The organism is Variovorax sp. CCNWLW225 (assembly GCF_037204045.1).
Taxonomy (GTDB): domain Bacteria; phylum Pseudomonadota; class Gammaproteobacteria; order Burkholderiales; family Burkholderiaceae_C; genus Variovorax.
Window position 1 is genome coordinate 82,542 of record NZ_JBBCBV010000006.1, and the last position, 56,937, is coordinate 139,478.

Annotated in this window: 48 protein-coding genes and 1 tRNA gene (1 of these 49 cut by a window edge); 17 read left to right on the top strand and 32 right to left on the bottom strand. The window is 66.2% G+C overall.

The features are described from left to right. Positions 1 to 2,216 (bottom strand): hypothetical protein (locus V9L20_RS13145; protein ID WP_443098578.1); only part of this gene is annotated, 2,216 nt, incomplete at its 3' end. A 481-nt stretch (positions 2,217 to 2,697) separates the two neighbouring features. On the opposite strand from V9L20_RS13145, the gene V9L20_RS13150 reads away from it, so the two are divergent. Then, positions 2,698 to 3,132, top strand: a complete 435-nt coding sequence (locus V9L20_RS13150) for a DUF1841 family protein (protein ID WP_126747136.1) — start codon at positions 2,698 to 2,700, stop codon at positions 3,130 to 3,132. Here V9L20_RS13150 and V9L20_RS13155 read toward each other — a convergent pair. Then, positions 3,129 to 4,115, bottom strand: a complete 987-nt coding sequence (locus V9L20_RS13155) for a LysR substrate-binding domain-containing protein (protein ID WP_337296936.1) — start codon at positions 4,113 to 4,115, stop codon at positions 3,129 to 3,131. The genes V9L20_RS13150 and V9L20_RS13155 overlap by 4 nt on opposite strands. Positions 4,116 to 4,223: 108 nt before the next feature. Between V9L20_RS13155 and pcaH the strand changes: the two genes are divergently transcribed. Both pcaH and pcaG read left to right on the top strand, forming a co-directional pair. Then, positions 4,224 to 4,955: a protocatechuate 3,4-dioxygenase subunit beta gene (pcaH, locus tag V9L20_RS13160; protein WP_126747138.1), complete on the top strand. Its 732-nt coding sequence runs from the start codon at positions 4,224 to 4,226 to the stop codon at positions 4,953 to 4,955. Positions 4,956 to 4,966: 11 nt separating this feature from the next. Further along, positions 4,967 to 5,578, top strand: coding sequence for a protocatechuate 3,4-dioxygenase subunit alpha (gene pcaG, locus V9L20_RS13165; RefSeq protein WP_337296937.1), 612 nt, complete (start codon positions 4,967 to 4,969; stop codon positions 5,576 to 5,578). Between the two features lie 97 nt (positions 5,579 to 5,675). Here pcaG and V9L20_RS13170 read toward each other — a convergent pair whose 3' ends face one another. After that, the gene (locus tag V9L20_RS13170; RefSeq protein WP_258502355.1) at positions 5,676 to 6,371 is read right to left on the bottom strand and encodes a c-type cytochrome; all 696 of its coding nucleotides are present in this window, start codon (positions 6,369 to 6,371) and stop codon (positions 5,676 to 5,678) included. 162 nt (positions 6,372 to 6,533) lie between these two features. Between V9L20_RS13170 and V9L20_RS13175 the strand changes: the two genes are divergently transcribed. The 7 genes from V9L20_RS13175 (at position 6,534) to V9L20_RS13205 (ending at position 16,066) form a co-directional block, all read left to right on the top strand. Continuing rightward, the gene (locus V9L20_RS13175; protein WP_157615886.1) at positions 6,534 to 7,388 is read left to right on the top strand and encodes an AAA family ATPase; all 855 of its coding nucleotides are present in this window, start codon (positions 6,534 to 6,536) and stop codon (positions 7,386 to 7,388) included. Positions 7,389 to 7,449: 61 nt separating this feature from the next. Next, on the top strand, positions 7,450 to 7,695 hold the full coding sequence (locus V9L20_RS13180; protein ID WP_157615888.1) for a hypothetical protein: 246 nt from the start codon (positions 7,450 to 7,452) through the stop codon (positions 7,693 to 7,695). Between the two features lie 29 nt (positions 7,696 to 7,724). Further along, entirely contained in the window at positions 7,725 to 8,321 is a 597-nt protein-coding gene (locus V9L20_RS13185) for a GNAT family N-acetyltransferase (protein ID WP_337296938.1), read from the top strand. A 28-nt stretch (positions 8,322 to 8,349) separates the two neighbouring features. After that, positions 8,350 to 9,537: a vWA domain-containing protein gene (locus V9L20_RS13190; RefSeq protein WP_337296939.1), complete on the top strand. Its 1,188-nt coding sequence runs from the start codon at positions 8,350 to 8,352 to the stop codon at positions 9,535 to 9,537. A gap of 72 nt (positions 9,538 to 9,609) precedes the next feature. Beyond that, a complete protein-coding gene (locus V9L20_RS13195) occupies positions 9,610 to 11,547 on the top strand; it encodes an autotransporter assembly complex protein TamA (protein ID WP_337296940.1) in 1,938 nt (645 codons plus the stop codon). Between the two features lie 14 nt (positions 11,548 to 11,561). After that, positions 11,562 to 15,683, top strand: coding sequence for a translocation/assembly module TamB domain-containing protein (locus tag V9L20_RS13200; protein ID WP_337296941.1), 4,122 nt, complete (start codon positions 11,562 to 11,564; stop codon positions 15,681 to 15,683). Between the two features lie 77 nt (positions 15,684 to 15,760). Beyond that, entirely contained in the window at positions 15,761 to 16,066 is a 306-nt protein-coding gene (locus V9L20_RS13205) for a hypothetical protein (RefSeq protein ID WP_126749353.1), read from the top strand. Here V9L20_RS13205 and V9L20_RS13210 read toward each other — a convergent pair. Beyond that, positions 16,063 to 16,923: a LysR family transcriptional regulator gene (locus V9L20_RS13210; RefSeq protein WP_337296942.1), complete on the bottom strand. Its 861-nt coding sequence runs from the start codon at positions 16,921 to 16,923 to the stop codon at positions 16,063 to 16,065. The two genes, V9L20_RS13205 and V9L20_RS13210, sit on opposite strands and share 4 nt — an antisense overlap. A gap of 120 nt (positions 16,924 to 17,043) precedes the next feature. Between V9L20_RS13210 and V9L20_RS13215 the strand changes: the two genes are divergently transcribed. After that, a complete protein-coding gene (locus V9L20_RS13215) occupies positions 17,044 to 17,280 on the top strand; it encodes a hypothetical protein (RefSeq protein WP_337296943.1) in 237 nt (78 codons plus the stop codon). A gap of 21 nt (positions 17,281 to 17,301) precedes the next feature. On the opposite strand, the gene V9L20_RS13220 is transcribed toward V9L20_RS13215, so the two are convergent. The 11 genes from V9L20_RS13220 to oxc all read right to left on the bottom strand — a co-directional run bounded on the left by V9L20_RS13220 (position 17,302) and on the right by oxc (position 29,543). Beyond that, positions 17,302 to 18,249 carry a LysR family transcriptional regulator gene (locus tag V9L20_RS13220; RefSeq protein ID WP_258502364.1) on the bottom strand — a complete coding sequence of 316 codons (948 nt, stop codon included), beginning with the start codon at positions 18,247 to 18,249 and terminating at the stop codon, positions 17,302 to 17,304. Between the two features lie 74 nt (positions 18,250 to 18,323). Then, a complete protein-coding gene (gene pyk / locus V9L20_RS13225) occupies positions 18,324 to 19,739 on the bottom strand; it encodes a pyruvate kinase (RefSeq protein ID WP_337297043.1) in 1,416 nt (471 codons plus the stop codon). A gap of 65 nt (positions 19,740 to 19,804) precedes the next feature. Continuing rightward, positions 19,805 to 20,818 (bottom strand): 2-dehydropantoate 2-reductase, encoded by a 1,014-nt coding sequence (locus tag V9L20_RS13230; protein ID WP_258502366.1) that lies wholly within the window; start codon positions 20,816 to 20,818, stop codon positions 19,805 to 19,807. Positions 20,819 to 20,859: 41 nt separating this feature from the next. Then, positions 20,860 to 21,645 carry a fumarylacetoacetate hydrolase family protein gene (locus V9L20_RS13235; RefSeq protein ID WP_337296944.1) on the bottom strand — a complete coding sequence of 262 codons (786 nt, stop codon included), beginning with the start codon at positions 21,643 to 21,645 and terminating at the stop codon, positions 20,860 to 20,862. A gap of 42 nt (positions 21,646 to 21,687) precedes the next feature. Beyond that, positions 21,688 to 22,587, bottom strand: coding sequence for a succinate--CoA ligase subunit alpha (gene sucD, locus V9L20_RS13240; RefSeq protein WP_337296945.1), 900 nt, complete (start codon positions 22,585 to 22,587; stop codon positions 21,688 to 21,690). Positions 22,588 to 22,934: 347 nt separating this feature from the next. Then, positions 22,935 to 24,107, bottom strand: a complete 1,173-nt coding sequence (gene sucC / locus V9L20_RS13245) for an ADP-forming succinate--CoA ligase subunit beta (protein ID WP_337296946.1) — start codon at positions 24,105 to 24,107, stop codon at positions 22,935 to 22,937. 7 nt (positions 24,108 to 24,114) lie between these two features. Then, the gene (locus V9L20_RS13250; protein ID WP_337296947.1) at positions 24,115 to 24,498 is read right to left on the bottom strand and encodes a hypothetical protein; all 384 of its coding nucleotides are present in this window, start codon (positions 24,496 to 24,498) and stop codon (positions 24,115 to 24,117) included. A gap of 160 nt (positions 24,499 to 24,658) precedes the next feature. Next, positions 24,659 to 25,906: a formyl-CoA transferase gene (gene frc, locus V9L20_RS13255; protein ID WP_258502370.1), complete on the bottom strand. Its 1,248-nt coding sequence runs from the start codon at positions 25,904 to 25,906 to the stop codon at positions 24,659 to 24,661. Then, a complete protein-coding gene (locus tag V9L20_RS13260) occupies positions 25,906 to 26,343 on the bottom strand; it encodes a PAS domain-containing protein (RefSeq protein ID WP_157615917.1) in 438 nt (145 codons plus the stop codon). The genes frc (V9L20_RS13255) and V9L20_RS13260 overlap by 1 nt, the downstream gene beginning before the upstream one ends. A gap of 72 nt (positions 26,344 to 26,415) precedes the next feature. Then, positions 26,416 to 27,693, bottom strand: coding sequence for a formyl-CoA transferase (gene frc / locus V9L20_RS13265; RefSeq protein WP_337296948.1), 1,278 nt, complete (start codon positions 27,691 to 27,693; stop codon positions 26,416 to 26,418). A 29-nt stretch (positions 27,694 to 27,722) separates the two neighbouring features. Further along, complete coding sequence (gene oxc, locus V9L20_RS13270; protein ID WP_337296949.1) at positions 27,723 to 29,543, bottom strand: oxalyl-CoA decarboxylase; 1,821 nt, start codon at positions 29,541 to 29,543, stop codon at positions 27,723 to 27,725. A 156-nt stretch (positions 29,544 to 29,699) separates the two neighbouring features. On the opposite strand from oxc, the gene V9L20_RS13275 reads away from it, so the two are divergent. Next, positions 29,700 to 30,308 carry a Crp/Fnr family transcriptional regulator gene (locus V9L20_RS13275; RefSeq protein ID WP_015867259.1) on the top strand — a complete coding sequence of 203 codons (609 nt, stop codon included), beginning with the start codon at positions 29,700 to 29,702 and terminating at the stop codon, positions 30,306 to 30,308. A 25-nt stretch (positions 30,309 to 30,333) separates the two neighbouring features. Here the strand turns inward: V9L20_RS13275 and V9L20_RS13280 are convergent, their stop codons facing one another. The 4 genes from V9L20_RS13280 to V9L20_RS13295 all read right to left on the bottom strand — a co-directional run bounded on the left by V9L20_RS13280 (position 30,334) and on the right by V9L20_RS13295 (position 34,404). Then, positions 30,334 to 31,170 (bottom strand): cytidylate kinase family protein, encoded by an 837-nt coding sequence (locus V9L20_RS13280; RefSeq protein WP_337296950.1) that lies wholly within the window; start codon positions 31,168 to 31,170, stop codon positions 30,334 to 30,336. A gap of 16 nt (positions 31,171 to 31,186) precedes the next feature. Further along, positions 31,187 to 32,716, bottom strand: coding sequence for a tripartite tricarboxylate transporter permease (locus tag V9L20_RS13285; protein WP_258502375.1), 1,530 nt, complete (start codon positions 32,714 to 32,716; stop codon positions 31,187 to 31,189). A 21-nt stretch (positions 32,717 to 32,737) separates the two neighbouring features. Beyond that, positions 32,738 to 33,259, bottom strand: a complete 522-nt coding sequence (locus tag V9L20_RS13290; protein ID WP_337296951.1) for a tripartite tricarboxylate transporter TctB family protein — start codon at positions 33,257 to 33,259, stop codon at positions 32,738 to 32,740. Positions 33,260 to 33,381: 122 nt separating this feature from the next. Next, the gene (locus V9L20_RS13295) at positions 33,382 to 34,404 is read right to left on the bottom strand and encodes a Bug family tripartite tricarboxylate transporter substrate binding protein (RefSeq protein WP_443098579.1); all 1,023 of its coding nucleotides are present in this window, start codon (positions 34,402 to 34,404) and stop codon (positions 33,382 to 33,384) included. 293 nt (positions 34,405 to 34,697) lie between these two features. Here V9L20_RS13295 and V9L20_RS13300 point away from each other — a divergent pair, with 293 nt between their 5' ends. Both V9L20_RS13300 and V9L20_RS13305 read left to right on the top strand, forming a co-directional pair. Beyond that, positions 34,698 to 34,937, top strand: coding sequence for a hypothetical protein (locus tag V9L20_RS13300; protein WP_126749368.1), 240 nt, complete (start codon positions 34,698 to 34,700; stop codon positions 34,935 to 34,937). A gap of 70 nt (positions 34,938 to 35,007) precedes the next feature. Further along, positions 35,008 to 35,082 (top strand) — tRNA-Arg (locus V9L20_RS13305). A gap of 13 nt (positions 35,083 to 35,095) precedes the next feature. Here V9L20_RS13305 and V9L20_RS13310 read toward each other — a convergent pair. Both V9L20_RS13310 and V9L20_RS13315 read right to left on the bottom strand, forming a co-directional pair. After that, entirely contained in the window at positions 35,096 to 35,965 is an 870-nt protein-coding gene (locus V9L20_RS13310; protein WP_337296953.1) for an alpha/beta fold hydrolase, read from the bottom strand. A 69-nt stretch (positions 35,966 to 36,034) separates the two neighbouring features. Continuing rightward, positions 36,035 to 36,940 carry an NmrA family NAD(P)-binding protein gene (locus V9L20_RS13315; RefSeq protein ID WP_337296954.1) on the bottom strand — a complete coding sequence of 302 codons (906 nt, stop codon included), beginning with the start codon at positions 36,938 to 36,940 and terminating at the stop codon, positions 36,035 to 36,037. A gap of 95 nt (positions 36,941 to 37,035) precedes the next feature. Between V9L20_RS13315 and V9L20_RS13320 the strand changes: the two genes are divergently transcribed. Then, positions 37,036 to 37,953 (top strand): LysR family transcriptional regulator, encoded by a 918-nt coding sequence (locus V9L20_RS13320; protein ID WP_337296955.1) that lies wholly within the window; start codon positions 37,036 to 37,038, stop codon positions 37,951 to 37,953. A 429-nt stretch (positions 37,954 to 38,382) separates the two neighbouring features. Here V9L20_RS13320 and V9L20_RS13325 read toward each other — a convergent pair whose 3' ends face one another. Next, the gene (locus tag V9L20_RS13325) at positions 38,383 to 38,844 is read right to left on the bottom strand and encodes a hypothetical protein (RefSeq protein WP_337296956.1); all 462 of its coding nucleotides are present in this window, start codon (positions 38,842 to 38,844) and stop codon (positions 38,383 to 38,385) included. 239 nt (positions 38,845 to 39,083) lie between these two features. On the opposite strand from V9L20_RS13325, the gene V9L20_RS13330 reads away from it, so the two are divergent. Next, entirely contained in the window at positions 39,084 to 41,351 is a 2,268-nt protein-coding gene (locus tag V9L20_RS13330; protein WP_337296957.1) for an EAL domain-containing protein, read from the top strand. 237 nt (positions 41,352 to 41,588) lie between these two features. Here the strand turns inward: V9L20_RS13330 and V9L20_RS13335 are convergent, their stop codons facing one another. Genes V9L20_RS13335 through V9L20_RS13360 form a run of 6 tightly spaced genes read right to left on the bottom strand, consistent with a single transcriptional unit; the run spans position 41,589 to position 46,145 of the window. After that, positions 41,589 to 42,335, bottom strand: a complete 747-nt coding sequence (locus tag V9L20_RS13335) for a lysophospholipid acyltransferase family protein (RefSeq protein ID WP_258502383.1) — start codon at positions 42,333 to 42,335, stop codon at positions 41,589 to 41,591. 25 nt (positions 42,336 to 42,360) lie between these two features. Further along, positions 42,361 to 43,644, bottom strand: a complete 1,284-nt coding sequence (locus V9L20_RS13340) for a dihydroorotase (protein ID WP_337296958.1) — start codon at positions 43,642 to 43,644, stop codon at positions 42,361 to 42,363. Next, the gene (locus tag V9L20_RS13345; RefSeq protein ID WP_013543579.1) at positions 43,641 to 44,603 is read right to left on the bottom strand and encodes an aspartate carbamoyltransferase catalytic subunit; all 963 of its coding nucleotides are present in this window, start codon (positions 44,601 to 44,603) and stop codon (positions 43,641 to 43,643) included. The genes V9L20_RS13340 and V9L20_RS13345 overlap by 4 nt, the downstream gene beginning before the upstream one ends. Continuing rightward, positions 44,603 to 45,100 (bottom strand): bifunctional pyr operon transcriptional regulator/uracil phosphoribosyltransferase PyrR, encoded by a 498-nt coding sequence (pyrR, locus tag V9L20_RS13350; protein ID WP_337296959.1) that lies wholly within the window; start codon positions 45,098 to 45,100, stop codon positions 44,603 to 44,605. The genes V9L20_RS13345 and pyrR overlap by 1 nt, the downstream gene beginning before the upstream one ends. Further along, on the bottom strand, positions 45,097 to 45,546 hold the full coding sequence (gene ruvX / locus V9L20_RS13355; RefSeq protein ID WP_157615946.1) for a Holliday junction resolvase RuvX: 450 nt from the start codon (positions 45,544 to 45,546) through the stop codon (positions 45,097 to 45,099). The genes pyrR and ruvX overlap by 4 nt, the downstream gene beginning before the upstream one ends. Further along, positions 45,546 to 46,145, bottom strand: coding sequence for a YqgE/AlgH family protein (locus tag V9L20_RS13360; RefSeq protein WP_126749378.1), 600 nt, complete (start codon positions 46,143 to 46,145; stop codon positions 45,546 to 45,548). The genes ruvX and V9L20_RS13360 overlap by 1 nt, the downstream gene beginning before the upstream one ends. On the opposite strand from V9L20_RS13360, the gene V9L20_RS13365 reads away from it, so the two are divergent. Beyond that, the gene (locus tag V9L20_RS13365) at positions 46,146 to 47,645 is read left to right on the top strand and encodes a cryptochrome/photolyase family protein (protein ID WP_337296960.1); all 1,500 of its coding nucleotides are present in this window, start codon (positions 46,146 to 46,148) and stop codon (positions 47,643 to 47,645) included. A 45-nt stretch (positions 47,646 to 47,690) separates the two neighbouring features. On the opposite strand, the gene V9L20_RS13370 is transcribed toward V9L20_RS13365, so the two are convergent. The 4 genes in view from V9L20_RS13370 to V9L20_RS13385 are tightly spaced (at most 43 nt apart) and all read right to left on the bottom strand, a layout consistent with a single transcriptional unit that may run on beyond the window. Beyond that, complete coding sequence (locus V9L20_RS13370) at positions 47,691 to 53,756, bottom strand: Hpt domain-containing protein (RefSeq protein WP_337296961.1); 6,066 nt, start codon at positions 53,754 to 53,756, stop codon at positions 47,691 to 47,693. Between the two features lie 28 nt (positions 53,757 to 53,784). Further along, a complete protein-coding gene (locus V9L20_RS13375) occupies positions 53,785 to 56,106 on the bottom strand; it encodes a methyl-accepting chemotaxis protein (RefSeq protein WP_337296962.1) in 2,322 nt (773 codons plus the stop codon). A gap of 43 nt (positions 56,107 to 56,149) precedes the next feature. Beyond that, entirely contained in the window at positions 56,150 to 56,683 is a 534-nt protein-coding gene (locus V9L20_RS13380; RefSeq protein ID WP_258502392.1) for a chemotaxis protein CheW, read from the bottom strand. A gap of 19 nt (positions 56,684 to 56,702) precedes the next feature. After that, a protein-coding gene (locus V9L20_RS13385) for a response regulator (protein ID WP_126749383.1) crosses the window boundary here: on the bottom strand, positions 56,703 to 56,937 show its 3' portion. It continues 131 nt past the right edge of the window; only the last 235 of its 366 coding nucleotides appear in the window; its start codon lies beyond the right edge, outside the window; it ends in the stop codon at positions 56,703 to 56,705.

Here is a 56,937-nt window from a genome sequence, read left to right on the forward strand (position 1 = left end):
AGGTCACCGCCGAGGAGATCGCCGCCAACCAGGCCGCCGACGATGCCGTCTTCACCGAGCACGCCGCCCAGCAGGTCACCGCCGAGGAGATCGCCGCCAACCAGGCCGCCGACGATGCCGTCTTCACCGAGCACGCCGCCCAGCAGGTCGCCGCCGAGGAGGTCTCCACCGACCAGGCCGCCGACGATGCCGTCTTCACCGAGCACGCCGCCCAGCAGGTCGCCGCCGAGGAGGTCGCCACCAAGCAGGCCACCCACGAGGCCGTCGTCGCCCAGGAGGCCGCCGACAATGCCCTCTTCTCCCAGCAAGCCGCCAAGCAAGCCGTCTCCGCCGAGGACGCCGCCCAGCAAGCCGTCGTCGCCAAGCAGGCCGCCCACCACGCCCTCGTCGCCGAGCACGCCGCCGAGGAGGCCGTCTTCGGCAAGGAGGCTGCCCAGCGGGCCGGTACCACCCAGCAGGCCATCGTCGCCGAGCAGGCCGCCCACCACGCCTTCGCTGCCGAGAACGCCGCCCAGCAAGCCGTTGTCGCCCAGCACACCGTCGGTGAGGCCACCGAGCAGGCCGTCTTCACCGCCCAGCAGCCCGCCGAGCGGACTGCCTTCGATCAGGCCGCCAACCACGCCGTTCGCCCCGAGCAGGTTGTCGACCACGCCCTCCTGTCCCAGCAATCCGCCGGTCAGGCCTTCGCTGCCGAGCAGGCCGGCCAAGGTGCCTTCTCCGCCGAGCAGGCCACCCACCAAGCCGTCCCCCAGCAGACCGCCCACCAGGCCGTCGCCGCCGAGCACACCACCCAGCAGGCCCTCATCGCCCAGCGGTCCGCCGAGCACGCCGCCCAGCAAGCCGTCATCGCCGAGCAGGCCACCTGCGAGGCCGTCTTCGCCCAGCACGTTGTTCAGCAGGCCGCCCACAGCGCTGTCTTCTCCGATGAGATTGCCCAAGGCACCGTCTTCTGCGAGAAGGCCCCCCACGAGGCCGTCCTCGCTCACCAGAGTCTGGAGCAGGCTGCCGTCGCCGAGAACGCCTTCGACCACGTTGCCAAGCGCGCCGCCGTCGCCGACGAGGTCTTCAAGAACACCGTCCAGGCCCAGGGCCGTGGTTGCGCCGCTGAGGATGCCGTTTTCGCCCACGAGATTGTCGAGACCGTTCTGGAGAGCGTCTGTGACGTGGTCGACCTGGCCCACCACCGAATCGAGAGCGCCTTCGCCCAGAAGGGCGCTGGCAATGGGGCCTGCCACGCCGCCCAAGCCGTCGACAACGGTTTCGGCGAAATCGTCGACCGGGTCGAGTTGGTTCGGATCGTTGCGCGTGAAGTTCTCGCCGAGCAACGGGGAGACCAGGTCATCGACGAGGTCGGTTGTGCTGTCGATCACACCCGGCACCGGGTTGAGAGAACCACCGAGGCCCAAGTTGCCGTCTGTCGTGCCGACTGCGCCTTCAAGGAGGTTGTCGCCCGGGTTGAGGAGGCCATTGCCGTCGGCATCGGAGTCCGAGTCTGCGTCTGCATCGGCGTCTGCATCGGCGTCTGCATCGGCATCGGCGTCAGCGTCGGCATCGGCATCGGCATCGGCATCGGCATCGGCATCGGCGTCAGCGTCGGCATCGGCATCGGCGTCAGCGTCAGCGTCAGCGTCGGCATCGGCATCGGCATCGGCATCGGCATCGGCATCGGCATCGGCGTCGGCGTCGGCGTCGGCGTCGGCGTCAGCATCGGCATCGGCATCGGCATCGGCGTCAGCGTCGGCGTCACCGTCCGCATCTGCATCCGCGTCGGCGTCCGCATCCGCGTCGGCATCCGTCTCACCCGCACCGACGAAGAACGGAATCGTTCCACCATCGCCGCCGCCGCCACCGCCGAGTGCGGCACCCAGGCCGGCGGCGCCCAGTGCGCCCAGCGCGAATTCGCCCAGGCCGAGGCCGCCGCCTGCGGCAACCTTCTTGGTGACGGCCAGCGCGGCCGCATCGGCATCGCTGTCGGGAGGGGTCACCTGCAGGTCGCCCGAGGCGACATCCACGTTCACTTGTTCGAGGCCGCCGGGCAGCTTGGTCGAGCCGATGGTGGCGTCGGTACCGCCGGTGAAGACGCCGGCCAGCGGCGCCTTGTTGGTGGCCGAGCCGGGGAACAGCACGTTGGCCTGGCCGCCTTCGGGAACGATCACGCGGTCGCCCGCCATCAGTGTCTGGTTGCCGTCCACCGGAATACGGACGCCTTCGCGCATCACGGCAACGCCCGGCGTAGCATTGGACAATGTGCCGATGCCGGCAGGTGCCGCGCTTGCGGCAGGCGCCATCGAGCTGGCTGCGGCGGGGGCGCCGAGCGGCATGCTGGTGGCTTGGGCGATGACCACGGGAGCCACGCCACTGGCGGCGAGTCCTTCGGTCGAAACGGTCGATGCTTGGGGTGCGTTCATGGTTGGCCTCTGTGACAAAAGATGCATGTACAGGGGCAACTGGCGTGCCAAATCGTTAACAGATGTTCGCCGCAGCATCACAAACGATGCAAGTCTTTGATTTACATGACAATTTTTTTAATTTCCGGGTCAAGAGGTCCGGCCAAAAACAGCCCTCGCGGGGGTGTTTTGGCCGTTCGTTACGTAACGATGTAACGTCGTGCTACCGGAACATCCGGCGTGTTCCGGGACCATTCACACGCGGATCTCCCCACCTTTTTCTTCTCCTTCTCGGCTCCCTCATATAGATATGTTCAATCCCTCCCAGGAAGACGTGCGCCGCTTTTTCTGCGACGTGTATGCGAAGCACCGGCAAGGCTTGCCGATGGAAGCCCTCGAAACGATTGCCGCGGGATGGATCGACGCGCACCCCGAATACCACGAGGACCTGGCCGATGCCGACGCGGCGGTGGCGCGCGTGTACGACGGCGCGAACGGGCGCGAGAACCCGTTCCTGCACCTGTCGATGCATCTTTCGATCAGCGAGCAATGCTCGATCGACCAGCCGCGCGGAATCCGCCAGGCTGTCGAGCTGTTGGCGGCGCGCCGCGGCTCATTGCTCGATGCGCACCATGAGGCGATGGAATGCCTCGGGCAGATGATGTGGGAGAGCCAGCGCGCCGGACGGCCGCCTGATGGCGATGGCTACGTGGCCTGCGTGCAGCGCCGCGCAACCAAGGACTAGCCGGCCTTTCGGGCTGGCAGCGCCCCCTGCTGCTTCGCGCCTTCACGCAGCAGGGCCGCCATGGCGCCTCGCAGGGCGGAAGGCTCGGCCTCGCTGCGCAGCAGCAGGCCCACGGGCTCATCGGTGCCGGCGGTTTCGATGCGCAGCCTGACCAGGCGCGCGTCGGCCAGTTCCCCGCGCGCGGCGCCAAGGGGGGTGATCCACACCGCATCGGAAACCGCCAGCAGGCCGCGCGCCACCGCCACGTCGAGCGTCTGCAGCGCGTTGGCGGGCAGCGCCAGGCCGCGCGCGGACAAGAAACTTTCGGTGTTGTGGCGGGGGATCGTGCCCTCGCCGTACACCACGAGCGGATAGTCGAGCACCGCCTGCACCGACACCGCCCGGGCGGGCCGCACCGCGAGCGGATGGCCCGCGCGCACGGCAAACACCAGCGGCTCCGTGTAGAGCAGCTCGAAGCTGAGCCCGCCCATCAGGCGCGGGTCGCTCATGCGGCCGACTACCAAGTCGAGCTCGCCGGCGCGCAGTTCATCGAGCAACACCGGGTTGGCCGCAGTCTTCACCACCACCTGGACCGCGGGCCAGCGCTCGCGAAAGCGCGCGAGCGCCATGGGCAGCAGGGCCGGCGCCACACTTGGCAGCGCGCCGATACGCAGCCGCTCGACGCGCTCGCCCGAGGCGGGCGCCACGGCCTCGGCGCTGGCGTCGAGCGCCTCGAGCACGCGCAGCGCATGAGCCAGCAGTTGCTCGCCGGCGGGCGCGAGCCCCTGCACGCCGCGCCGGCCGGCCTTGCTGCGCTCGACCAGGCGCGTGCCAACGATGGATTCAAGCTCGGAGAGCGTCTTGGAAACCGCCGGCTGGCTCAGCGAAAGCCGCTCGGCGGCGCGCGCCAGATGGCGCTCCTGCGCCACCGCGACAAGGCAGCGCAGGTGGCGCAACTGCACGTTGCGCACGAAATCCTGGCGAAGGTCGGCGGTGTTTTTCAATTACCGTTGGTTATTCAGAACGAATCAATCTTCAATTTACATCATCGGACGGGACTTCTAAAGTCCGGGTTCCGGATTCGATCCGTCCCCACGACAGGAGACAACGACATGTTGACCAACACAAAGGCCAAGACCCCCTCGGCCATCCTCACGCCGCGCGACTGGGAAGCCCATCCCTCCTACGTCTACCCCGGCTACAAGTCCACCGTGAAGCGCGGCCCGCAAAAGCCGCTGGTGCCGCTGAAGGCCTCGCTGGGCGAGCTGCAGCAGCCGGTCTATGGCCACGACAGCATCGGCGAGTTCGACCATGACCTGACGCGCAACGCGCGCAAGAACGGCGAGCCGCTGGGCGAACGCATGATCCTGACCGGCCAGGTGCTCGACGAGCGCCGCCGCCCGGTCGCCAACACGCTGGTGGAGCTGTGGCAGGCCAACGCCTCGGGCCGCTACGTGCACAAGGTCGACCAGCACGACGCGCCGCTCGACCCCAACTTTCTGGGCGCGGGCCGCTGCCTGACCGACAGCGAGGGCCGCTACCGCTTTCTCACCATCAAGCCCGGGGCGTACCCGTGGGGCAACCATCCGAACGCCTGGCGTCCGCAGCACATCCACCTGTCGCTGTTCGGCCAGAGCTTTGCGAGCCGCCTGGTCACGCAGATGTACTTTCCCGGCGACCCGCTGCTGCAGTACGACCCGATGATCACCGGCACGCCCGAGCGCTACCGCAACCGCCTCATCGCCGATTTCAGCCTCGACATCACCGAAGAGGGCTACGCGCTGGGCTACCAGTTCGACATCGTGCTGCGCGGCGCCGACGAAACGCCGTTCGAGAACCGCTGAAAGGATTTCCCATGCCATTGATGACCGCCCAGGAAGCCGACTTCGGCCAGACCCCCTCCCAGACCGTGGGCCCCTACTTCGCCTACGGCCTCACGGCCACGCAGTACGGCTACGACTTCAACCAGCCCTTCGACGCCACCGTGGCGCTGGACAATGCCGCGGGCGAGCGCATTCGCCTCGAAGGCCGTGTGCTCGACGGCGACGGCAACCCGATCGGCGACGCGCTGGTCGAAATCAGCCAGGCGGACGGCGAAGGCCGCTATCCGCAAACCCCGGCCGAGGCGCGCGAAATGGGCTTTCGCGCCTTCGGACGCGCCGGCACCGGCACCGATCCGCAGAACCGCTTCGTGTTCCACACGGTGAAGCCGGGCGCTGAAACGCCGGGCGAAGCCCCGCACATCAACGTGATCGTGCTGATGCGCGGCCTGCTGCTGCATGCGTTCACGCGCGTGTATTTCAGCGACGAGGCCGAGGCGAACGCAAAAGACGCGGTGCTGGCCAGCGTGCCGGCCGAGCGCCGCCACACGCTGGTTGCCGAGCGCGTGGAGCGCGGCGGCGCGGTGAGCTACCGCATCGACATCCGCATGCAGGGCGCCGACGAAACGGTGTTCTTCGACGTCTGACTGCGGGGAAACCCGCAGGCACAAAAAAGCCCGCTCGAAGCGGGCTTTTTCTCGTGCGCGGCAGGCAACTCTGCGTTGCTGCCGGGGCCTTGGCTGGTTACTCGCCGCCGCTGCGGTGCAGGCGCGATTCAGGCACCGTCTTGAGTTCGCCCGGCAGCGTGCTGATGTAGTTGGCGAGCGTCTTGAGTTCGGCGTTGGTGAACTTCTTGGGCTCGACCTGCTGCGCCATGACCGCGTTCGAACGGCCCAGGTGCAGGTTGTTCTTGACGCGGTACGACTTGAGCGCGACGAAGAGGTAATCGGCATGCTGGCCAGCCAGCTTGGGCACCGTGCCGTCGTTCGGCGTGTTGAAGTTGGCGCCGTGGCACTTGGTGCAGCTGTTGTCCTTGTCGCGGGACACCAGGGCCTGGATGTTCTCAGGCATGGGCTTGGCCGTTGCGGCCGGGGGCGCGTCGCCTTCCTTCAGGCCCAACTGGCTGTAGTAGGCGGCAATGTCGGCAATGTCCTGCTCGCTCAGGCTGTCGGCAATGGCGCGCATGGTGGGGTGCTTGCGGTCGCCGCCCTTGTAGGCGGTGAGCGCGGCAGAGATGTAGCTGGCGCTCTGGCCGGCAATCATCGGTACCTTGTGGATCTCCGGAAAGCTGGCCTGGTAGCCAATGATGCCGTGGCAGCCCACGCACATTGCCACCTTCTTGGAACCGTCCTGGGCCTTGCCCGTGACTTGCTGGGCTTGCGCCGAGACCGTCACGCAAGCGACAGCGAAGGCAAACATCGTGGTCAACAACTTGTTCATTTTGCGCGCACAATCTCGTGGAGATACAGTTTTTCGAATCAACATTCGATTATATGCAAGGGTCTTCCAAGACCCCCGGCAAGCCGCCCAAGAGGTTGCGCGAAGCGAATCGAGTGTGTTCTTTTCTCCACCCTGCCTCCTCCACTTGCTTCCCGTTCACTCATGAAATTCAAGGGCTCAGACAATTACGTTGCCACCCAGGACCTGATGCTGGCCGTCAATGCCGCCATCACCCTCAAGCGCCCGCTGCTCGTCAAGGGCGAGCCCGGCACCGGCAAGACCATGCTGGCGGAGGAAGTGGCCGAATCGCTAGGGCTGCCGCTCCTGCAGTGGCACATCAAGTCGACCACCAAGGCGCAGCAGGGCCTGTATGAATACGACGCGGTGAGCCGCCTGCGCGACTCGCAGCTCAAGGACGTGGACGGCGGCGAGCGCGTCAAGGACATCCAGAACTACATCGTCAAGGGCGTGCTCTGGCAGGCCTTCACGGCCGACCAGCCGGTGGCGCTTCTCATCGACGAGATCGACAAGGCCGACATCGAGTTTCCGAACGACCTGCTGCGCGAGATCGACCGCATGGAGTTCTACTGCTACGAAACGCGCGAACTCATCCGCGCCAAGCACCGGCCGGTGGTGTTCATCACCTCCAACAACGAGAAGGAGCTGCCCGACGCCTTTTTGCGCCGCTGCTTCTTCCACTACATCAAGTTCCCCGACGCCGAGACGATGAAGCACATCGTCGCCGTGCACTTCCCCGGCCTGAAGCAAGAGCTGCTCACGGCTGCGATGAAGACCTTCTACGACGTGCGCAACCTGCCGGGCCTGAAGAAGAAGCCCTCCACCTCGGAGCTGCTCGACTGGCTCAAGCTGCTGGTGGCCGAGGACATTCCGCTCGAAGCCCTGCAAAGCAAGGACGACAAGGTTGCGGTGCCGCCCCTTGTGGGCGCGCTGCTCAAGAACGAGCAAGACGTGACGCTGTTCGAGAAGCTCGTCTTCATGCAGCGGAACAACCGATGAGTCCCCGCCCGGCCGCTTCGAAGGGGACTCGCACCGCAGTGCGAAGCACGGAGGTTTTCTTGTGAGCCAGCAGCCGCATCCCGTCGGCCAGCTGCTCAAGCTGGGCGTTGCGCAGGCCGTGCTGTTCGTGGCCGGTGCACTGCTCGGCCGCTGGATCGGCCTCCAGCTGGGGCTCGACGCCTTCGGCGCCAACGGCTACGGCAACCGCGAGATCTTCGGCATTCTGCTGATCGGCCTGGGTGGCGGCGGCGGCGTGCAACTGGCGCGCGCGTGGTACGACCGCAAGTACGGCAAGCCGCAGCGCTGAAAAATTCAATCGAGAAGGGTGTCTGGAAGATGGCGTTCGTCGAACCTGTCACGCTGAAGGCGCGCGACCTGGCCCTGGTGCCGCTGTCGCTCGACCATGAAGAGGGCCTGCGCGCCGCCGCGGCCGACGGCGAGCTCTGGAAGCTGCGCATCACCTCCGTGCCCGAGCCGCACGAAACCCGCGCCTACATAGAAGCCGCCCTACAGGGGCGCGAAGCCGGCCACCGCTTTGCCTTTGCCGTGACCGAGGCCGGAACCGGCACCGTGCTCGGCAGCACCAGCTTTCACGACATCCTGCCGGCCGTGAAGCGGGTGGAGATCGGCTACACGTGGTATGCCACGCGCTGCCAGCGCACGCACGTCAACACCACCTGCAAGCTGCTCATGCTGACGCATGCCTTCGATACCCTCGGCTGCAACGTGGTGGGCTGGCGCACCGACAATTTCAACTTCGCTTCGCAGCAAGCCATCGAGCGGCTCGGCGCCAAGAAAGACGGCGTGATTCGCGGTCACGCCATGCGCCGCGACGGCACGATCCGCGACACGGTCATGTACAGCCTGCGCTCGGGCGAGTGGCCCGAGGTGAAGGCCCAGCTGCTCTACCTGCTCGACAAGCCGCGAAGCTGAACGAAGTTCAAGGAAAGAAAAGCCCGCCATGCTGATCGATTTCTTCTACACCCTGCGCTCGGCCAAGCTGCCGGTGTCGGTCAAGGAATACCTCACGCTGCTCGAGGCGCTGCAGGCCGATGTGGTGGGGCCCAACTCCGACGGCGCCTACGGCATCGACGACTTCTACTATCTCTCGCGCACCGCGCTCGTCAAGGACGAGAAGCACTACGACAAGTTCGACCGCGCCTTTGCCGCCTACTTCAAGGGCGTGGAAATGCTGGCCGACTTCACCAAGGAAGTGCCGCTCGACTGGCTGCGCAAGACGCTGGAACGGGAATTCACCGCCGAGGAAAAAGCCAAGATCGAGAAGATGGGCTGGGACGAGCTCATGGAAACGCTCAAGAAGCGCTTCGAAGAGCAGAAAGAGCGCCACGAGGGCGGCAACAAGTGGATCGGCACCGGCGGCACCTCGCCCTTCGGCCACGGCGGCTACAACCCCCAGGGCATTCGCATCGGCGGCGCAGGCAAGAACAAGAGCGCGGTGAAGGTGTGGGACCAGCGCGCCTACAAGGACTACGACGACAGCCAGGAGCTGGGCACGCGCAACATCAAGGTGGCGCTGCGCCGGCTGCGCAAGTTTGCGCGCGAAGGCCACGACGAAGAGCTGGACCTGGACGACACCATCCACTCCACCGCGGCCAATGCGGGCTACCTCGACATCAAGATGCGGCCGGAGCGCCACAACAACGTGAAGGTGCTGCTGCTGATGGACGTGGGCGGCACCATGGACGAGCACATCCAGCGCGTGGAAGAGCTGTTCTCGGCCGTGAAGACCGAGTTCAAGCACCTGGAGTTCTACTACTTCCACAACTGCGTGTACGACTTCATGTGGAAGAACAACAAGCGCCGCTTCTCCGAGAAGTTCGCGACCTGGGACATCCTGCGCAAGTACAACAAGGACTACAAGCTCATCTTCGTCGGCGACGCGACCATGAGCCCGTACGAAATCCTGCAGCCCGGCGGCAGCGTCGAATACAACAACGAGGAAGCCGGCGCCGAGTGGATGCAGCGCCTGACGCACGTGTTTCCGAAGTTCGCCTGGATCAACCCCGAGCCGCAAGGCGTGTGGCAATACCGCCAGAGCATTGCGGTGATGCAGCAGCTCATGTCCAACCGCATGTACCCGCTCACGCTGCGGGGCCTCGAAGAAGCAATGCGAATGCTTTCGAAGTAAGCCCGCGTGGGCGGGGCCGACCTGTTTCCGGATGCTTCCAAAGCCCACTCGCCTTGCTGTCAAAATCCGCCCATGTTCAGGGTGGTTCCAGTCTTTGCGCCGGCGTGGTTGCCGGCTTTGCTTTTTTGCGGCGTCCTGCTTTTGCAGGGGTGCAGTCTGCTGCCCAGGAAAGACGCAGCCAAGGACACCCCCTCCCCCGTGCTGGTGCGCAACGGCGACACCGCGGCTACAGCCGCTGATGAAGGCACCAAGGAAGGCGAGAAGCGCGGCCGGCGCGATGCCTTCACCGTAGATGTTCGCGGGCCCGCCGCGGTGCGCGAATACCTCTCGCTGCACCTCGACATCCAGCGCTACCGCACGCTCGACGACCTGGGCGCCACCGAGATCTCGCGGCTCATGGTGGCGGCGGAAGGCAATGCCCGCGAACTGCTCGGCACGCTGGGCTACTTCACGCCCACGCTGACGCTGGAGCTCAACGAAACGCCGGCCAGCACCAAGGCCCCGCGCGAGATCGTCATTACCGTGGCGCCCGGCGAGCTCACCCGCGTGAGCACGGTGCAGATCAGCTACGGCGGCCAGATTGCCAGCGACCCCACCGCCGAAGCCCAGCGCGATTCGATACGCACCGCCTGGGCGCTGCGGGCCGGCCAACCCTTCACGCAGCAGGGCTGGGACAACGCCAAGAACACCGCCTTGCGCAGCCTCACCGCCAAGCGCTTTCCCACCGGCAGCATCGAGGTGAGCCGCGCCGAGGTCGATGCCGACCGGCAGGAGGTGCGGCTCAGCGTCACCTACCAATCGGGGCCGGCCTACCGCTTCGGCCCGCTCGTGCTGCGCGGCGTCGAGCGCTACGACGCGGACGGCGCGCGCCGCATCGCGCAGCTTCCGACCGGCACCGACTACGACCAGCAGAAGCTGCTCGATGCCCAGCAGCGCCTGGCCAGCAGCGGTTATTACGACTCGGTGTTCCTCACGCTCGACACCGAAAGCGGCACGCCGCTGGCCGCTCCCGTGATCGCGCAATTGCGCGAAGCCCCCATGCAGAAGGTGGTGCTGGGCGCCGGCTTCACCACCGACAACGGGCCGCGGCTGTCGATCGACCACATCCACAACCGCTTGCCGCTGCTCGGCTGGCGCGCCGTGTCGCGCCTGTCGGTCGACCGGGACATCAAGTCGCTGGGCACGGAATGGAACGGCATTCCCGACGACACCGGCTGGCGCTGGTTTGCCGGCGCCGAACTCAAGAGCGAAACCTCGGGCAGCTATGTGGTCGACAGCGGCCGCGTGCGCAGCGGGCGCAACAAGTCGAGCGGCCACATCGACCGCAGCTACTTCCTGCAGTACGACTACGCGCAGAACCGCGGCACCAACGCCCCGCCCTCCGCCTCCGCCGTCACTGCCAACTGGGGCTGGACCGGCCGCTACTTCGACGACAACGCCGCGCCCACGCGCGGCTACGGCCTGGCGCTCGAGCTTGCCGCGGGCTACACGCTGACGGGCGAACAAGTGCCTTTCACGCGCACCTATGCGCGCTGGCTGGGCGTGCTGCCGCTGGGCTTTGGAAACGGACAGGACGCCGCCACGCTCGCGCGCCGCAGTCGGCTCCAGCTGCGCGCCGAAGCCGGTGCTGTGTCGGCCAAGGAAAGCGCACAGATCCCTTCCACGCTGATGTTCCTGACCGGCGGCGACACCACGGTGCGCGGCTACAGCTACCGCCAGATCGGCACCGTGCGCAGCGACGGCCAGATCGTGGCGGGCCGCTACCTGGGCGTGATGAGCCTCGAATGGCAGCGTCCCTTCGTCTACAACGACAAGCTCACCGAGTGGGAGAGCACCGTCTTCGTCGACGCGGGTGCGGTCGCCGACAAGCCCGGGGAGCTCAAGCCCAAGGTTGGCGTGGGCGTGGGTGCGCGCTGGCGCAGCCCGGTCGGGCCGGTGCAGGCCGACCTTGCCTACGGCGTGGACACGAAGAAGTTCCGCCTTCACTTCCGCCTGGGCTTTACCTTCTGACGCGGCACGCACGGATGCAGACAGACGCCGAACCCCAGCCAGACAAGGCAGCGCCGCGCGCACGGCGCTCGCGCACGCGCCGGGTGCTGCGTGGGCTGGGCTGGACCGCCGCGGGCCTGCTCGCGCTGGTGCTTGTGCTGGGCGCGGGTACCTGGTGGTGGCTCGGCTCCAACCAGTCGCTGGCATTCGCGCTTGCCAAGGCCGCGCGCTACCTGCCCGCCGGCCAGACGCTCGAAAGCCGCGACGTCACGGGCTCGCTACGCACCGGTGGGCGCATCGGCTGGCTGCGCTGGCAAAGCGAGAAATTGGCTGTGGAGGTGCACGAGGCGGACATCGGCTGGCAGCTCGCGCCACTCTTCAAGCGCAAGCTGCAACTCGGCGAAGTGCACGCGGCGCGGCTCGTCATCGAAAAGCGCGGCCCGCCGAGCGACACGCCCACCGAGCCGCTCGAGCAGCTCGCGCTACCCATCGAGGTCGACGTGCCGTTTCGCATCGACCAACTGCAGTGGAGCGGCCCGCCCGCGCTCCAGGCCAACCAGCTCGCGGGCAGCTATCGCTATACCGGCGCCGAGCATCAGCTGGAGGTCAAGGGCGTCGACATTGCCGAAGGCCACTACAGCGCGCGCGTGAAGCTGCAGGGCCCCGCGCCCATGGCGATCGACGCCACGCTGAACGGCCGCGTGAAGGCACCGCTGGCAGAAGGACGCAGCATCGACGTGCTGGCGCAAGCGGCCATCAAGGGCACGCTTGCCGGCACCGATGCGCGGCTGCAAGTCGCCGCCGAACTGAAGCCGGCCGAGCCCGCCGCGGAAGATCCGATGGAAGCGAAGCTGCAGGCCAACATCGCGCCCTGGCTTCCGCAGCCCGTCATCGACGCCAAGGCCGACCTGCGCAACGTGGATGCGGCCGCCCTGTGGCCCGGCGCGCCGCGCACGCGCCTGACGGGCACGGTCGAGCTGCAGCCCGACGCGGCCGCCGGCACATCGGCCTGGCAGGCCTCGGCCAGCATCCGCAATGCGGTGCCCGGGCCCTGGGACAAGGGCGCGCTGCCACTCGAGCAGGTGGAAGCGCGCGTGGGCTTCGACGGCACCAACTGGACCATTCCCAATGCCGTGGTGCGCGCAGGCGGCGGCCGCATCGAAGCGGAGGGCCGCTGGAGCCCCGCCCCCGCGCCATGGCAAGTGCGCGCCACGGTGCGCGGTGTGCGCGCAGGCCTGCTGCACAGCGAGCTGTCGGGCGCGCCCATCAGCGGCACGGCGACGGCGCAGCAGCGCGAAGACACCATCGGCTTCGACCTGGCACTGCGGGCCGAAGGCGGCGCCGGCAGCAAGGCGATGCCCGGCTTCGGCCTGGACCGCGCGCTTGCGCAGGGCCAATGGAAGAACCAAGTGCTCGACCTGCGCACGCTGCGCCTGGAGGCCGAAGGCGCCAGCATCGCAGGCAAGCTGCAGGTGCGCGTGGCCGAGCAGGCCGCGAGCGGCAAGCTCGACCTGACGCTTCCGGGCGGCGGTGCGCAGCTCGAAGGCCGCATCGCGCCGTCGCAGGGCGGCGGCGACATCAAGGCACGCATCGACGACGCCGACGCGGTGCAGCGCTGGATCGAGGGCCTGCCCGAAATGGCGAACGTGTTCGCCGGCAAGACGGCCAAGGGCTCCGCGCAGTTGGACGCCAGCTGGCAGGGCGGGTGGCAGACCATTCAGCGACGGCTCGAGAACCCCGGTGCGCCGGCCCAGCGCGGCGCGGTGGAACCGAGCATCAAGGCCACGCTCGGCGTGCCGCGCCTCGATCTGCACATGCCGGCGGCCAACGCCAACGCCAACGCCAACGCCAATGCCAATGCCAATGCGGCAGCCACCGCGGTTCAATTGAAGGACGTGCGTGCCACCCTCGACGGCAGCCTGGCGCAGGCCACGCTCGCGATGCAGGGCGAGGCCACCACCGGCACGCAAAGGCTCACGCTCGACGCCCGCGCGAGCGGCGGCATTGCGGGCCCCAACCATTGGCGCGCTGCCCTTGCCAGCCTGCGGCTGCAGGCCCAGGACAGCGCGCGGGTCAACACCGCGGGCACCACCGCCGCACCGTGGACCGTGGAGCTCGGCCGCGAAGTCACCGCCACCATCAGGACGAGCGGGAGCGGCACCACCAGCCGGCTCGACCTGGAGGCCTCCGCGGCCGAGGCCACGCTGCGCGGCCCGGCGCCCGGCACCGTTCGCATCGAATGGCAGCCGCTGCGCTTCACCCGCAGCGGCGCGGGGCCCAACCAGGCTTTTCGCGTGCAGTCGAAGGGCAAGCTGCAGGGCCTGCCGATGGCATGGGCCGAGGCTTTCGGCGCCAGCACCACCTTCAATGAACTGGGCGTGAGCGGCGACCTGATGTTCGACGGCGACTGGGACATCGATGCCGGCGACACGCTGCGCGCGCACGCGCGGCTCGCGCGCCAGAGCGGCGACATCCGCGTGCAGGCCGGCGAAGCGGCCTTGGTCACGCGCATCACCAGCCGCGGCACCGGCACGGCCAGCGAGCGCACGATGAACTCCGCCACCGCCGGCGCGGAGGCACCCAGCACGCCCGCCGGCCTGCGCCAGGCCGAGCTGCGGCTCGATGCGCAAGGCCAGGCCGTGCGCGCCACCCTGGCGTGGGACAGCGAGCGCGCCGGAAAGATCAATGCCGAGCTGAACACGCGCATGCAGCAGCGCGCGGACGGCTGGCAATGGGCAGCCGATGCGCCGCTGGCCGGCAACATCAAGGCCACGCTGCCCAACCTCGGCGTGTGGTCGATGCTCGCGCCGCCCGGCTGGCGCGTGGCCGGCACGCTGGATGCGGACGCTGTTCTGGCGGGCAACCGCGCGGCACCGCGCTGGAACGGCACGCTCGGCGCCGACAAGCTTGCGCTGCGCGCGCCGGTCGAAGGGCTGGACCTGCGCGACGGCCGCCTGCGCGCCTCGCTCACGGGCGAGCGAATCGAAATCACCGAATTCACGCTGAAGGGCGGCGCCGGCAGCACCGCGCGCATTGCGGGCCAGAGCGGCAACCGCAGCACGGCGGCCAGCGAAGCTGGCACCGACGGCGGCTCGCTCACCGCGCGCGGCGACATCGGCTGGGGCGCGGCCAGTTCGTCGAGCACGGGCATCCGCATGGCCCTGCAGGCCGACCTGCGCGCGCTGCGCGTGCTGGTGCGCACCGATCGGCAAGTCACGCTCTCGGGCAACCTGCAGGCGCGGCTCGACAACGGCCAGTTCAACGTGCGCGGCAAGCTCAAGACCGACCGCGCCGTCATCATCCTGCCTGACGAGACCGCACCCAGCCTGGGCTCCGACGTGGTCGTGCGCTCCGCCGCCAAGGACCGCGAGGCGGCCGAGCAGGCCCAGCGCGATGCCGCGCGCAACGAGGCGCAGGCCGCCAAGCCGCAGACGGCGAAGCCGCCCGACATCGCAGTGAACTTCGACCTGGGCGACGACTTCGCGGTGCAGGGCCGCGGCATCACGACGCGGCTCGAAGGCGATCTGGAAATCCGAAGCAACCGGCTCAATGCGCCGCCGCGCATCACCGGCGAGGTCAGGACCGTCAAGGGCCAGTACCGCGCCTACGGACAGCAGCTCGATGTGGAAACAGGCCTCGCGCGCTTCAACGGCCCGTTCGACAATCCGTCGCTCGACATCCTGGCCATTCGGCCCAACATCTCGCAGCGTGCCGGCGTGCAGATCACGGGCACCGCGCAGTCGCCGCGCGTCAAGCTCTATTCCGAGCCCGCGCTGTCGGATGCGGAAACCCTTTCGTGGGTGGTGCTGGGCCGCGCCTCGGCCACCAGCGGCGGCGAATCGGCGCTGCTGCAGCAGGCGGCTCTTGCGCTGATCGGCCATGTCAGCAAGAGCGGGAGCGGCGGCAGCCTGGCCAGCCGCTTCGGCCTGGACGAACTCGGCTTCAAGGGGCCGGGCAACGGCGGCGACCTGCGCGAGTCGGCCGTGACGCTCGGCAAGCGGCTGTCGAAGGATTTCTACCTCACCTACGAGCGCAGCGTGGGCGGCACCTTCGGCACCCTTTTCATCTTCTACGACCTGACGCAGCGGCTCACGTTGCGCGGGCAGGCCGGCCAGACGAGCGGGCTCGACCTGATCTACACGCTGAAGTACGACTGAGGTCCGGGTCTGCCGCCTTGACCGCGGCAATCGCCAGGGATAAGAATCATCTGCGCCCTCCAATACAAGGAACGACGATGCACGATGATGGAGACAAGGGCGAGTGTTCCCGGCTGGACCGTCAGAAGTACGACCCCCCTGGGTACTCGCGAACCACGTTCTTGCGCAACGCACTCCGCTGCGTGATTGCCGCCATTGCGGCGGGCGCCGCGGTGGCGTCCATCCCCTACTGGGGCGGCGATGACTTTCCGCTGATGGGCCTGATCGTCTACGTGGCCGGCATGGTGTTCATCGCCATGCCGCTGTGCCTTTACTACGAGTCGCTGCTCCAATCACACGAAGAGCGCGTGGAGCACGCAAGGCACACGCTCACGCCCACCTAGTCCGTATTGGCAGGTTTGGTCTTCACCACCTGCCTGAGGCCCGCCAGGGCGGGATCCACGATGGCTGCATCCGCGCCCACCGCATACACCGCATAGGCCGGGTACAGAAACTCCGGCGTGTTGGGCACGCGGCGCAGCCGGCCCGATTCGAGATGGCTGCGCACCACGTCGTGCCTGAAGTAGCCCGTGCCGCCCGCAGCCAGCAGATATTCGCGGCCGAGCGGCCCCAGCCCCGCCATCACCGCCGCATTCGAGAGCTCCGGAAACGCGAGGCCGTGCTGCGCCGCGAACTCCGGGCCCCAGTCCACGTACACATAGTCTGCAGGCTTGGGCACGCGCGGGCGCTGCGCGGTGGTGACCATGACCAGCTTTTCTTCGATGAGCAGCTCCACGCGCAGGCCGGGCCGCTGCTGCGGTGCATAGGCAATGGCAATGTCGAGCACGCCGGCCGCAACCTTGTCGAGCAGGTCGTGTGGAAAACCGACCTCGGTGCGAATGGCCAGGTGCGGCGCGGCGGTGCGCATCCACAGAAGCCATTGCAGCAGCAGCGGGTCCCACAGGCTGATCTCGCAGCCGATGGCGAGCACGGCGCGGCTGCCGCTGGGCACCGCCACCTGATGGCGTGCGCGCTCCCACACCTGCACCAGCGTGGTGGCATGCGGCAAGAACTGCTCGCCTGCCGCGGTGAGCACCGCGCCGGCCTTGTTGCGCACGAAGAGCGGCCGGCCCAGCAGCTCTTCGAGCGTGCGCACACGCGCGCTCACCGAGGTCTGCGTCACATGCAGCCGCTCGGCGGCTCGCTGGAAGCTGCGCGTGTCCACGATCGCGACAAAGGTCCGGGCCAGGTTGATGTCCATCTCGGCGCCTCCAGTTTCAATGCATTATTTTTGCATTCAAATGGCAATTAATATCGTTTTACTTGATGCGAACGCAGCCGGAAGATCGGGGCATCCAAAAAGCAACCAAGGAGCTTCCGAATGCCAACCCTTCGCCAACCGTTCCATGCTGCCGCTTCCGAGAGCTTTGCCGATGCGTTCAAGGCGCTTGTCGACGAAGCACTGATGCTCGCCGAGGCCCTGCTGAGCCCGAGCAAGATCATCGGCGAGGTGGAGCAGATGCGTTCGCTGCAAGTTGCGGCGGACAACATCGAAGCCACCGATCCGGTGCAAGCCGAAGCGCTGCGCTCGCGCGCCTCGCACATCGGCCTGCGCTAACCCGCCAGCGGCCGCACGGTCTCAGGCAGGCCGCGCGTCCTGCGAGGCCGACTCGAACGGCACGATCTGCGAAATGAGCGTCGGGCCGTCGGCGAGCAGAAAGTCCTTGAAGGCTTGCGCCACCGGCGGCAGGCGCTTGGCGCGCCGGTGCACCACGTACCAGTTGAGCATCAGCGGAAAGCCCTGCACATCGAGCACGCGCAGGCTGCCCGCGCGGGTTTCCTGGCTGATGGTGTGGGCCGAGACAAAGCTCACGCCCATGCCCGCGATCACCGCCTGCTTGATGGTTTCGGTGCTGCGTATTTCCATGGCAATGTTGATGCCGCTCAGGTCGCCGCCAAAGCCCTCTTCCATTGAATGCCAGGTGTCAGAGGCCTTCTCGCGCACCACGAAGGGCTCGCGCATCAGCCGGTCCAGCGGGATTCTGGGCACGCCCACCAGCGGATGGTTGGGCGCCGCAACAATCACGTAGGGGTGCGGCGCGAACGGCTGGTTGACGGTGTCCAGGTCGGTCGGGGGCCGCACCATGATCGCCAGGTCGGTCAGGTTCTCCGCAATGTGGGTCATGAGCCCTTCGCGGTTGTGCACCGTGAAATTGAGCGTCACGCCGCGGTGCCGGCTCGCAAACTCGACCAGAAGGCGCGGAAAGAAGTAGTCGCCCGCGCTGATCACGCCCACGTTGAGCTTGCCGCCCGAGACGCCGTTGAACTGCAGCATTGCGTTCTCGGCCGCCTCGAACTGCTGGATGATGGCGCGGCTGATCTGCAGCAGCTCGGTGCCCGCGGGGGTGAGGTATATCTTCTTGCCGAACTGCTCGAAGAGCGCGTTGCCCGCATGTTCTTCTAGCTTTCGCACCTGCGTGGAAACGGCGGGCTGCGTGAGGTGCAGTTCTTCCGCGGCGCGCGAAAAACTCAGCAGGCGCGCCACCGCTTCGAAGACTTTCAACTGGCGCAGGGTCGCGTGCTTCATTCGGAAAAAGATGGCTGCTGCAGCAGCGGTCGGGCTGGCATCGTACTGCGCACCCGGCCGCTATCGAGAAGGCCTCAGGGAATCCGCGCCACGTGCAGCAGGTTCGTCGTTCCCGAAAGCCCGAACGGCAGACCGGCCACGACCACAACATCGCTGCCTGTGCTTGCAAAGCCTTCGGTGCACGCCACGCGGCAGGCGCACTCGATCATCTCGGCCACGTCGTGCACGTCCTCGACCTGCACCGCATGCACGCCCCACACCATCGCCATGCGCCGGGCCGTGGCAATGTCTGGCGTCAAGCTCAAAATGGGAACGGCCGGCCGCTCGCGCGCGGCGCGCAGGCTGGTAAAGCCCGACGAGGTATACGTTGCAGTCGCGGCAGGCGCGAGCAGTGCGGCCACCTGGCGCATCGAAGCGCACACCGCATCGGCCGTGGTCGAGAGCGACGCCTCGTGCGTGGCGTCGATGCCGATTCGGTAGGACGCATCGGCCTCCACGCGCGAGATGATGCGGTCCATCATGGCCACGGCCTCGAGCGGGTATTTGCCGGAGGCGGATTCGGCCGAGAGCATCACCGCGTCCACACCGTCGTAGACCGCGGTTGCAACGTCGGACACTTCGGCGCGCGTGGGCACCGGTGCGGCAATCATCGATTCGAGCATTTGCGTGGCCACCACCACCGGCTTGCCGCGCTTGCGGCAGGCGCGCACGATGAGGCGCTGCAGCTCGGGCACGCGCTCGGGCGGCAGCTCCACGCCGAGGTCGCCGCGCGCCACCATGACGCCGTCGCACAGATCCACGATCGCATCCAGGTGGTCGATGGCCGCGGGCTTCTCGAGCTTGGCCATGATCCATGCGCGCGTGCCGATGATGGCGCGCGCCTCTTCGATGTCTTCGGGGCGCTGCACGAACGAAAGCGCCACCCAGTCCACGCCCATTGCAAGGCCGCAGGCCAGGTCGTCGAGGTCCTTGGGCGTGAGCGGCGAGATGGGCAGCAGAACGCTCGGTACGTTGACGCCCTTGCGGTCCGAGATCGGCCCGCCGACGAGCACCGTGGTTTCGGCAAAGTCGGCGCCGTAGCTGTCCACGCGCAGCCGCAGCTTGCCGTCGTCGAGCAGCAGCTCGGTGCCGACCTGCAGCGCCGCAAAAATCTCCGGGTGCAGCAGCGGCGCGCGTCCTGCGTGGCCGCTGGTCTTGTCCATGTCAAGCCGGAAGCGCGCGCCCGCGTCGAGCTGCGCGCGTCCGCCTTCGAACGTGCCCAGCCGCAGCTTCGGCCCTTGCAGGTCGAGCAGCACGCCGATGGGCCGGCCAAACTCCGCCTCGAGCCGGCGGATGGTGTCGAGCCGGCGCGCATGGTCATGCTGCGTGCCGTGGCTGAAGTTGAGCCGGAACACATCCACACCGCGTTCGAACAGGGCACGAATGGCCGGCTCGTCGGTGGTGGCAGGGCCCAGCGTGGCCACGATCTTCGCGCTGCGTGTACGTCGCATCATCCGTTCCATTTCATTGATCACAGCGCACACATGCTGCGCAAAATCGCCCAGCCCCAGTGGTGCTAGCCGGCCATCTCTTGAAGACAAACCCGGCCGCGCTGCTCTTCCATGGTACGCGCCAGCAATTTGACGAGCGCATACACGGTGTCGATGTGCGGCGTGGGGGTTTCGGTGAGCCGCGCCAGTTCGACCACCGCGCCCACCAATGCATCGATCTCGGGCGCGCGCCCTGCCTCGACGTCCTGCAGCATCGATGTCTTGTGCTTGCCCACCTTCTCGGCACCGGCAATGCGCTTGTCGAGCGTCACGCGAAACTCGATGTCGAGCTTGTGGGCCACGGCCTGCGCCTCCTGCATCATCGCGGCGGCCAGTTCGCGCGACGGGGGGTACTGGCAGATGTCGACCAGCGTGGAGTGCGAAAGGCTGCTGATCGGATTGAAGGTCAGGTTGCCCCAGAGCTTCAGCCAGATTTCAGAGCGGATGTTGTCGAGCACCGGCGCCTTGAAGCCTGCCGCGGTAAGGCACGCCGAAACGCGGCTGACGCGCTCGCTAGAAGAGCCGTCAAGCTCGCCGACGGGAAAGCGGTCGCCCTCGATGTGCTTCACCACGCCCGGCGCAATCAGCTCCGACGCCGGGTACACCACGCAGCCGATCACGCGCTCGGCGGGAATCTTTGCGGCCACCACGCCCGTGGGGTCGACACTGCGCACGGGCGTGCCCGCCAATGCCCCGCCATGGTTGTGGAAGTACCAGAAGGGAATGCCGTTCTGCATGGTGACCACGACGGTCTCGGGCCCGAACAGCTTGGGAACGTCGTTCGCCACGGCCTCCACCTGGTGCGCCTTCATCGCCAGGATGACGATGTCCTGCGGACCCGCCTGGTCGTAGCGGTCTGTCGCTTTTGCATTCAGCGCCACCTGCTCGGTGCCATCGGCCCCGATGAGCTTGAAGCCGTTGGTGGCAATGGCGTCGAGATTCTTTCCGCGCACGATGAACGTCACGTCCTCGCCGGCCAGGGCGAGCTTGGCGCCCACCAGGCCGCCAATGGCGCCCGCTCCGATGACTGCTATCTTCATGTCGATCCCCAAGTTGTTGATTCTTTGCGCGCGGGCAGGCATCAGCCGAAGCGGTTGCCGAGCTTGCCGATGCCGCCGATCTCCACCTCGACAAGGCTGCCGGGCTTCATCGAACCGACGCCGATGGAAGTTCCGCACAGGATCACGTCGCCGGGGTACAGCGTCATGTCGAGGGAGATCAGGCTGACGAGTTGCTGGACCGAAAAGCGCATGTCGCTGATCGGGTAGTTCTGCCGCACCTCGCCGTTGAGCAGCGTGGTTACGGTCAGCGTGGCGGGGTCGAGGCCGGTGGCCACCACCGGGCCCATCGGGCAGAAGGTGTCGAAGCCCTTGGCGCGCACCCACTGTGCGAAGGAAGCATCGCGATTCAGTATGTCTGCCACCGTTACGTCGTTGGCGCAGGTGTAGCCGAACACATGGCCAAGCGCCTCGGCCTCCGGCACCGCGGTGCAGGTCTCGCCGATGACGATGCCGAGCTCGCCCTCGAACACCACCTTGCCGTCGCACAAGGGCTTGCGGATGTCCGCGCCGGGCGAGAGGTAGGAGTTGGGCGACTTCAGCAGGTAGAGCGGCTCCGCAGGCACCGGCAGTTGGAGCTTTTCGCCGAGCGCGTGAAAGTTGTTCCACAACGCGATGACCTTGGTGGGCTCGGTGGGCGTGAGCAGCCGCACGCCGGAAAGCACGAACACACGGCCGGTGGGCTCTGGGCGCTCGAACATGTTGCCGCGGTGCTCGTGCACGGTGTCGCCGTCGAGCGTGCCGAAGCCGGTTTCACCGCCGTGCTCGAAACGGACCCATCGCTGTTGTTGCTGTGCTTGCTGCTGCATGTCGTGCCTTCCTTGGTTTCTGTTGGAGTGGTTTTGCAGGGCTCAGTCGAAAGGCAGGTAGTCTGGGACCACGAGCGACGCGAGCAGCTTGCCCATTTCGGCGGGGTTGTCGGTCACGTGAATGCCGCACTCCTTCATCACCGCGAGCTTTTCCTGCGCGGTTCCCTTGCCGCCGGAGACCATGGCGCCTGCATGACCCATGCGTTTGCCGGGCGGTGCGCTGGCGCCGGCAATGAAGCCGACCACAGGCTTTTGCATGTGGTCCTTGATCCAGCGCGCGCAGATCTCTTCGTCGTTGCCGCCAATTTCACCAACCATGATCACGGCGTCGGTGCGAGGATCGTCGTTGAACATCTTCAGCACGTCGATGTGCCGCAGCCCGCCGACCGGATCGCCGCCGATGCCGACCACGGTCGACTGCCCGATGCCGAAGCTCGCAAGCTGGCTCGCGGCCTCGTAGGTGAGCGTGCCCGAGCGCGACACGACGCCGATGCGGCCCTTCTGGTGAATGTGGCCGGGCATGATGCCGATCTTGATTTCGTCGGGCGTGATGAGGCCGGGGCAATTGGGGCCGAGCAGCAAGGTCTTGCTACCCTCCATGCGGTGGCGTGTGCGAATCATGTCGCGCACCGGAATGCCTTCGGTGATGCATACAACGAGGTCGAGGCCGGCGTCCACAGCCTCGTCGATGGCAGCAGCCGCGAAGGGTGGCGGCACGTAGATGACCGACACGGTGGCACCGGTCTCGGCCTTGGCTTCTTTTACGGTGCCGAACACCGGGATGCCGTCGAATGACTTGCCTGCCTTGTTGGGATTGACTCCGGCGACGAAGCACTTCTGGCCGTGGCCGTAGTCGCGGCACATGGCGGTGTGGAACTGTCCTGTCTTGCCGGTGATACCTTGGGTGATCACGCGGGTGTGCTTGTTGATCAGGATCGACATGTCTCAGCTCTCCGTCTCTTGTTCTTGGGGCGGCTGTTGTTCTTTAGCGCTGTTGTTCAGGGCGGGTGCAAAGGCCACCGGGTACTCCCCTCCGCGAATGTCCCCCGGGCTTCGCCCTCCTCCTTTATTTCGCTGCGCGGAGCACCCGATGCCCTGTGCACTTGGGCACGCTGCTGGTGTACAGCCGATCAACGACCGACGTTCATCACGCACACGTCGATGGGGTGCCTTGCGCAGCGAAATAAAGGAGGAGGGGCGCAGCCCCGGGGGACATTCGCGGAGAAAGGTACCCCGTCGGCGGGTGCGCCGCCCTGAACGCACGACCCGGCAAATCAAGCAGCGACCCTTCATCGAGCCCCCCTACGAGCCGCAGCCACAACCGTCTGGGCCGCATCCGCCATGTCGTTGGCAGAAATGATCGGAAGCCCCGATTGCCCGAGGATGGTTCGCCCCAGGGTTTCGTTGGTGCCCTTCATGCGCACCACCAGTGGCACCGATAGATCGACCTCGCGCGCCGCGGCGATGATGCCGCGCGCAATCACGTCGCACTTCATGATGCCGCCGAAGATGTTGACCAGGATGGCCCGCAGATTCGAGTTGCGCAGCATCAGCTTGAAGGCTTCCGTCACCTTCTCGGCCGTGGCGCCGCCGCCCACGTCGAGAAAATTGGCCGGCGATCCGCCGTAGAGCTTGATCGCGTCCATCGTGGCCATCGCCAGGCCTGCACCGTTCACCAGGCAACCGATGTCGCCTTCGAGCGGAATGTAGGAAAGGTCGAACTTCGAAGCTTCCACCTCGGCCGGGTCTTCCTCGTCGAAGTCGCGCATCGCGGCGATCTCGGGTTGGCGGAAGAGCGCGTTGGGATCGAAGTTGAACTTGGCATCCAGCGCCATCACGCGGCCGTCGCGTGTCAGCACCAGCGGGTTGATCTCGGCCTGCGATGCATCGCAGGCGTCGAAGGCCTGGTAGAGGCTTTGCACCAGCGTGCGCACCTGCAGCATCGCCTTTCCGGAAAAGCCGATGTCGCGTGCCAGGCCGTCGGCCTCGGCCGCCTTCACGCCCGTGGCGGGGTCGATGAACAGCTTGCGGATTTTTTCCGGCGTGCGCGCCGCAACCTCTTCGATGTCCATGCCGCCTTCGCTCGACGCCATCAGCGCGACGCGGCGCGACTCCCGGTCGACCACCATGCCGAGATAGAACTCCTTCTCGATCTCGACGCTCTCCTCGACCAGCAGGCGCTTGACCAGGCGGCCTTCGGGGCCGGTCTGGTGCGTTCTCAAGGTCATGCCCAGCAACTCGTCGGCGTGGCGCCGCACTTCGGCTGCCGACCAGGCCAGCCGGACACCGCCGCCCTTGCCGCGGCCGCCGGCATGAATCTGCGCCTTGACCACCCAGGCCCGGCCACCGAGCCGCGTGGCGGCATCGGCTGCCTCGTCGGGCGAAAAGCATGCATATCCACGCGGCGTGGGCACGCCGTATTTGCGCAATACGTCCTTGCCTTGGTATTCGTGGATATTCATGGCAATTTCAGGCGCCGAGTTCGGCGCCGCGGCTTTCGGCCCAATTGAAATAGCGCTTTTTCATGGCGCCGGCTTCGAGCTCCCGCTTTTGATGCTCTTCCTTCTTCTGCTCGATCATTTCAGCCAGAAATTTGGCGTCGTAGGCGCGCAGAAGATGCGGCTGGTGGTCGGTCAGGTAATTGCACACGCGCTCGATGCCGTCCTGGCTCTGGCGCAGGAGCTGGCAGTAGATTTCGCGATCCCAATGCCAGCGGAACCCCAATTCGTAGAACGCTGCGTTGTAGGCATTGCGCTCCGTTTCACTGCTCCAATATTGAACCGGCAAATCATCGATCATGAAATTTCTCCTAGAAATTGAACGCCGTGCGGCAAATGTTTTGCGTGTCGGCATGATCAAAATGTAGATTCGATGATCGATAAATAATAGTTAAACTATTTTATTGAATGCATTCGCGATAAGTTATACATAAATGGCCGTGAATTCCCGAAGCGGGTGAATTTGCACCCGCAATTCTTCCGGCCTTCAAAAACAGCGTTTCTTCAGCTCAAGCTCAGATCACGCCCTCGGCGCGCAGCGCCGCAACGTCGCCCGCCGTATAGCCGAGCTGCGTCAGTACCTCTTCGGTGTGCTCGCCGAGAAGCGGCGAGCGCGTCACTTCGGTCGGGCTGTCGGACATCTTGATCGGGTTGCCCACCGTCAGGTACTTGCCGCGGGTGGGGTGGTCCACCTCGACGATGGTGCCGGTCTCGCGCAGCGACTCGTCGGCGGCGATTTCCTTCATCGAAAGAATCGGCCCGCACGGAATGTCGTACTGGTTGAGGATGTCCATGGCCTCGAACTTGGTCTTGGTCATGGTCCATTGCTCGATGCGCGCGAAGATCGGCTTCAGGTGCAGCAGGCGCGCCGCCGGCGTGGCATAGGCCTCGTCGGTAATCCAGCCTTCTTCGCCGATGACCTTGCACACAGCCGGCCACACAGCACCCTGAGTGATGAAGTAGATGTACGCGTTGGGATCGGTCTCCCAGCCCTTGCACTTGAGAATGGAGCCCGGCTGGCCGCCGCCCGATGCATTGCCCGCGCGCGGCACCGCGTCGCCGAACTTGCCGTCGGGGTACTGCGGGTACTCGTGCATGGTGCCGGTGCGCTCCAGCCGCTGCTGGTCGCGCATCTTCACGCGGCAGAGGTTCAGCACCGCGTCCTGCATGGGCGCGAGCACCTGCTGGCCGCGGCCCGTGTTGTTGCGCTGGTAAAGCGCCGCCACAATGCCCAGCGCCAGGTGCAGGCCGGTGCCGCTGTCGCCGATCTGCGCGCCCGTGACCACCGGCGGTCCGTCTTCGAAGCCCGTGGTCGATGCCGCGCCGCCTGCGCACTGCGCCACGTTCTCGTACACCTTGCAGTGCTCGTACTTGCCGGGGCCGAAGCCCTTGACCGAGGCCACGATCATGCGCGGGTTCAGCTCCTGGATGTGGGCCCAGGTAATGCCCATGCGGTCGAGCGCGCCGGGTGCGAAGTTTTCCACCAGCACGTCGCACGTCTTGATCAGCGAGTCGAGCACCTGCTTGCCCTTGGGCTTCTTGGTGTCCAGCGTGATCGAGCGCTTGTTGTGGTTCAGCATCGTGAAGTAGAGGCTGTCCACACCGGGAATGTCGCGCAGCTGTGCGCGCGTTGCGTCGCCTTCGCCGGCGCGCTCCACCTTGATCACGTCGGCGCCGAACCACGCCAGCAGCTGGGTGCAGGTGGGGCCGGACTGGACATGGGTGAAGTCGAGAATGCGAACGCCCTCAAGTGCCTTGCTCATCAGCTGTCTCCTTTGATCGTGGTCTCTGCTTCTTGCAGTCGAGCGCGCAATTTACGCTCTTCGGCAAAGCGGGCGGTTTCGTCTCGCACGATGGCAACGATGCCCGTGACCTCGCGATCCTCCGAGAACAGCATCGACACCGTGAAGGCGATCGACAGCGTGTGCCCGTCCTTGTGCAGCGCGGGAACGCGCAGCAGGTCGGCTCCGTACTTGGTGATGCCGGTTTCCATGGTCTTGTGGTAACCGTCCCAGTGGCGCTGGCGCTGCCGCTGGGGAATGATCATGTCGAGCGACTGGCCCAGTGCCTCGGCTTCGGTAAAGCCGAAGATCCGCTCGGCGGCGCGGTTCCAGAGCGTGATCGCTCCTTTCGCATCGCACACCATGATCGCGTCGCCGGCGCCTTCGACGAGCTGCTTGAAATCAACGTTCGCTTGCATGTTTACCTCTGGCGCTTCAATGTCGATTCCCGGCTTCGCCCGCCGTGGGAGCGGGCGAAGCTGGGGGAGCCGCTACACGGCTTTTGCTTCCTTCAGGTTGGCGATCTGTTCCTTGGTGTAGCCCAGTTCGGCCAGCACTTCGTCAGTGTGCTCGCCCAAGAGCGGCGAGGCGGTGACCTCGGGCTTGAGGTCCGAGAACTTGATCGGGCTGCCGATGGTCCAGTAGCTGCCGCGCTCCTTGTGCGGCACTTCGACGATGGAGCCGCTCTTGCGCAGCGACTCGTCGTGCAGCAGCTCCTTCATCGACAGCACCGGGGCGCAAGGAATGTCGTGCTTGCGGAAGATGTCCACCGCCTCGAACTTGGTCTTGTCCTTGATGAAGTCCTCGATGGTCGCGAAGATCTGGTCGATGTGCGGCTGACGGGCCTTGGGGGTCATGTAGTCCGGGTCGGTCTTCCACTCGGGCTTGCCGAGCGCGTCGCAGATCGGGTCCCAGGCATGGCCCTGCACCGTGAAGTAGATGTAGGCGTTGGGGTCGGTCTGCCAGCCCTTGCACTTCAAGATCCAGCCCGGCTGGCCGCCGCCGCCGGCATTGCCGCCGCGCGGCACCACCTTGTCCTTGAAGGCGTCCATCTCGTGCGGGTACTGGGGGTATTCCTCCAGGTAGCCCACGCTGTCCAGGCGCTGCTGGTCGCGCATCTTCACGCGGCACAGGTTGAGCACGGCGTCCTGCATCGAGCAGGCCACCTTCTGGCCCTTGCCCGTTTGCTGGCGGCCGATGATGGCCGTCAGGATGCCGATGGCCAGGTGCATGCCGGTATTGGAATCGCCCAGTGCGGCCGCCGAGATGGTGGGCACCGAGTTTTCGCCCTTCCACCAGCCGGTGGTGGAGGCGGCGCCGCCGGCGCACTGCGCCACGTTCTCGTACACCTTCAGGTCTTCGTAGTGGTGGCCGTCGCTGAAGCCCTTGACCGAGGCGACGATCATCTTGGGGTTCAGTTCCTGGATGCGCGCCCAGGTAAAGCCCATGCGGTCGAGCGCGCCGGGGCCGAAGTTTTCCACCAGCACATCGGATTCGCGGATCAGCTTCTCCAGCACCGCCTTGCCTTCGGGCTTCTTGGTGTCCAGCGTGATCGAGCGCTTGTTGCTGTTGAGCATGGTGAAGTACAGCGCGTCGACATTCGGAATGTCGCGCAGCTGGCTGCGCGTGACGTCGCCGGCGCCCGGGCGCTCGACCTTGATCACGTCGGCGCCGAACCAAGCCAGCATCTGCGTGCATGCCGGACCGGCTTGCACGTGCGTGAAGTCGATGATCTTGATGCCGTTGAGGGGTTTGTTGTTGCTGCTCATTGCTGCGATCTCCTGATTGAATGAACGGATTACTTCTTCTTGGCCGTGGCCGGATTGAGGCTGGTGATGCGGCCGCTCTCGGTGCCGGCGGTCTCGTCGATCACGGCGTTGATGAGCGTGGGGCGGCGGGAAGCCACGGCTTCGGCCAGCGCCTTCTGCAGTTCGTCCGCGGTGGTGGCGTTGACCCCCACGCCGCCGAAGGCTTCCATCAGCTTGTCGTAGCGTGCGTTCTTCACGAACACGGTGGGCGCCACGTCGGGCGTACCGCTGGAATTGACGTCGGTGCCGCGATAGACGCCGTTGTTGTTGAACACGACGATGCAGATCGGCAGGTTGTAGCGGCAGATGGTTTCCACCTCCATGCCGCTGAAGCCGAAGGCGCTGTCGCCTTCGATGGCAATCACCGGCTTGTCGGTGACCACCGCGGCGGCCACGGCAAAGCCCATGCCAATGCCCATGATTCCCCACGTGCCCACGTCCAGGCGCTTGCGCGGCTCGTACATGTCGACGATGCTGCGCGCGAAGTCGAGCGTGTTGGCGCCCTCGTTCACCACAATGGCGTCGGGCCGGGCCTTCACCTGGTCGCGAATCACGCTCAGCGCGCTGTGGAAGTTCATCGGCGAGGGCCGCGCGGCCAGCGTCACCGCCATCTTCGACAGATTCTTGTCCTTGCGCTCGGCAATGGCGCCGGTCCATTCGGCCGGCGGCTTGGCCCACTTGGCATCGACGCCCGCGAGCAGCGCCGCCACGCAGGAGCCGATGTCGCCGATCACCGGCGCGGCAATCGCCACGTTGCTGTCGATCTCGGTCGGTGCAATGTCGATCTGGATGAACTGCTTGGCGCCCTTCTCCTGGCCCCAGGTCTTGCCCTTGCCGTGCGAGAGCAGCCAGTTGAGGCGCGCGCCCACGAGCATCACCACGTCGGCTTCTTGCAACACATAGGAGCGCGCCGCCGCGGCCGATTGCGCATGCGTGTCGGGCAACAGGCCCTTGGCCATCGACATCGGCAGGTAGGGAATGCCGGTCTTCTCGATCAGCGCGCGGATATCGGCATCGGCCTGTGCGTAGGCGGCACCCTTGCCGAGCAGGATCAGCGGCTTCTTGGCGCCCTTGAGCAGGTCGAGCGCGCGCTGCACCGCATCGGGCGCCGGAATCTGGCGCGGGGCCGGATCGACCACCTTGATGAGCGACCTGCGACCGGCCTCGGCGTCCATGGTCTGCGCAAACAGCTTGGCCGGCAGGTCGAGGTACACGCCGCCCGGGCGACCCGACACCGCCGAGCGGATGGCCCGTGCAATGCCCACGCCGATGTCTTCGGCATGCAGCACGCGGAAGGCGGCCTTGCACAGCGGCTTGGCGATCGCCAGCTGGTCCATCTCTTCGTAGTCGCCTTGCTGCAGGTCGACGATCTCGCGCTCGCTCGATCCGCTGATGAGAATCATCGGGAAGCAATTGGTGGTGGCGTTGGCCAGCGCCGTCAGGCCGTTCAGGAAGCCCGGCGCGGACACCGTGAGGCAGATGCCCGGCTTCTGCGTGAGAAAGCCCGCAGCCGCCGCGGCATTGCCCGCATGCTGCTCGTGGCGGAACGAGATGACGCGCAGGCCTTCTGCCTGGGCCATGCGCGTCAGGTCGGTGATCGGGATGCCCGGCAAGCCGAAGATCGTGTCGATATCGTTCAGCTTCAGCGCATCGATGACCAGGTGGAAGCCGTCGATCGTGTTGTCGTGCGCCTCTTCCGGCGGTTGCTTGAGTGCGAGCACGACCGCGTCGCCTTCGGCAGCCTTGTTCTTTGGCTTGAGGGCGTCGTCGAGGGTCGTGGATGCCTCTTTATCCGTTCTTACTGAAGACATGTCTCTCCTTCTTGCTGGGGTGAATGGCCGAGGCCCGAGCCGGGACTATGATTCGGGGCATGTCTTTCGGGCGTTGACCTCGGTCAACTTTCCGGAAAACGGCACCAGCCAGATGAACCAGAAGTTGTTGTTGCGAATTCGAGCAAGACGGGCCCCATGACTTTGTTGGAAAACCATCCGGAGAAAAACATCATTCGCGCGCAGCTCCGGCAGAACATCCTTCTCAAGGACCTGAGCGAGAGCGAACGCGCCGAGCTGGAAACCCATCTCGTCATCGTGGACGGCAACAAGGGCGACTTTCTGCTGCACCAGGGCGTGCGCGAGATGGAGCAGTACTTCATCCTCGACGGCATCCTCAAGCGGGTGGTGAGCAACCCCGAGGGCAAGGAAATGATCCTGCGCTTTGCCGATGCGCACGACATGGAAACGAGCTATGCGGCCCTGCGCCTGGGCACGCCCACGCCTTACGGCATCGTGTGCGTCACCAAGGCCCGGGTGGCCAGCCTGCCGCTGAAGGAGTGGATCGCGTTCCTCGACCGCCACCCCGAGACCAAGGAACTGTTCGAATACTGCGTGATGCGCGGCATGAGCGAAATCATGGCGCACACCATTACCCTGCACCTGCTCGACGCACCAGGGCGCGTGCACCGGTTCATGCGCAAGCACCCCGAGTTGGAAGACCGCATTCCCAGCAAGGAGCTTGCGTCGTATCTCAACCTCTCCGCAGAAACCCTTAGCCGCCTGCGCAAGCGCGGAAAGATCTAGGCAGGCACCCAGTCGCGCGCGGTATTCAGGTCTGCTTGGACGATGCGAAGCGGCGCGGAACGGTCATCAGGCGCAGCGCGTTGTCCACGCTGCTTACGCCGCCCACTTTGGAGGCCACGTCCTCCGTAAGCGCGCGTTCTTCCGCATTGAGAACGATGCCGCTCAGCTTTACCTTGCCCTGGTCGGCCTCGACGGTCACGCGGATGTCGCTGGTCGCCTCGTTGTCCTTCAGCGCCGACTTCACGCGCGCCGCAAGTGTCATGTTGGCCAGCAGCGCGCGCGAGGCCGGTGTTTCGGCAAACTCCGGGCGCTCCACCAGCGAGCGGATCTGCGCCACGCAGCTGTCCACCGAAATGCGATCTGTGTTGAGCACCAGGTCGTAGAGCACCGGGTCGCCCCATGTCACGCCGAACTGCGCATGCATGCGCGCCGCGTGCGCGTCGTCGCTTCGGCGGATCTCGGCTTCGGCAAACTCGGCATCGTCGGTTTCCAGGTGCGCCATCAGCCATTCGACGCGCTTCTTCATCGAGCGGGTGATGCGCACGCACACCACGTGTGGCACAGGCCGCAGCAGGCAGGTGGCGCCCCAGCCGCGCAGCACCACGTTGCCGCGGTCCGCCAGTGCAAAGAGTTCTTCGGCCGTGTAGAGCGCGAGGCTGCGCTTGTCGGCGGTGAGCCGTTCGACAAAGCCGGCCTTGCCGTCGCGCAGGCGGCCGATGAAGCTGGTCGGCACCTGCATGCGGTCGGCCACGCGCTCGATCGTCTCGTGGCGCATGATCTCGAGGCCGAGCTGCTCGGCAAGGCGCTGCGACACGTCCTTGGCGAGGGAGCCCATCTCCTGGGTGAGTGCAATCACTGGCATGTTGGTTGTTCTCCGGTCAGTCCACGGGGCGCTCGACGGCAAACTCGTCCGGCTTCTTCGGCTTGATGAAGGCCAGCACCTTGGAGATCAGCGGCCAGAACAGCAACACCAGCGCCAGGGTGGTGATGCCGCCGACCAGCGGGTTGGAGAACATGATCATCACATCGCCCTGCGAGACCAGCATGGCCTGGCGGAACGAGTCTTCGGCCTTGTCGCCGAGCACCAGCGCCAGCACCAGCGGCGCCAGCGGGAAGTCGAGCTTCTTGAACAGATACCCCACCACGCCGAAGCCGAGCATGAACCAGATGTCGAGCATCGCGTTGTGCACCGTGTAGGCGCCAATGGCGCAGATCACGATGATCACCGGCGCAATGATCGAGAACGGAATGCGCAGGATCGAAGCGAACAGCGGCACCGTGCTCAACACCACGATGAGGCCGACGATGTTGCCCAGGTACATGCTGGCGATGAGCCCCCAGACGAAGTCTTTCTGCTCGACGAACAGCAGCGGCCCGGGTTGCAGGCCCCAGATCAGCAGGCCGCCCAGCAGCACCGCGGCGGTGGGCGAACCCGGAATGCCCAGCGCCAGCATCGGCAGCAGCGCGCTGGTGCCTGCGGCGTGCGCCGCGGTCTCGGGCGCAACCACGCCTTCCATTTGGCCGGTGCCGAACTTGGAGCCGCGCTTGGACATTTTCTTGGCCAGGCCGTAGGCCATGAACGAGGCCGGGGTGGCGCCGCCGGGCGTGATGCCCATCCAGATGCCGATGAGCGAACTGCGCAGCGACGTGACCCAGTACTGCGGCAGCTGCTTCCAAGTCTGCAGCACCACCTTCGGATCGATCTTCGCGGTCTTGCCCGAGAACTTGAGGCCCTCTTCCATCGACAGCAAAATTTCGCCGATGCCGAACAGGCCGATCACCGCAATCAGGAAGTCGAAACCTCGCATCAGCTCGGGTTGGCCGAAGGTGAGGCGCAGCTGGCCTGTGACCGTGTCCATGCCCACGCTCGCCAGCGCAAAGCCGAGCGCCATGGAAGCCAGGATCTTGAACGGCGACCCCTTGCCCATGCCCACGAAGCTGCAGAAGGTGAGCAGGTACACCGCAAAGAATTCGGGCGAGCCGAACTTCAGCGCAAACTTGGCCACCAGCGGCGCCAGGAAGGTGATCATGATCACCGCCAGCAGCGCACCGATGAACGACGAGGTGAACGCCGTGGTGAGCGCGGCGCCTGCATTGCCCTGCTGCGCCATCGGGTAGCCGTCGAAGGTGGTGGCCACCGACCACGGCTCGCCCGGGATGTTGAACAGGATGGAGGTGATGGCGCCGCCGAACAGCGCCCCCCAGTAGATGCACGACAGCATGATGATCGCCGAGGTGGGCGACATCGTGAACGTGAGGGGCAGCAGAATGGCCACGCCATTGGCGCCGCCGAGCCCCGGGAGCACGCCGATCAGTACCCCCAGGATGATGCCGACGAACATCAGGCCGATGTTCATGGGGGTGAGGATCACCGAGAAGCCCTGCAGCAGGGCGCTGATTTCTTCCATTTCGCGTTTGCTCCGTGAAATTCAGTAGCCGAGGAATCGGAGGGGATCGAGAGCGCCCTTGAACAGCGGCACCTTGAACCACACCTCGAACATGAAGAAGAAAACCGTGTTGACGACCAGTGCCGCGATGACGCTCTTCACCCACGAGTACTTGCCGAGGAACACCATGAAGAGCGCGATGTAGATCGCCGACGCCAGGTACAGCCCGAGCAAGGAGATTGCGAGTACGTACACGATGGCCGGCAGAAGCACCGACAGCACGCGCTTGAGCTGCACGGAGTCGACGAAGATTTCGGTCTTCTTCTCTTTGCCCAGCAGCGCCTGATACAGGATGCCGGCGCCGGAGATCGCGATGATCGCGCCGATGTAGAAGGGAAAGTAACCCGCGCCGGGGCCGTCGCTGGTCCAGCCGGAGCCCAGCCTCTGGCTCTCGACGATGACTACAAGGCCTATTACCAGCAGGACCGCTGCAACCACCGCCTCGACCACGTTGGTCGCTACGCCGGTGCGTGCCGCGCCTTCGGAATTCTCGTCGTGCTCCATGGAGACCTCATCGTTCGTGTGTATGTACCGAGAAAGAAACGAGAGTGCAGCGCCCCGCCCGCCGCGTATCGGCCGGCGGCCGCGTCCTCAGGCAAGGAGCGCTGCAGGGCGCTCGATTGCTGCTACTTGCTGCTGGCCAGGAAACCGGCTTCGCTCATCAGCGTGCGGTGCGTGGCTTCCGCTTCGGTCAGCCACTTGGTGAAGGGTTCGCCCGTCATGAACGTCGGGTTGAACGCGCCCTTCTCCATGTATTCCTTCCAGTCGGGCGTGGCTGCGATCTTGGTCAGCAGGTCGACATAGAAAGCGCGCTGCTCGGGCGTGACGCCCGGGGCCATGAAGATGCCACGCAGCATCGTGTACTTGGTGGAAACACCGGCTTCCTTGCAGGTGGGAATGTCGTTCCACGACTGCGTTTCGGTGACCTTGGCCTTGAACGGCATGCGCTCGTCGTCGAACACGCACAGCGCACGCAGCTTGCCCGCGCGCCACTGGGCCACGGCCTCGATCGGGTTGTTCACGGTCGACTGCACATGGCCGCCCACCAGCTGCACCGCCACTTCGCCGCCGCCCTTGAACGGCACGTAGATGAACTTGGTGCCGGTGGCCTTCTCGAGCGCCACGGTAATGATCTGGTCTTCCTGCTTGGAGCCGGTGCCGGCCATCTTGAACTTGCTCGGTCCCGCCGCCTTGGCTGCGGCGATGTACTCCGCGGCGCTCTTGTACGGCTGCTCGGCATTGGTCCACAGCACGAACTGGTCGAGCGCCAGCATCGCTACAGGCGTCATGTCCTTCCAGTTGAACGGCACGCCGGTGGCCATGGGCGTGGTGAACAGGTTGGACAGCGAGATGATGATCTTGTGCGGATCGCCCTTGGCTTCCTTCACCGCCAGAAAGCCTTCGGCGCCCGCGCCGCCCGACTTGTTGACGACGATCAGCGGCTCCTTCATGAGCTTGTACTTGATGACGATGCCCTGCAGCAATCGGCCCATCTGGTCGGCGCCTCCGCCGGTGCCCGCTGGAATCACGAACTCCACCGGCTTGGCGGGTTCCCATGCTGCAGCTGGTGCGGTGGCCGCGAGTGCCAGCATGGCAGCGGTAAAGACTTTGGCCCGGCAAGCGTGGGCACGCGAAAAGAAGTTCTTCATCATGTTGTCTCCTGTGTAAGGGTGCGCTCTATTTTTTAAAGAATCTGAGCCGAGATGCGAACAGGGCAGATGGTGCGCGCAGCACGAACATCGCTTGCTTGACCATGGTCAACTTTTCAAAGATTTTGTCTTGGGGTTAGCCCGCGCCGTGTGGTTGGACGGGCTGCGCAAGCGAGCCGCGCGGAGCCCACTCCCGGTGCGTGCGGGTGCCCATTTCCCCCGCTCCAGGGTGTATTCGGGTAAACCCTAGAATAGAGGGGTCTACCCACTCACCAGATCCAGGAGTCCCTTTTATGTCTACCCTTGACCGATCGTCCAGCGCGAGCACATTCGGCAGTGGCTTGGCTGGCGCGCTCAAGGCGCTTGCGGAAGAAGCAAGCGTGCTCGTTCAGGCCTTGCTGAGCCCAGGCAAGATCATCAGCGAGGTCGAAGAAATGCGCGCCCTTCAAACGCGCGCCGACCGCATCGAAGCGTCCGACCCGGCGCGCGCAGCCGTGCTGCGCTGGCACGCCTCGCGCGTCGGCCTGCGCTGAGCGCTGCCGACCCCAAGCAGGGGTCGATTCGAAGCGCAAGCGAACTGGTAAAGTTCGGGCCGTCCACCGCGTCTTCGTAGTTCAATGGATAGAACGGGGTCCTCCTAAGACTCAGATACAGGTTCGATTCCTGTCGAAGGCACCACCGCACACCAAGTTCAGATGCCGCCACGTTGCGTGCGCCTGATGAAGTCAAGCATGAGCGCCACGGCAGCGGCCGCGTGCGTCTCTAGCAGGAAATGCCCGCCGTCGAAAACATGCGCTTCCATGCGCGGCAGGTCCTGCATCCACGACAGCGTTTCAGCGATATCGAAGTAGGGGTCGTGACGGCCCCATAGCATGAGCGCGGGCGGTTGCCATTCTTTCAGGTACTTCGCGATCGCATCGAAACGCGCGGCGTGGCTCCTGTAGTCGGCAATGAGCGCGCGCTGGGTTTCTATGCGCCCGGGAAGGTTCATCACCCTCCAGTCCTCCACCCAGGGTTCGCCTCTGATCGTGGCGGCGACTTCTTCCGGCAGGCCGCCGGTGTATTGCTCGCGCGTGAACTCGAAGGTCAGTTCGACGGCCGCGGCTGCCTCGTTCTCCTTGGTCGGATTCGACCAGAGCTTCAATTGGGCGTCCCAGACGGGGCCGAAGCCGGTTCGATGCGCGTTCGCGTTCTGGATGACGAGCCCCGAAACCAACTCCGGCGCGCGCATGGCAATCTGAAGGCCGACGGCCGCGCCCGAGTCATGCAGGTAGATCAAGCGGCGCTTGATCGCCAAGCGATCCAGCAGTTCGAGAATCGCATCGCTGAACGCCGCAAATGAAGGCGACGGCAGAACATCGGACTGGCCAAAGCCGGGAAGGTCGGGCGCGATCACATGGGCGACTTGCGACAGCTCGGGTATGACGTCCCGAAACTCGCGCGCGGAGCTCGGAAATCCGTGCAGGAGCAGTACGGCGGGCTTGGAGGCCTCCCCCGCCGTGATGAAGGCCAGCTCCGTGCCGCCGGACAAGCGCAGCCGTTGCGGGGTTGCCGGGTTCATGTCAGAACTCCTTGACCGGTTAAATCACTCCGCAGGATAGGAAGCATTTCGCTGCGTGTGAAGACCCCCTCAGGTGGTCTCGAACGCCGGCCTGAAAACCCTGGCCGCAAAATCCGCGAGCGTCGTCGGGGTGATCTCGGTAGGGCCCTTGTCGTACTCGCCGTCCAGGCGCCCCGTGGAGAACGCCGCGCTCATTTCCTCCAGCTGCGCGGCGGCGCTCGCCGAGAAGCCCTGCTGCATCAGCGCCGCCTTGGCTTGCTCCGGATCGGATTGGACATACGCGAGGTCCGACCTGCCGATGGCCTTGCCGAGCAACGCCGTCGCTTCCTTCATCGTGTAGAGGCTTGGCGCACGCAGATGGAGCACGCGCTTGCCCTTGCCCGAGGGCGTGCCCAACTCGCGCGCTATGACTTGCGCGATGTCAGCCGTGGCCACCATCGGCAGCGGCGAATTGGGCGCGGTCATGTCCGCGTACGCGCCGATGCTGCGGATCATCTCTATCGCGGCCAGGTGGTTCTCGAAGAAGTAGCCGGGCCGCACGTGCAGCACGTCCACGCCGGCGAGTTTGTCGAGGCGCTGCTCCTGCCGATGCAGGCCCGCGATCGGCCCGGTTCCCGCACTCACATGCGCGCCGACGCTGCTGAGATTCACGACGTGTTTCACCTCGGCCGCGGCGATTGCGCGCGTGATGGCATCGCCCAGCCGATCTTGCTCCGCAAGCATATCGTCCGCTGCGTAATCGGTAGGGATCATCGTGTAGACGGCCGTGGCACCGGCGAATGCACGGGCCAGGAAGCCCGCATCGCCGATGTCGCCAGCCGCGATGTCCGCGCCCGCGGCCTTCAGGGAAGCGAGCGATCCCGCATGGCGGCCGACAACGCGTACGGCCATGCCTTGCGCGAGCAGCAGTGCCGCGACTTTGGAGCTGATGTTGCCGTTGGAGCCGAGAAGTACATACATGGCGGTTCCCTTCATGGGTGGTGTTGCGATGGGTGCCATGGTGCGCGCTGCGGTTGTTTCCAGAAAGCGCCTGCGACAGAATTCATTGTCCAGTTGTGGAGAACAATCGCATGAAGGCTCCTGCCATCTCCTTCGGCCGCCTGGCGGCCTTCGTCGCGGTGGCCGAGGCCGGCACCTTCACCGCCGCCGCAGAACGCCTGAACACGACCAAGTCCGCGGTGAGCCAGGCGGTGGCGTTGCTCGAGCGGGAGTTGAGCACGCAGCTGTTGCAGCGATCCACGCGCAAGCTCGCAATCACCGAGGCAGGGGCGGCATTTCTCGCCGATTGCCGTGAACTGCTGGCCGGCGCGGAGGCTGCGATGGAGCGGGCGCGCAGCGGGCGCGCGCAACCTTCGGGTACGTTGCGGCTCACCAGCCCGCAAGCATCGGCCGGCATGGTCGCGAGCTGGATCGCGGCGTATAGCGAGCGCTATCCGGCAATGCGCGTGGACTATGTGCCCACCGACCGCAAACTCGATGTGATTGCCGAGCACTTCGACCTCACGATCCGCATCGGGCCGATGGCCGATTCCGGCCTTCGCGCGGTGGTGCTCGAGGAACTCGGGCTTTGGACCGTCGCCGCGCCCAGCTATCTCGCCCGCCATGGCACGCCGCGCAAGCCAGAGGAGCTCGCGAAGCACGAGTGGATTGCGCTGTCGCTGCTGCCGGCTCCGTGGTCGATCGATCTCGAGCGCGGCGGCCGAAAGGTGCGTGTGAAGCTGCGCGGATCGATATCGGCGGCGAGCACGAACGCCGTGCTGCAACTGGTGCGCCAGGGCGCGGGCATCTCTTTTTTTCCGAGTACGGCAAACGTCCGCGCCGAGGTGGAAGCCGGGCGCCTTGTTCGTCTTTTTCCTGGCTGGGCGTCGGGCCGCATGTTTCTCTACGCGGCCTATCCGGGCAACATCGCCCCTCCCGCAAAGACGCGCGCGTTCATCGACCTTGCGAAGGAAGCGGTGCGATCTCGCAGCAAAGGACAAGAGTCCTGACAGTTCTCCCGTCAGCTTGGGGCGCTACTGGCCTTCGAGATGCCGAGTGCCTATTCCGGCGCGGCCGGCGTACGCAAGGCCGGCGACGATGCCTGTTGCTGGCCTTGCATCGGACCGACGAAAGCGACCGGTCCGGGCTCGCCTTGCGTCCTGCGCCCGATGCCTCGTACGAGGTGGCGCGGTAGGTGGTGGGTTCTTCTCAACTGCTCCAGCGCCTCGCTGCGGGCTGGTTCCGACACCGGTAGAAACATCTGCAATACGCTCATGATGTCATCCCGTGAGGCCAGAAAAGAATGTGGCTGGCTCGCAGTGATCGGAGCACAGCTTCCAGTTTCAGCGGCCTCTGGCGTGGCCGCAGGAGGCGCATTATGGGCGCACTGCGCCGGCACGCCACTACAGCCACGCGGGCAGTAGTGTTGCTGTGTTTTCTCAGTTGCCGGAATCTTCGCGGCGGGCGCTCTCTTCGGCGGCGCGGCGGCGTGCACGGCGCGTGGCCAGCTCGGCCGCCCGTTGCAACGCCCGCAGCTGAAAGGTCACATCGTGAATTTCGCCGACGAGGCCGAACTGCTTGCAGGCGTCGATGCGATCGGCGGCGCCGCCGCGCCAGTCCACAGGCGCCGAAGCGCCTTTCGGGGCAACGAGGTGCATCAACTCGGCGACGCAGGCGGTCACGTCGTCGGCAGCGGCTCTCAGCGCGGATGTCGCTGTATCGACATCGCTGTCGCGCTTCATCATTGCGTCCTTGACGGTGACGCGCACAGGCGGTCTCGGGCGCCTCTCCGTGCTTCGCTCATGCATTTTCTTGTCCACGGCATTCGATTCCGAAAGGGAGTTCATTGCGCTGTTGGTGAGCAGCAGCGGCGGGCGATCCACCGGCTTGAAGTTGCGCATGCTACTGCTATTGGCCTAACGAGGCTTCGGACGGCCGGATTCACTCCTCTGAAACGCATGCACACGCATGTTTCTTCGCAGCCACTGTGTGGGCCCGAATAGGCATTGAAGCCGAGCTAAACGGCGCGTCGAAGTGTCTAATGCATTGATCATGTAAGGAGCCGCAACATGAGGCATTTGGTACGCACATTCGTAGCATTCACGCTCGGACTTGCGATCAGGAAAGCGGACGAAGCCCTATGAGCAAACAGCAAAACCGGCGCATCCTGCTGGCGGACGACACGCCTGCCATCCACGAGGACTTTCGGAAGATTCTCCTGGCGGAGGCCACCGCATCAGACCTTGACGACATGGAGGCCGCACTGTTCGGCACCTCGGCCAGGCAGGCCACGGTGGACTTTGTGCTGGACAGTGCCTACCAGGGGCAGGAAGCGCTTGCCAAGGTGCGCGAGGCACTGGAGGCCGGCAAGCCCTACGCCATGGCGTTCATCGACATGCGCATGCCCCCCGGGTGGGACGGCGTGGAGACGATCGAGCAGCTGTGGCGGGTAGACCCGCGCCTGCAGATCGTGATCTGCACGGCCTATGCGGACCAGTCGTGGGTCGAGGTGTTCGAGCGGCTGGACGCGCGCGACCGCCTGCTGGTGCTCAAGAAGCCGTTCGACCCGATCGAGGTGCGCCAGCTGGCCAGTGCGCTCACGATGAAGTGGCAAATGACGGAAGACGCCGCCTTCAAGATGAACATGCTCGAGCAGGCCGTCGAAGAGCGCACGCGGGAGCTGTCGGACGCCAACATCATCGTGCAGAACAGCCCGACCATCCTCTACCGCCTGCGCGGCGAGCCCGCGTTTCCGCTGATCTACATCTCGCACAACATCACCAAGTTCGGCCACGATCCGGCCGGCCTGATGGCGAACCCGAACTGGGCCGACGTGCTCATCGACCCGGCCGACCAGGCCGGAGTTGCCGATGCGATGGCCCGCGTGCTGGAGAAGGACGCGGAAGGCGCCTCGATCGAATACCGCCTGTGCACCGGTGACGGCGGGCGGCGCTGGGTGGAAAACCGCTACGTGCCGGTCCGCGACAAGGAAGGCCGGCTCGTCGAGGTCGAGGGCATCGTCATCGACGTCACGGAGCGCAAGGCGGCGGAAGAGCAGCTCGCGCGGCTGGCGCGCACCGACGGGCTGACCGGGCTCGCCAACCGCGCCACCCTCACCGAACGCCTGCACCAGGCCCATGCGGCCGCACGGCGGGGCTCCATGCCCTTTGCGCTGCACTACCTCGACCTGGACCACTTCAAGCCGGTCAACGACATGTACGGCCACCCGACCGGTGACCTGCTGCTGCGCGAAGTGGCGCAGCGCCTGAAGAACTGCACGCGCGAGACCGACGTGGTGGCCCGCCTGGGCGGGGACGAGTTTGCGGTGCTGCAAAGCGAAATGGGCGAGCCCGCGGCCGCGGGCGCGCTGGCCGCGAAGATCCAGGCGGAACTGGCGCGCCCCTACATGCTGGGCGGCAACGAGGTGCATGTGTCCGTCAGCATCGGCATCTGCCCCTACATCGCGGGCAGCGCAGGGCCGGACGAAATGCTCGTGCAGGCCGACCTGGCGCTCTACCGGTCGAAGGAAGAGGGGCGCAACCAGTTTCACTTTCACTCCGAGGAGATCGACCACGAAGTGCGCGACCGCGTGGCGCTGGGCGAAGACCTGAAGAAAGCGATCGAACGCGAAGAGCTGGAGCTTTATTACCAGCCGCAGGTCGAACTGTCTTCCGGAAAGATCGTGGGCGTGGAAGCGCTGCTGCGCTGGAACCACCCCGAACGCGGCCTGCTCGACGCGGGCGCATTCGTGCCTATTGCCGAGCGCACCGGGAGCATCGTCACGCTGGGCCGCTGGGTGCTGGACCGGGCGTGCGGTCAGATGAGCCAGTGGCGCCAACAGGGCGTGGCGCCGCCCGTGCTGGCCATCAACCTGTCGCTCGGCCAACTCAGAAAAGGCGCCGAGCTGGTTCGCGATGTGGTCGATTGCCTTGCGAAGTGGCAGCTCAATCCTTCCGACCTGGAGTTCGACGTGACGGAGTCGACGCTGGCCCAGATGACGTGGAGCCACAACGACGTGCTGCCGCAGCTGCGGGCGCTCGGCGTGCGGATTGCCATCGACGACTTCGGTACCGAGTATTCGTCGTTCGAATACCTGCGGACCTACCGAGTCAACCACCTGAAGATCGCGCAATCGATGCTCAAGCGGGCCATCGACGACCCCGACAGCGCTGCGACCGTTCGCGCCATCATGAACCTGGCGCGGGAGGCCCGCATCGGCATCATCGTCGAGGGTCTGGAGACGGAAGCGCAGCGGGCCTTTCTGCACTCGACAGGCTCCACCACGCTTGCACAGGGCTATTACTTCAGCGAAGCCGTGGTCGCCGACGAGGCTGGCGACCTCCTGCGCTCGGGCACCATGGAGCAGAGCGAGCGCAGCAAGGGCGAAGGCCAGGAGCCACCCGGCTGACTACGGGCATGCCTCTGCGCAGCGGCCTTGGACGCCCGGCCTACGTATGTAGGCACTCGCCCACGCGCATGAACTGACTTCTCCCGCAAGCCGCGGCCGCCGCAGCGTTCAACCTGCAGTCAAGCTCGCAAGGGCACCCCGCCCTAGTGCGCTTCTCATTGCGGTTCCTCCTCACGGCGCATTCGTGCGTCGTTAAGCGCTCCTTCGGGAGCGCTTTTTTTGCCCGGTGTGTTTCTTTCAGTGTGTTTCGCGGCGCAATTGCTGCACATCTTCATGCAACGACTGCGCCCAGGCGCGGCGCTCGCGGCCCAGCGAGGACTGCGGCTCGCCGAAGCGCACGATCGCCAGCAGGGGCGGTGCGCGCAGCGTGTTCCACAGCGAGGTCAGCAGGTTGTCGTCGTCGATGTAGCGCGGCGCCTGGCTGGTTTCGCCGGTGGCCGCATCGGCAAAGCGCAGCGCGGCGGGCAGCACCGGCGCGCCCGACGAGATGGCGGCCTGCAGCAGGTTGGCGTGAAAGGGCAGCAGCCCCCGGCCATCGCTGGTGGTGCCCTCGGGGAACACGCCGATGCGGTCGCCGCCTTGCAGGGCCTCGGTCATGTGGTGCACCACCCGCAACGCATCGCGGCGCCGTTCCCGCTCGATGTAGAGCGAACCAGCGCCCGTGGACAGCGTGCCGATCAACGGCCAGTGCTTCACACCCGCCTTGGAGACAAAGCGCACGTGACAGGCGGCATGAATGGCGGTGATGTCCAGCCACGAGAGATGGTTGCAGATGAGCAGCACCGGCCCCTTGGCGGGCGGCGTGCCTTGCACCTTGAGCGTGACGCCCATGATCTCGAGCAGGCGCCGCGACCACTGCTGCACCCGCAGGTTGCGCTCCTCCTGCGAAAGCCGTGGAAAGGTGAAGCGGATCGTCCACCACCCGCCCAGCGCGTGCCCTACGGCATGCAGCAGGCGCCAGCAGGCCTTCAGCGAATGAACCATCGAGACGTGCGCCCTCTTCTTCTCGTCAGCCGTGGACCACGCGGCCTGCAACCAGCGTGTGGCGGGCGCGGCCCTGCAGCGGGTAGCCCGCGAACGGCGTGTGCTTGCCCTGGCTCTTCAGCGCGTCGGGCTGCACCTGCCACTCGAGCGCCGGATCGAATACGCAGAGGTCGGCCACGCCGCCCTCGGACAGGCGGCCGATGCCGGTGCCCGCATCGGCGGCGGCCAGCAGCCGCGCGGGTGCGGAGGTAACCACCTCGAGCGCGCGCGCAATGCCGGCGCCGCTGCGCTCGCCCCATTGCAGCGCCAGCGGCAGCAGCAGCTCGAGCCCGGTCGCGCCCGGTTCGGCTTCGGCAAAAGGCAGCGTCTTGGCGTCGGCCTCGACCGGCGTGTGGTCGGACACCAGCGCGTCGATGGTGCCGTCGGCCAGCGCGGCCGAGAGCGCATCGCGGTCGCCCTGCTGGCGCAGCGGCGGGTTCAGGCGTGCGCGGCTGTCGAAAAAGCCGATGTCCGTGTCGGCCAGGTGCAGCGAATTGATGCTCACGTCGCATGTGAGCGGCAGGCCTTGCGCCTTGGCTTCGCGCACCAACGCCACACCTCGGGCGCTGGAGATACGGCACAGGTGCACGCGCGCGCCGGTGCTCTTCATGAGCTCGATGATGGTGAAGATGGCGATGGTTTCCGCCGACACCGGCACGCCCGAGAGGCCGAGCCGCGTGGCCAGCGGGCCGCTCGCGGCCACGCCCTTGCCGAGGTCGCGGTCCTGCGGGCGCAGCCACACGGTGTAGCCAAAGGTGCTTGCATAAAGCAGCGCGCGCTGCAGCACCTGCGTGTCTGCCAAGGGCACGTCGGCCTGGCTGAAGCCGATGCAGCCGGCCTCGGTGAGCTCGGCCATCTCGGTGAGCACGCCGCCGGCCAGGCTGCGCGTGAGCGCGCCCAGAGGAAACAGGCGCGCGCCCTGCAGCTTCTCTGCGCGGAACTTGAGCATTTCAACCAGGCCGGGCTCGTCGAGCACGGGGTCGGTGTCGGGCGGGCACACGAGGCTGGTCACGCCACCCGCAATGGCGGCGGCCATTTCGCTTTCGAGCATGCCCTCGTGTTCGTAGCCGGGTTCGCGCAGGCGCGCGGCCAGGTCGACAAGGCCGGGCGCGACGACGCAGCCCGCGGCATCGATGGTGCGTTCGGCCTTGAAGCTGGGCGGCACGCTGCCGACGCTGGTGATCTTGCCGTCGGCAATGGCGATGTCGGCTTTCTTGTCGGTGCCCGAGGCGGGGTCGACCACGCGGCCGTTGATGATCAGTGTGTTCATGCTTCGTTACCTGCGACGATGCTCATGACCGCCATTCGTACGGCGATGCCGAAGGTGACCTGCGGAAGGATCACGCTCTGCTTGCCGTCGACCACAGCGGAGTCGATCTCGACACCGCGGTTGATCGGACCCGGGTGCATCACGATCGCGTCCGGCTTGGCCAGCTGCAGCTTCTCGGGCGTGAGGCCGTAGGTCTTGAAGAACTCCTGCGACGAGGGCAGCAGCGCACCGCTCATGCGCTCGTTCTGCAGGCGCAGCATGATGATGACGTCGCAGTCCTTGATGCCCTCTTCGAGCGTGTGGCACACGCGCACGCCCATGCCGGCCATGTCGCCGGGCACCAGGGTCTTGGGGCCGACCACGCGCACTTCGGCGCAGCCGAGCGTGGTGAGCGCATGGATGTCGGAGCGCGCCACGCGCGAATGCAGCACGTCGCCGACGATGGCGACCGTGAGGTTCGCAAAGTCCTTCTTGTAGTGGCGGATCGTGTACATGTCGAGCAGCCCCTGCGTGGGGTGCGCATGGCGCCCGTCGCCGGCGTTCACCACGTGCACGTGCGGCGCCACATGCTGCGCAATGAGGTACGGCGCGCCCGACTCGCTGTGGCGCACCACGAACAGGTCGGCGGCCATGGCGCTCAGGTTGGCAATGGTGTCGAGCAGCGACTCGCCCTTGGTGGCCGACGAGCGCGCAATGTCGAGGTTGATGACGTCGGCCGACAGGCGCTTGGCCGCGATCTCGAAGGTAGTGCGGGTGCGCGTGCTGTTCTCGAAGAACAGGTTGAACACGCTCTTGCCGCGCAGCAGCGGCACCTTCTTCACCTCGCGGTCGCTCACGCTGGTGAAGTTGGCGGCCGTGTCGAGGATGTGCGTGACGATGTCCTTGGGCAGGCCCTCGATCGACAGCAGGTGGATCAGTTCGCCGTTCTTGTTGAGTTGGGGATTTCGCTTGTAGAGCATTACTTGCTTTCCTCCACCTTGAGGCTGAAGGCGCCGTCGTCTGCGCGGGCCAATGCGAGCAGCTGCGTGTCCGGCAGCGTGAGTTTCGCGGCCGCGAAATCGGCGGCCACTGGCAGCTCGCGCCCGCCGCGGTCGACCAGCACCGCAAGCCGCACGCAGGCCGGTCGGCCGAAGTCGAACAGCTCGTTGAGCACCGCGCGAATCGTGCGGCCGGTGTAGAGCACGTCGTCCAGCAGCAGCACGTCGGCGCCGTTCACGTCGAAGGGGAGCGCGGTCTGCGCGCTGGCCGAAAGGCCGCGGCGCGCGAAGTCGTCGCGGTGCATGGCCGACGAAATGACGCCGGGCGCGCCGGCAAGGCCCAGGTCTTTTTGCAGCCGCTCGACCAGCCAGGCGCCGCCGGAGGTAATGCCCACCAGTTTCGTTTCTGTGCGCATCAGCGCTTTCACGCCGTTCAGCAGCTCCTTGTAGAGCGCTTCGGCATCGGGTATTGAACTCAAGGGAGGCTCCTCAAAAATTGTTCCAGGATGATGCAGGCCGAGGCCGCGTCGGCATCGCGGGCGCCGGAAGCCAGCGCCTCGGTGGTGCTGTAGCGCTCGTCGACCTCGAACACCTGGAGATTGAAACGGCCGCGCAGCTGGCGCGCAAACTTCTGCGCGCGGCGGGTGTTCTCGTGGGGGGCGCCGTCGGGGTGATACGGCACACCTACAACCAATGCGTCGGGCTGCCATTCCTTGATGCGCGCCTCGACCTGCGCAAAGCGGGCATCGCCCTCGGCCTTGATGGTGGCCTGCGGCGTGGCGGCGCCCAGCAGGCGGTTTCCGCTCGCGACGCCGGTTCGCTTCAGGCCGAAGTCGAAGGCCAGGAAGCTCTGGAAATGAGAAGGAACGGCAACGGAAACAGGAGAAGCGGAGGGAACGGGAGCGTCTGGCATGGCAGCGGCCATCACGCGTGTCCCGCTTCCGGCGACAGTTTCCAGGCCTCGAGGCCCAGCAGCATCAGCGCCTTGTCGTAGCGCTGCTCGATGGGGGTGTCGAAGATCACGGCCGGATCGGCGCTCACCGTCAGCCAGCTGTTTTCAGCCAGTTCCGATTCGAGCTGGCCCTCGCCCCAGGCCGAATAGCCCAGCGAAACCAGCACCTTGCGCGGTCCGGCGCCGGTGGCCAGGGCCTCCAGCACGTCCTTGGAGGTGGTCATTTCAAGGCCGCCGGGAATGGTCATCGTCGAGGCGTAGACCGACTCCTCGGGCTTTTCGGCATGGGAGAACACCGGCTCGTGCAGCACGAAGCCGCGCTCGGTTTGCACCGGGCCGCCCTGGAAAACCGGGGCGTCGCCGAGTTCGGGGCGCGCCAGGTGCAGCTCGATCTTCTCGAACAGCACCTTGAGGTTGATGTCGCTGGGCTTGTTGATCACAAGGCCGAGCGCACCGCGCTCGCTGTGCTCGCAGAGGTAGACGACGCTGCGGTTGAAAGTTTTATCTTCCATCCCCGGCATCGCTATCAAAAAGTGATGCGTGAGGTTCATCGGGGCAGAATCGGAAGCCATATGCCGCCGATTTTACTGGCCGTCGACAAGACCTATCCCAAAGGGCTCATGTGGTTTCGCCGCGACCTGCGCGTGGACGACAACGCGGCGCTCTACCACGCCCTGCGGGCCTGCCGCCAGGTGGTGTGCGTTTTCGTGTTCGACCAAGCCATTCTGGAGCCCCTGCCCCGGGCCGACCGCCGGGTGGAATTCATCCGCGAGTCGCTCGTGGAGCTCGATGCCGAGCTGCGCGACCTGAGCGGCGGGCTCATCGTGCGCCACGCCGCCGCAGTTGATGAAATTCCGGCGCTGGCGCACGCGTTGGATGTGCAGGCCGTTTTTGCCAACCGCGACGACGAGCCCGACGCGCTGGCCCGCGATGCCCAGGTGCTCGGAGCCTTGGCCAATGCGGGCGTGGCTTTTCACACCTACAAGAATTCGACCGTCTTCGACCGCGACGAGGTGATGACCAAGACCGGCCAGCCCTACACGGTGTTCACGCCTTACAAGCGGGCCTGGCTGGCCAAGGTGGATTCGTTCTTTCTCAAGTCGTACCCGGTTCGGGCGTATGCCGACGCGCTGGCCGCCCCGCCCGAGGCCTGGCGCGCGCCGGTGCCCACGCTCGAGGAAATCGGCTTTCAGCAAACCAACCTTTCAGAACTCGAGATTCCCACGGGCACCCAAGGGGCGGCGGCATTGTTCGAAGACTTTTTCCAGCGCATCGACCGCTACGACGCGGCGCGCAATTTTCCGGCGGTTCGGGGGCCCAGCTACCTGGGCGTGCACCTGCGCTTCGGCACGGTGTCGATCCGGCAGGTGGCGGGGGTGGCGCACCAGCTTTCGCTGCAGGGCGATGCGGGCGCGGCCACCTGGCTCAGCGAGCTGATCTGGCGAGAGTTCTACTTCCAGATCCTGGCGCACTTCCCACACGTGCATTCGGGCGGCGAATCGAAGAGCTTTCGCCCCGAGTACGACAAGATCCAGTGGCACCATGGCAAGCACGCCGACCAGCTGTTCGAAGCCTGGTGCCAGGGCCGCACCGGCTACCCGCTGGTGGACGCGGCCATGATGCAGATCAACCAGAGCGGCTACATGCACAACCGCCTGCGCATGGTGACGGCGAGTTTTCTGTGCAAGGACCTGGGGCTGGATTGGCGCCGCGGCGAGCGCTACTTTGCGCTGCACCTGAACGACTTCGAGCTGGCCTCGAACAACGGCGGCTGGCAATGGGCAAGCTCCAGCGGCTGCGATGCGCAGCCCTACTTCCGCATTTTCAATCCCGTGACGCAGAGCCAGCGCTTCGACCCCGAGGGCAAGTTCATCCGCCGCTACCTGCCGCAGTTGGCGGGGCTGTCGCATGCCGCGATCCACTCGCCGTGGACGGCCTCTCCGGTGGAGCTGGAAGCGGCGGGCATCAAGCTAGGCGAGACGTACCCCAAGCCTGTGGTCGACCACGCCGAGGCGCGCGAGAAAACGCTGCAGCGCTACGGCGTGGCGCGGGCCAAGGCGCTGCAAAAATAAAGGGGCCCGGCGGGCCCCTTTACTGGTCGAGCGCTGGAGAGCGCGTCAGGCCGCTGCGGCCAATGCCGGTTCGCTCGTGTACGCACGCACCAGGCGCAGCAGTTCGTCTTCCGAGTACGGTTTGCCCAGGTAGTGGTTCACGCCCAGCGTGCGGGCGTAGTCGCGGTGTTTCTCGGCGATGCGCGAGGTGATCATGATGATCGGCAGGCCGGCCATCGACTCGTCCGCACGGATGTTGCGGGCCAGGTCGAAACCGTCCATGCGCGGCATCTCGATGTCGGACAGCACCACCGCCGGCCGCTCCTGCTGCAGCCGCTCGAGCGCCTGCAGGCCGTCGGCCGCGAGCGACACGCGGTAGCCTTCGCGCTGCAGCAGGCGCTGCGTCACGCGGCGCACGGTAATCGAGTCGTCGACCACCAGCACCAGCGGAACCTGCGGCACCGGCGGAGCCAGCATCGGCAACGGCTCTTGCGGCGCGCCGTGGTCGGCTTCGGTCGATCCGGCCTGCGCGGACACGGCCAGAGCGGCGGCCTGGCGCATGCGCGCCTGTTCGCCGTGCACCGCGGCCAGCGCCACCGGGTTGTAGATCAGCGCCACCGCGCCGGAAGCCAGCACCGAGATGCCCGCCAAGCCCGGCAGGCGCGCGAGTTGCGGCCCGAGGTTCTTGACCACGACTTCCTGGTTGCCCAGCACTTCGTCCACGTGCAGGCCCACACGCTGTGCCGCGCTTCGCACGATCACGACGGTGTTGTTCTTGCTGGTGGGATGCTCGCTGCGTGCCGAGGCCTGCAGCAGCGCGCCCGCCCAGTAGAAAGGCACCTGTTCGCTGCCGAACGGATGGCTGTTGTGCAGGTAGGCGGCTTCGAGCTCGGTGCTGCTCACGCGCTGCACCAGCTCCACCAGGTTGGACGGCACGCCGATCGACACTTCGCCGGCGCGCAGCATCACCACGTGCGTCACCGCGGTGGTGAGCGGCAGCACCAGCTTGAAGGTGGTGCCCTGTCCGGCCGTGCTGTGCGTTTCAATGCGGCCGCCGAGCGCGGCGATCTGCGCGCGCACCACGTCCATGCCGATGCCGCGGCCGGCCAGTTCGGACACCTGCCCCGCCGTGGAGAAGCCGGGCTTGAAGATCAGCTCGGTGGCTTCTTCGGGCGAGAGTTCCTGGCCCGGCTCGAGCAGGCCCAGCGTGCGGGCACGTTCGGCAATGCGCTTGTGGTCCAGGCCGGCGCCGTCGTCGCGGAAGCTCACCGAGACGTCGTTGCCTTCATGGTGCAGGTCGATCACGATCAAGCCGTTGGCGTCCTTGCCGGCCTTTTCGCGCGCGGCCGGGTCTTCGATGCCGTGCGCCACGCAATTGCGCAGCAGGTGCTCGAAGGCGGGCGTCATGCGGTCGAGCACGCCGCGGTCCATCTCGATGGAGCCGCCGACGATGTCCAGGCGCACCTGCTTGCCGGTGTCTTTCGACGCCTGGCGCACCACGCGGTAAAGGCGGTCGGAAATGCCTTCGAACTCCACCATGCGCGTGCGCAGCAGGCCGCGCTGCAGTTCACGCGTCTGGCGTGCCTGCACGCTCAGGTCGTCTTCCGTGGCTTGCACCGTCTTTTGCAGCGTGCGCTGCACGGTGGCCACGTCGTTCACCGACTCGGCCATCATGCGCGTGAGTTCCTGCACGCGGGTGAAGCGGTCGAACTCGAGCGGGTCGAAGCTCTGCTGCGAATCCTTCGCCTGTGCCAGGCGGGACTGCATCTGGCTTTCGGCCTGCACCTCGATGTCGCGCAATTGCTGGCGCAGGCGGTCGAGGTTGCCCGTCAGGTCGGAGAGCGAACCGCGCAGCTGGCCCAGTTCGGCCTCGAGGCGCGAACGCGTGATGATGACCTCGCCGGTCTGCGCCACCAGTCGGTCGAGCAGTTGGGTGCGAATGCGGACGGCCTGGGTAGACGCAGTGCGCAAAGGAGCGAGCAGCGCCGGAGCCGGACGCGGCAGGAGCGACGGCACGGCGGCCGTTTCCACGGCATCGGCGTTCTGGTCGCCGCCGGCAGCAATCTCGTCATTGGCGGGCACGCCGGCTTCGGCGGCAACCTGCACCAGTTGAACGCCCGGCTGGGCAGCGGTTGCCGCCACCACGAGCTGGGCCACTTCGGCCTGGGTGGCATCGTCCGCCGCGCGCAGCGCGTCGAAGGTGGACTGCAGCGAATCGAGCCGCGTGAGCAGCTTTTCGATTTCCGCCCGGTCGGCACCGCCCTGGGTACCCAGGACTTCGATCTCCGACTCCATGCGGTGCGCCCGCTCGCCAAGGCGCATGGCGCCGGCCAGCCGGGCACTGCCCTTGAGCGTGTGCAGCGTGCGCAGCACCGAGGCGCGGGGCGCGTTGTCGTCAGGGTGGTGCGCCCACTGGCGCAGCGCCTGGCCGAGTTGCGGCAGCAGTTCCGCGGCCTCTTCCTCGAAGATCGGGAAAAGGTCGACGTCGACCGCATCGGCCACGTCGATCGCGTCTTCGGAGTCGTCCAGCGCCACGTCGGCAACGCTGTCGGTGGCCACCATGTGCTGCAGCGGCCGCACATCGGCACGGGCGGCAGCCTCGGCCGGCATGGGCGCGGCGGCAATGTCGCGCAGCGCCTGCAACGTTCCCTCGGACGGCTCGCGCAGGAAGCCGACGGCAAACTGGTGCAGCAGGCGGCGCAGCTCGTCGGCCGCGGCAACCAGCACCACGCCCTGCTCACGCGTACCGCTGCCCTGCATTTGCAGATGCTGCAGCGCGGCTTCGAGCAGGCGGGCCATGCCCGACAGGCTGTGGAAGCCGACCGTGGCCGAGCTGCCGGCCAGCGAATGCGCCAGCGCGACGGTCGAATCGGACAGGCGCTCGTGCGATTCGAGCGCCCACTCGCCGACTTCGGTGGCCAGTTGCCTGGACCATTCGTCGGCTTCGTTGAGATAGACGTTGTAGAGCGCAATGCCGATGCGCAGCGGTCCGATGACCTTGACCTGGTCATCCGCACCGGAGGGCGCAGCCGCCTCGGCGGTTTCCTGCACTTCGGCTTCGGGCTCAGGTTCGGGCTGCGGCGCTTCTTCGGCAACTGCAACCGCGTCTGCAACCGCCACCGGCGGCTCGACCGGCTCAGGCGCTGCCGCGGGCGTTTCGTCCACGGCTGCAACGGGTTCTTCCGGTGCCAGCAGGAACGCGGGTTCGGTGACCGCGGGCTCTTCTTGCACCGGCTCGGCCGCGGCAACGGCCGCAGGCTCGCTCTCCTTGGCCTGCAAGGGCTCGGGTGCCCAGTCCAGGTCGGGCAGTGCCACGGGCGTTTGCAGCAGCTCAGGCGTGGCGACCGGCGCGGGTTCTTCGGCGGGTTCGACGGCAAATTGAGCGGCGGACGGTGCGGGCTCTGCCTTTTCGGGCGCCAGGAAATCGAAATCTCCGCTACCGGTCAGCACCTCGAAAGACTCTTCCGGGCTCGGCTTGGTATCGAAGTCGAGGAAGTCGGTCGATGCGAAGTCGTCGTCGGTTTCGTGCTTGGCAGGTTGCTCCAGCACCTGCGGCGGCAATTCAAAGTCCGGGGCGGGCGCGGCGGCTGGCGACGCGACGGGTGACAGCGCCAGATCTGGCAAGCCGCGCAGTTCCGAAAGCTCGGGTAACTCCGGCAGTTCCGGCATCGGCAGGGGAGCAGCCACGGGCGGCTCTGCGGCAATATGGCGCGCGGCCACCGCAAGGGCGTCCGCATCGACGCGCGGCGGCGCGGTCGGCACGGGTTCGCCGGCCAGCAGGGCGTTGGCCACGCGGCTGAAATGCGACGACTGCCAGCTGTGCTGGGCGCCCGACGCAATGGCTTCCACCCATTCGCTGAATTCGCCGAGTGCATTGCGGGTGGCGGAAAGCAGCTCGGGCGTGGCGTCGCGCTGGTCGGCCAGCCAGGTGTTGAGCACCTGCTCGAAGGACCAGGCGGCATCGCCGAAATCGGTGAGGCCGACCATGCGCGAACTGCCCTTGAGCGTGTGGAACGCGCGGCGCAGGATGGTGAGTTCTTCGGTGTCGTCGGGGTGGCCGCCGAGTTCGTCGATGGCGGCCAGGCCGTTCTGCACCACTTCGCGGGCCTCGTCGAGGAAGATGTTCTGCAGGTCGTCTTCTTCGAGCTCGGTAACTTCAGTGTCGGGCAGCGCCGCGGGACCGGTGATCTTGTTGGTCCAGCTGTCGGCCTTGCGGCTGAATTCCTCGATGGGCGACACCTTCGCCTTGCGGTTGGGCGTGGCCAGCGCGGCCAGCTTCGAGGCGATCTGTGCGTCGACTTCCTCGATGCTGAGCACGGCTTCGGCGCCCGCGGGCTTGCCATCCGCCACCGCGGTATCGGCGGCATCGCTGTCGGCGGCCTGGCGGCCCATCAGCGGCTTGAGTTCGCCGGCTTCGGCGTCGAACACGAACAGGCGCTTGGCCAGCGCGGGCTGGTAGCCCAGCATGTCGATCAGGAAGCCGAGCGCGCCCAAGTTGTTGCCCAGCGCATCGAAGCTGTGCATTTCCTCGACGGGAGATGCGTTGCCCACGAGCATCTGCTCGACGTCGTCGCGCATGCGCTGCACGGTGTGCGCGGCCTGCTCGAGGCCCAGCACCGAGAACACGCCGCGCATTTGCAGCAACTGGCTCGGCACGGTGCGCAGCAGCGCCTTTTCGGCCGGGCGGCGGAAGTACTGGTCGAGTGACTTTTCAAGCTCGCTCAGGTGGCTGCGCAGCTCGTCGACCACGGTACCCATGGTCTGGCGATCGCTCACGCGGCGATACAGGTCTTCCATCCAGGGCTCGAGCGGCTCCGAATGGCCGCCAGCGCGCACGCGCTCGATGCGGCCGGCCAGCTGCAGGGTGCGGGAGGTGAGCTGCGGATCGCTCGGGTCGAGGTCTTCGAGCGCGGCTTCCAGGTAGAGCACCGAGGTGGCGACTTCCATCGCGAGCTCGGTGTCCGGCGCCTGGCCGGTGCGCACGGAGGCTTCGACCGCATGCGTCAGCGCTTCCACCATCGGCAGGCTCGGCGGATGCAGCTTCTGCAGCGATTCGCCCAGCTGGGCGAAGGTGTCGGCCACCTGGCGGGTGCGGGTGACGTCGCCGCCCGAAAGCGCCGACCACATTTCCTTGGCGGTTTCGATGCGCTTGCGGGCTTGCGTGAGCACCAGCGGATCGAAGCGGCCGAACTGCTCGACGCTGTAGTTGATGTACGGCTCGCTCGCAACGCCCCAGGCGCTGCGCACGGTGCGCAGCGTGGCGGCGTCGTCGCGGCCGGTAGGCACGGCCTGCGCGCAGAAGAACAGCAGGTCCTGGCCGAGCCGGTCGGACACGGTGCTGTCGCCGCGTGCCAGCGTGGCGTACTGCAGCAGCACGCGCGAAGCCGCGCGCTTCACGTACGAATCGGCGGGAATCAGTTCGAGCGCAAGAGCTTCGAAGAAGCCCGCGGCCAAGGTCCAGAAACTCGCGACGCGAGGCAGCAGCGCGCCGCGTCCGAGCCCCAGGCACAGGGCGTGCAGCCGGCGAGCGGCCTGCGCGTCGCCGGTCTTGACCAGCTGCAGCACTTCGCGGTCGAGCCGCGAACGCACCGCCGGGTCATAGGCCAACGCGGCCTGCGTCAGTGCGGGACGGACTTCGACCCAGCGCCAGGCGATGCTCCACAGGTCCGCCGGGTGAACGCGCTCGTTGCCGACCAGTTCGAGCACATCGCGGTACTGCGGAAACAGCGCCACCGACGACACGGGCTTGCCGGCCAGCAGCGCGTTGAGGAAATCGACGACGGCAAAGCCGGCGCGCTCGATCTTTACGACGGCGCTCTCGGTGCAGCGCTGCGGTTCGGCAATGAAGCCCTGGACCGCGAATTCGATGGAGCCGAGCACCAGCGCCGGAGCGGTGTTGCCCACCATCTGCAAGGCACCGACGGACTGGTGCAGTTGCTGGCGAGCCATTTGCAGCGGGCCGCTCTCGAGTTCCGAGGTATTGCCCACGTCGCGCACAAAGCGACGCAGCGACTTGGCAACGCTGTCGAGGGATTTCTGGATTTCTCCCAGAACCCAGGCCAGCGGCCCAAGGTCTTCGGTGGCCGGCACATTGCCAGCGAGGGGGGCCGTGGCAGGGGTTTGAATCGACACGTTGGATGCTCGCCGTTCTTATCTCTTGTCAGGCAATTTTGAAACGGGCGACGGAGCGGCGCAGTTCTTCGGCCATCTGCGAAAGCTCGCGCACCTGCTGGGCGGTGGTACGGGTACCTTCTCCGGTCTGCTCGGTCACCGCAAAAATGTGCTGGATGTTGGCAGCCACCACGTTGGCCGAATCGGCTTCGCGGGAGGCGGATTGCGAAATCTGCTCAATCAGTTCTGCAAGGCGGCGCGACACGCGGTCAATCTCCGTCAGTGCGGTACCGGCATTGTCGGACAGCTTGGCCCCTTCGACCACACCCTGCGTGGAACGCTCCATGGCGCCCACCGCGTCTTGCGTGTCGGTCTGAATGGCCTTCACCAGCGCCGAAATCTGGCGCGTGGCGTCCGCGGAGCGTTCAGCCAGCCGCTGCACTTCTTCCGCCACCACCGAGAAGCCGCGACCGGCTTCACCGGCCGATGCGGCCTGAATGGCGGCGTTCAGTGCCAGCACGTTCGTCTGTTCGGTAATGTCCGAGATCAGCTCGGTGATTTCACCGATCTCCTGCGACGATTCGCCCAGGCGCTTGATCCGCTTGGAGGTTTCCTGGATCTGGTCGCGGATGGAGTTCATACCGCCGATGGCGTTCTGCACGGCCTGCAGGCCCGACGAAGCGGCTTGCAGCGACTGGCGCGCCACCGTGGCGGACTCTTGCGCTTGCGAGGACACGCCGTTGATTCGCTCGGCCATGGTCAGCACCGACTGGCCGGTTTCGCGAATTTCGCGCAGCTGTTCGGTCGAGGCGGCGAGCAGTTCGGTCGAGGTGCTTTCCACCTGCGACGTCGTCTGCGCCACGCGGGTTGCCGTGTTCTGCACGTTGCCCACCAGCAAACGCAGTTCTTCCACCGTGTAGTTCACCGAGTCGGCAATGGCGCCGGTGATGTCCTCGGTCACGGTGGCTTCCTGCGTCAGGTCGCCTTCGGCCACTGTCTGCAGTTCGTTCATCAGCCGAAGAATGGCGGCCTGGTTGGCGTTGTTGATGCGGCCGGCTTCGTCGCTGGCCTGTTCGGCCGCGAGACGTTCGCGTTCGGCGATGGCGGCGCGTTCGCGGCCTTCGCGCACCTGCACGAAACCGATGGCGCCTGCCAGGGCCAGGGCGGCCAGCGACAGCACGAACAGCAGCACGATGGTTCCAGCGCCCAGGCCGGTGCGTGCGGAGAGCTTGTCCTGCAGCTCGCCGAGCGATTTGCGCAGCGGTTCGCTGTCGGTCAGGATGGAAGCCTGCGCTTCGCGCGCGGCCACCAGGCCCTGCAGGTTGCCCAGAATGGCGGAGGCCTGCGTGCGCATCTGCTCGTAGGTCTTCAGGATGGCTTCGAGCTGCTGGCGCGTTTGCGGGTCCTTGGAGCCGGGGAAGCGCTGCTGCGCATTGCCGTCCAGCAGGCCGCGGGTGGTTTCCTGGAAGGTGTTCAGGTCCTTGCCGAGCAGGAACACGGCGTCGGGGTTCACGCCTTCGACCGTGAAGAATTCGTTGGTCGACTTGCCGATGCGCTGGGTCAGCATCACGAGCTGGCCGGCGGCCGAGATTTCAGGCAGCGTGGCGTTCTGCTGCATCTTCAGCGAAGCGACGGTTTCCGTCATTTCGAGCAGCGCGGACGATTGCTGGTTGATGTCGCGCAAGGCGGCACCCACCTGGGTCAGGATCTGGCGCTGCGACAGCACGACCTTGGCGCTGGCATCCGCACGGGCGACCAGCGGGTTGATCTTGGCCATGTCCTCGTCGTATTGGTTGCCCACGCGTTCGAGGCGCAGGGCATCGTCGCCGTTGGTCAGGCCCTGCACGCGGCGCGTGAGGTCGTCGGCGCTGTCCTTCACTTCGACGAACGCGGGCGCGCTGCCCACGAGGGCCTGCGAGATCGATTTGGCGAGACGCTGCGACTGCATCAGCGACTGGCCGGTGGCGGCCACCTGCTGCGCGAGGCGCTCGGCGCGAAGAATGGCCGAACCGGCCACCAGCAACAGCAGCAGCACCACCACAGCCAGCATGATCGCAAGGATCCGCTGCTGGCGCGCCGGCCTGGAGCCGGCCTTGGCGGCTGCGGCCTGCGCTTCGTCGAGCGGGCCTGCGGCTGCCTCGTTGGCTGCTTCGCTGGGAGGCAGCGCGCCGCCGTCGGCAAAGCCGGTGGGCGCGGGGTCGGCGGTGGAGCGGCCTTGTTTTCGGGCGAGGCGGACGGTCTTCTCGTCCAGCGCCTGCACCGTATCGACATCGTCGAGCGACAAGGTGGAACCTGAGCCGTCGACGCGGGCCTTTTCGTTGCCGCTGTTCGCGGGCAGTAATTTCTTGAACTTGTCGGCGATCGAGCTCACGGTCGGTCCTTCAGGGTGGTTGTCTTTGGGCTGTGCGAAAGCACTAGGCGCCAATACTCAAAAACTCGGGTTGCTGCGAAAGCGCCTGCAGGTTGATCTCCTGCCAGCGCTCACCCGCCGCATCGGTGTACAGATGGCCCAGCCACGCGGGTGCTTCTGCGCTTGGCGGCTCCGCGGCCGTGAAGGCCTCGGCGCCGCGCAACCCCGCCAGTCGGTCGACCAGCAATGCGCAGTTGACTTCGAGCAGCTCGTTGAGGGCAACGAGCCGCGATTGCATCCGGGCCGCCTCGGTGGCGGCCGGTCCGCTCGGAACGCCCGAGGCGAATGCCGACAGCTGCACCACGCCGAAGAGGCCGCCGCGCAGGTTGGCAACGCCAAGGAACCAGGGCTCCGTGTACGGCACGGGCTGGGGGGGCGTCCAGGGAAAAATTTCGCCCGCGTGGCCGAGAGGAAAGAGGTACTTGCCCTCTCCCGCCTCGACCGCGAGCCACGTGGCGGCGACGCCAGTCGTGCGTGCGGCCTGCAGGCGGCTTGCTAGCCGGGACTGGAAGGCTCGGAGAGCGTCGCGATTCGCCATGGACTCGGTCGGCTCCAGCTCAGGCGAGCGCGGTGATCTTCGACATCAGGTCGGCCTCGTTGACCGGCTTCACGATGTAGTCGCGAGCGCCCTGGCGCATGCCCCAGACGCGATCGGTTTCCTGGTTTTTGCTGGTGCACAGGATGATCGGGATGGTGCCGTACTTCGGGTCGCGGGCAATCGCGCGCGTCAGCTGGAAGCCGTTCTGGCCGGGCATGACCACGTCCATGAGGATCAGGTCGGGCTGCTCTTCC

Bases quoted from the DNA above. Each gene is read 5' to 3' on its own strand.
- V9L20_RS13185 (WP_337296938.1), top strand. From the start codon at position 7,725: ATGGCGTTCGTCGAACCTGTCACGCTGAAGGCGCGCGACCTGGCCCTG.
- sucC (WP_337296946.1), bottom strand. From the start codon at position 24,107: ATGAATATCCACGAATACCAAGGCAAGGACGTATTGCGCAAATACGGC.
- V9L20_RS13360 (WP_126749378.1), bottom strand. From the start codon at position 46,145: ATGGCTTCCGATTCTGCCCCGATGAACCTCACGCATCACTTTTTGATA.
- V9L20_RS13315 (WP_337296954.1), bottom strand. From the start codon at position 36,940: ATGAAGGGAACCGCCATGTATGTACTTCTCGGCTCCAACGGCAACATC.
- V9L20_RS13230 (WP_258502366.1), bottom strand. From the start codon at position 20,818: ATGAAGATAGCAGTCATCGGAGCGGGCGCCATTGGCGGCCTGGTGGGC.
- V9L20_RS13310 (WP_337296953.1), bottom strand. From the start codon at position 35,965: ATGAACCCGGCAACCCCGCAACGGCTGCGCTTGTCCGGCGGCACGGAG.
- V9L20_RS13285 (WP_258502375.1), bottom strand. From the start codon at position 32,716: ATGGAAGAAATCAGCGCCCTGCTGCAGGGCTTCTCGGTGATCCTCACC.
- pcaH (WP_126747138.1), top strand. From the start codon at position 4,224: ATGTTGACCAACACAAAGGCCAAGACCCCCTCGGCCATCCTCACGCCG.
- V9L20_RS13295 (WP_443098579.1), bottom strand. From the start codon at position 34,404: ATGAAGAACTTCTTTTCGCGTGCCCACGCTTGCCGGGCCAAAGTCTTT.
- V9L20_RS13170 (WP_258502355.1), bottom strand. From the start codon at position 6,371: ATGAACAAGTTGTTGACCACGATGTTTGCCTTCGCTGTCGCTTGCGTG.
- V9L20_RS13215 (WP_337296943.1), top strand. From the start codon at position 17,044: ATGCCAACCCTTCGCCAACCGTTCCATGCTGCCGCTTCCGAGAGCTTT.
- V9L20_RS13200 (WP_337296941.1), top strand. From the start codon at position 11,562: ATGCAGACAGACGCCGAACCCCAGCCAGACAAGGCAGCGCCGCGCGCA.
- V9L20_RS13190 (WP_337296939.1), top strand. From the start codon at position 8,350: ATGCTGATCGATTTCTTCTACACCCTGCGCTCGGCCAAGCTGCCGGTG.
- V9L20_RS13275 (WP_015867259.1), top strand. From the start codon at position 29,700: ATGACTTTGTTGGAAAACCATCCGGAGAAAAACATCATTCGCGCGCAG.
- V9L20_RS13195 (WP_337296940.1), top strand. From the start codon at position 9,610: ATGTTCAGGGTGGTTCCAGTCTTTGCGCCGGCGTGGTTGCCGGCTTTG.
- V9L20_RS13320 (WP_337296955.1), top strand. From the start codon at position 37,036: ATGAAGGCTCCTGCCATCTCCTTCGGCCGCCTGGCGGCCTTCGTCGCG.
- V9L20_RS13330 (WP_337296957.1), top strand. From the start codon at position 39,084: ATGAGCAAACAGCAAAACCGGCGCATCCTGCTGGCGGACGACACGCCT.
- V9L20_RS13260 (WP_157615917.1), bottom strand. From the start codon at position 26,343: ATGCAAGCGAACGTTGATTTCAAGCAGCTCGTCGAAGGCGCCGGCGAC.
- V9L20_RS13380 (WP_258502392.1), bottom strand. From the start codon at position 56,683: ATGGCGAATCGCGACGCTCTCCGAGCCTTCCAGTCCCGGCTAGCAAGC.
- V9L20_RS13300 (WP_126749368.1), top strand. From the start codon at position 34,698: ATGTCTACCCTTGACCGATCGTCCAGCGCGAGCACATTCGGCAGTGGC.
- ruvX (WP_157615946.1), bottom strand. From the start codon at position 45,546: ATGGCCGCTGCCATGCCAGACGCTCCCGTTCCCTCCGCTTCTCCTGTT.
- V9L20_RS13340 (WP_337296958.1), bottom strand. From the start codon at position 43,644: ATGAACACACTGATCATCAACGGCCGCGTGGTCGACCCCGCCTCGGGC.
- frc (WP_337296948.1), bottom strand. From the start codon at position 27,693: ATGAGCAGCAACAACAAACCCCTCAACGGCATCAAGATCATCGACTTC.
- V9L20_RS13220 (WP_258502364.1), bottom strand. From the start codon at position 18,249: ATGAAGCACGCGACCCTGCGCCAGTTGAAAGTCTTCGAAGCGGTGGCG.
- V9L20_RS13335 (WP_258502383.1), bottom strand. From the start codon at position 42,335: ATGGTTCATTCGCTGAAGGCCTGCTGGCGCCTGCTGCATGCCGTAGGG.
- V9L20_RS13210 (WP_337296942.1), bottom strand. From the start codon at position 16,923: ATGGACATCAACCTGGCCCGGACCTTTGTCGCGATCGTGGACACGCGC.
- V9L20_RS13235 (WP_337296944.1), bottom strand. From the start codon at position 21,645: ATGCAGCAGCAAGCACAGCAACAACAGCGATGGGTCCGTTTCGAGCAC.
- V9L20_RS13250 (WP_337296947.1), bottom strand. From the start codon at position 24,498: ATGCCGACACGCAAAACATTTGCCGCACGGCGTTCAATTTCTAGGAGA.
- V9L20_RS13345 (WP_013543579.1), bottom strand. From the start codon at position 44,603: ATGCTCTACAAGCGAAATCCCCAACTCAACAAGAACGGCGAACTGATC.
- V9L20_RS13205 (WP_126749353.1), top strand. From the start codon at position 15,761: ATGCACGATGATGGAGACAAGGGCGAGTGTTCCCGGCTGGACCGTCAG.
- V9L20_RS13150 (WP_126747136.1), top strand. From the start codon at position 2,698: ATGTTCAATCCCTCCCAGGAAGACGTGCGCCGCTTTTTCTGCGACGTG.
- V9L20_RS13280 (WP_337296950.1), bottom strand. From the start codon at position 31,170: ATGCCAGTGATTGCACTCACCCAGGAGATGGGCTCCCTCGCCAAGGAC.
- V9L20_RS13365 (WP_337296960.1), top strand. From the start codon at position 46,146: ATGCCGCCGATTTTACTGGCCGTCGACAAGACCTATCCCAAAGGGCTC.
- pyk (WP_337297043.1), bottom strand. From the start codon at position 19,739: ATGCGACGTACACGCAGCGCGAAGATCGTGGCCACGCTGGGCCCTGCC.
- pcaG (WP_337296937.1), top strand. From the start codon at position 4,967: ATGCCATTGATGACCGCCCAGGAAGCCGACTTCGGCCAGACCCCCTCC.
- sucD (WP_337296945.1), bottom strand. From the start codon at position 22,587: ATGTCGATCCTGATCAACAAGCACACCCGCGTGATCACCCAAGGTATC.
- V9L20_RS13175 (WP_157615886.1), top strand. From the start codon at position 6,534: ATGAAATTCAAGGGCTCAGACAATTACGTTGCCACCCAGGACCTGATG.
- V9L20_RS13290 (WP_337296951.1), bottom strand. From the start codon at position 33,259: ATGGAGCACGACGAGAATTCCGAAGGCGCGGCACGCACCGGCGTAGCG.
- oxc (WP_337296949.1), bottom strand. From the start codon at position 29,543: ATGTCTTCAGTAAGAACGGATAAAGAGGCATCCACGACCCTCGACGAC.
- frc (WP_258502370.1), bottom strand. From the start codon at position 25,906: ATGAGCAAGGCACTTGAGGGCGTTCGCATTCTCGACTTCACCCATGTC.
- V9L20_RS13325 (WP_337296956.1), bottom strand. From the start codon at position 38,844: ATGCGCAACTTCAAGCCGGTGGATCGCCCGCCGCTGCTGCTCACCAAC.